50 protein-coding genes (2 of these 50 cut by a window edge) are annotated in these 57,671 nt (G+C 59.5%); 30 read left to right on the forward strand and 20 right to left on the reverse strand.

All coding sequences use genetic code 11. The annotated features are described in order from the left end of the window. The 3 genes from ACO06L_RS15390 to ACO06L_RS15400 form a co-directional block, all read right to left on the reverse strand. Positions 1-586 carry the 5' portion of a glycosyltransferase family 2 protein gene (locus ACO06L_RS15390; RefSeq protein ID WP_202346419.1) on the reverse strand. It extends 182 nt beyond the left edge of the window, so 586 of the gene's 768 nt are visible here — the first part of the coding sequence; the start codon lies at positions 584-586; the stop codon falls past the left edge of the window. Positions 587-678: 92 nt separating this feature from the next. After that, entirely contained in the window at positions 679-2,100 is a 1,422-nt protein-coding gene (locus tag ACO06L_RS15395) for an ATP-binding protein (RefSeq protein ID WP_202346420.1), read from the reverse strand. Then, on the reverse strand, positions 2,091-2,777 hold the full coding sequence (locus ACO06L_RS15400; protein ID WP_202346421.1) for a response regulator: 687 nt from the start codon (positions 2,775-2,777) through the stop codon (positions 2,091-2,093). The genes ACO06L_RS15395 and ACO06L_RS15400 overlap by 10 nt, the downstream gene beginning before the upstream one ends. 138 nt (positions 2,778-2,915) lie before the next feature. Between ACO06L_RS15400 and ACO06L_RS15405 the strand changes: the two genes are divergently transcribed. The 8 genes from ACO06L_RS15405 to ACO06L_RS15440 all read left to right on the forward strand — a co-directional run bounded on the left by ACO06L_RS15405 (position 2,916) and on the right by ACO06L_RS15440 (position 12,237). Continuing rightward, complete coding sequence (locus ACO06L_RS15405) at positions 2,916-3,626, forward strand: thermostable hemolysin (protein ID WP_202346422.1); 711 nt, start codon at positions 2,916-2,918, stop codon at positions 3,624-3,626. Continuing rightward, the gene (locus ACO06L_RS15410; protein ID WP_202346423.1) at positions 3,610-5,811 is read left to right on the forward strand and encodes an AMP-binding protein; all 2,202 of its coding nucleotides are present in this window, start codon (positions 3,610-3,612) and stop codon (positions 5,809-5,811) included. The genes ACO06L_RS15405 and ACO06L_RS15410 overlap by 17 nt, the downstream gene beginning before the upstream one ends. Further along, positions 5,798-6,580, forward strand: coding sequence for an SDR family oxidoreductase (locus ACO06L_RS15415; protein WP_202346424.1), 783 nt, complete (start codon positions 5,798-5,800; stop codon positions 6,578-6,580). Before ACO06L_RS15410 ends, ACO06L_RS15415 begins: the two co-directional genes overlap by 14 nt. Continuing rightward, complete coding sequence (locus ACO06L_RS15420) at positions 6,577-7,197, forward strand: tetratricopeptide repeat protein (protein ID WP_202346425.1); 621 nt, start codon at positions 6,577-6,579, stop codon at positions 7,195-7,197. The genes ACO06L_RS15415 and ACO06L_RS15420 overlap by 4 nt, the downstream gene beginning before the upstream one ends. Before the next feature lie 88 nt (positions 7,198-7,285). Beyond that, the gene (locus ACO06L_RS15425; RefSeq protein ID WP_202346426.1) at positions 7,286-8,806 is read left to right on the forward strand and encodes a sensor domain-containing diguanylate cyclase; all 1,521 of its coding nucleotides are present in this window, start codon (positions 7,286-7,288) and stop codon (positions 8,804-8,806) included. 81 nt (positions 8,807-8,887) lie between these two features. Next, on the forward strand, positions 8,888-9,754 hold the full coding sequence (locus ACO06L_RS15430; RefSeq protein ID WP_064229222.1) for an MBL fold metallo-hydrolase: 867 nt from the start codon (positions 8,888-8,890) through the stop codon (positions 9,752-9,754). A gap of 8 nt (positions 9,755-9,762) precedes the next feature. Continuing rightward, positions 9,763-11,496, forward strand: coding sequence for a SulP family inorganic anion transporter (locus ACO06L_RS15435; protein ID WP_202346427.1), 1,734 nt, complete (start codon positions 9,763-9,765; stop codon positions 11,494-11,496). Between the two features lie 81 nt (positions 11,497-11,577). Continuing rightward, a complete protein-coding gene (locus tag ACO06L_RS15440; RefSeq protein WP_064229220.1) occupies positions 11,578-12,237 on the forward strand; it encodes an energy-coupling factor ABC transporter permease in 660 nt (219 codons plus the stop codon). A 12-nt stretch (positions 12,238-12,249) separates the two neighbouring features. Here ACO06L_RS15440 and ACO06L_RS15445 read toward each other — a convergent pair whose 3' ends face one another. The 3 genes from ACO06L_RS15445 to ACO06L_RS15455 form a co-directional block, all read right to left on the reverse strand. Next, entirely contained in the window at positions 12,250-14,382 is a 2,133-nt protein-coding gene (locus ACO06L_RS15445) for a GGDEF and EAL domain-containing protein (protein ID WP_064229219.1), read from the reverse strand. A 169-nt stretch (positions 14,383-14,551) separates the two neighbouring features. After that, positions 14,552-15,082 (reverse strand): response regulator transcription factor, encoded by a 531-nt coding sequence (locus ACO06L_RS15450; protein WP_064229218.1) that lies wholly within the window; start codon positions 15,080-15,082, stop codon positions 14,552-14,554. Next, positions 15,079-16,350 carry a sensor histidine kinase gene (locus ACO06L_RS15455; protein WP_202346571.1) on the reverse strand — a complete coding sequence of 424 codons (1,272 nt, stop codon included), beginning with the start codon at positions 16,348-16,350 and terminating at the stop codon, positions 15,079-15,081. The genes ACO06L_RS15450 and ACO06L_RS15455 overlap by 4 nt, the downstream gene beginning before the upstream one ends. A 234-nt stretch (positions 16,351-16,584) precedes the next feature. Between ACO06L_RS15455 and ACO06L_RS15460 the strand changes: the two genes are divergently transcribed. The 16 genes from ACO06L_RS15460 (at position 16,585) to ACO06L_RS15535 (ending at position 34,317) form a co-directional block, all read left to right on the forward strand. Beyond that, positions 16,585-18,498, forward strand: a complete 1,914-nt coding sequence (locus ACO06L_RS15460; RefSeq protein WP_227715696.1) for a TonB-dependent receptor domain-containing protein — start codon at positions 16,585-16,587, stop codon at positions 18,496-18,498. Positions 18,499-18,756: 258 nt separating this feature from the next. Beyond that, on the forward strand, positions 18,757-20,205 hold the full coding sequence (locus ACO06L_RS15465) for a YfcC family protein (protein WP_202346428.1): 1,449 nt from the start codon (positions 18,757-18,759) through the stop codon (positions 20,203-20,205). Positions 20,206-20,229: 24 nt separating this feature from the next. Further along, complete coding sequence (locus ACO06L_RS15470) at positions 20,230-21,459, forward strand: arginine deiminase (protein WP_202346429.1); 1,230 nt, start codon at positions 20,230-20,232, stop codon at positions 21,457-21,459. A gap of 18 nt (positions 21,460-21,477) precedes the next feature. Beyond that, positions 21,478-22,479 carry an ornithine carbamoyltransferase gene (locus ACO06L_RS15475; RefSeq protein ID WP_202346430.1) on the forward strand — a complete coding sequence of 334 codons (1,002 nt, stop codon included), beginning with the start codon at positions 21,478-21,480 and terminating at the stop codon, positions 22,477-22,479. Between the two features lies 1 nt (position 22,480). After that, entirely contained in the window at positions 22,481-23,389 is a 909-nt protein-coding gene (arcC, locus tag ACO06L_RS15480) for a carbamate kinase (protein WP_202346431.1), read from the forward strand. A 12-nt stretch (positions 23,390-23,401) separates the two neighbouring features. Next, positions 23,402-24,793, forward strand: a complete 1,392-nt coding sequence (atpD, locus tag ACO06L_RS15485) for a F0F1 ATP synthase subunit beta (RefSeq protein WP_202346432.1) — start codon at positions 23,402-23,404, stop codon at positions 24,791-24,793. Beyond that, complete coding sequence (locus ACO06L_RS15490; protein ID WP_202346433.1) at positions 24,790-25,200, forward strand: ATPase; 411 nt, start codon at positions 24,790-24,792, stop codon at positions 25,198-25,200. The genes atpD and ACO06L_RS15490 overlap by 4 nt, the downstream gene beginning before the upstream one ends. After that, on the forward strand, positions 25,197-25,508 hold the full coding sequence (locus ACO06L_RS15495; RefSeq protein ID WP_064229210.1) for an AtpZ/AtpI family protein: 312 nt from the start codon (positions 25,197-25,199) through the stop codon (positions 25,506-25,508). The genes ACO06L_RS15490 and ACO06L_RS15495 overlap by 4 nt, the downstream gene beginning before the upstream one ends. Then, positions 25,495-25,791, forward strand: coding sequence for an ATP synthase subunit I (locus ACO06L_RS15500; protein ID WP_227512791.1), 297 nt, complete (start codon positions 25,495-25,497; stop codon positions 25,789-25,791). The genes ACO06L_RS15495 and ACO06L_RS15500 overlap by 14 nt, the downstream gene beginning before the upstream one ends. Continuing rightward, positions 25,791-26,486 carry a F0F1 ATP synthase subunit A gene (locus ACO06L_RS15505; RefSeq protein WP_064229209.1) on the forward strand — a complete coding sequence of 232 codons (696 nt, stop codon included), beginning with the start codon at positions 25,791-25,793 and terminating at the stop codon, positions 26,484-26,486. Before ACO06L_RS15500 ends, ACO06L_RS15505 begins: the two co-directional genes overlap by 1 nt. Further along, entirely contained in the window at positions 26,483-26,770 is a 288-nt protein-coding gene (locus tag ACO06L_RS15510; protein WP_202346434.1) for a F0F1 ATP synthase subunit C, read from the forward strand. Before ACO06L_RS15505 ends, ACO06L_RS15510 begins: the two co-directional genes overlap by 4 nt. A 3-nt stretch (positions 26,771-26,773) precedes the next feature. After that, a complete protein-coding gene (locus ACO06L_RS15515; RefSeq protein ID WP_064229207.1) occupies positions 26,774-27,541 on the forward strand; it encodes a F0F1 ATP synthase subunit B in 768 nt (255 codons plus the stop codon). Beyond that, the gene (locus ACO06L_RS15520) at positions 27,534-29,069 is read left to right on the forward strand and encodes a F0F1 ATP synthase subunit alpha (protein WP_064229206.1); all 1,536 of its coding nucleotides are present in this window, start codon (positions 27,534-27,536) and stop codon (positions 29,067-29,069) included. The genes ACO06L_RS15515 and ACO06L_RS15520 overlap by 8 nt, the downstream gene beginning before the upstream one ends. Next, entirely contained in the window at positions 29,053-29,955 is a 903-nt protein-coding gene (locus ACO06L_RS15525; RefSeq protein ID WP_202346435.1) for a F0F1 ATP synthase subunit gamma, read from the forward strand. Before ACO06L_RS15520 ends, ACO06L_RS15525 begins: the two co-directional genes overlap by 17 nt. 67 nt (positions 29,956-30,022) lie before the next feature. Continuing rightward, complete coding sequence (locus ACO06L_RS15530; protein WP_064229204.1) at positions 30,023-31,090, forward strand: efflux RND transporter periplasmic adaptor subunit; 1,068 nt, start codon at positions 30,023-30,025, stop codon at positions 31,088-31,090. Beyond that, on the forward strand, positions 31,087-34,317 hold the full coding sequence (locus ACO06L_RS15535; RefSeq protein ID WP_064229203.1) for an efflux RND transporter permease subunit: 3,231 nt from the start codon (positions 31,087-31,089) through the stop codon (positions 34,315-34,317). The genes ACO06L_RS15530 and ACO06L_RS15535 overlap by 4 nt, the downstream gene beginning before the upstream one ends. Positions 34,318-34,327: 10 nt before the next feature. Here ACO06L_RS15535 and ACO06L_RS15540 read toward each other — a convergent pair whose 3' ends face one another. After that, positions 34,328-35,383 (reverse strand): GGDEF domain-containing protein, encoded by a 1,056-nt coding sequence (locus ACO06L_RS15540; protein ID WP_064229202.1) that lies wholly within the window; start codon positions 35,381-35,383, stop codon positions 34,328-34,330. Between the two features lie 119 nt (positions 35,384-35,502). Next, positions 35,503-35,952: a potassium channel family protein gene (locus tag ACO06L_RS15545; RefSeq protein WP_014579117.1), complete on the reverse strand. Its 450-nt coding sequence runs from the start codon at positions 35,950-35,952 to the stop codon at positions 35,503-35,505. Positions 35,953-36,105: 153 nt separating this feature from the next. On the opposite strand from ACO06L_RS15545, the gene ACO06L_RS15550 reads away from it, so the two are divergent. From ACO06L_RS15550 to ACO06L_RS15570, 5 genes are read left to right on the forward strand one after another with little or no spacing between them, the layout of a single operon-like run. Continuing rightward, on the forward strand, positions 36,106-37,344 hold the full coding sequence (locus ACO06L_RS15550) for an efflux RND transporter periplasmic adaptor subunit (protein ID WP_064229200.1): 1,239 nt from the start codon (positions 36,106-36,108) through the stop codon (positions 37,342-37,344). Further along, complete coding sequence (locus ACO06L_RS15555) at positions 37,341-40,508, forward strand: efflux RND transporter permease subunit (protein WP_064229199.1); 3,168 nt, start codon at positions 37,341-37,343, stop codon at positions 40,506-40,508. The genes ACO06L_RS15550 and ACO06L_RS15555 overlap by 4 nt, the downstream gene beginning before the upstream one ends. Before the next feature lie 59 nt (positions 40,509-40,567). Further along, the gene (locus ACO06L_RS15560; RefSeq protein ID WP_202346436.1) at positions 40,568-41,251 is read left to right on the forward strand and encodes an ABC transporter ATP-binding protein; all 684 of its coding nucleotides are present in this window, start codon (positions 40,568-40,570) and stop codon (positions 41,249-41,251) included. 7 nt (positions 41,252-41,258) lie between these two features. Beyond that, positions 41,259-43,529 carry an FtsX-like permease family protein gene (locus tag ACO06L_RS15565; protein ID WP_202346437.1) on the forward strand — a complete coding sequence of 757 codons (2,271 nt, stop codon included), beginning with the start codon at positions 41,259-41,261 and terminating at the stop codon, positions 43,527-43,529. Continuing rightward, complete coding sequence (locus ACO06L_RS15570; RefSeq protein ID WP_202346438.1) at positions 43,526-44,608, forward strand: lipocalin-like domain-containing protein; 1,083 nt, start codon at positions 43,526-43,528, stop codon at positions 44,606-44,608. Before ACO06L_RS15565 ends, ACO06L_RS15570 begins: the two co-directional genes overlap by 4 nt. 17 nt (positions 44,609-44,625) lie before the next feature. Here the strand turns inward: ACO06L_RS15570 and ACO06L_RS15575 are convergent, their stop codons facing one another. From ACO06L_RS15575 to ACO06L_RS15615, 9 genes are all read right to left on the reverse strand, one after another. Then, a complete protein-coding gene (locus tag ACO06L_RS15575) occupies positions 44,626-45,834 on the reverse strand; it encodes an ammonium transporter (protein WP_202346439.1) in 1,209 nt (402 codons plus the stop codon). A gap of 222 nt (positions 45,835-46,056) precedes the next feature. Beyond that, entirely contained in the window at positions 46,057-46,974 is a 918-nt protein-coding gene (locus ACO06L_RS15580; RefSeq protein ID WP_202346440.1) for a flagellar motor protein MotB, read from the reverse strand. A gap of 2 nt (positions 46,975-46,976) precedes the next feature. Then, the gene (gene pomA / locus ACO06L_RS15585; protein WP_064229193.1) at positions 46,977-47,747 is read right to left on the reverse strand and encodes a flagellar motor protein PomA; all 771 of its coding nucleotides are present in this window, start codon (positions 47,745-47,747) and stop codon (positions 46,977-46,979) included. Positions 47,748-47,815: 68 nt separating this feature from the next. After that, complete coding sequence (locus ACO06L_RS15590; RefSeq protein WP_202346441.1) at positions 47,816-48,235, reverse strand: YkvA family protein; 420 nt, start codon at positions 48,233-48,235, stop codon at positions 47,816-47,818. A 78-nt stretch (positions 48,236-48,313) separates the two neighbouring features. Continuing rightward, the gene (locus ACO06L_RS15595; protein ID WP_202346442.1) at positions 48,314-48,571 is read right to left on the reverse strand and encodes a TIGR03643 family protein; all 258 of its coding nucleotides are present in this window, start codon (positions 48,569-48,571) and stop codon (positions 48,314-48,316) included. Between the two features lie 72 nt (positions 48,572-48,643). Beyond that, positions 48,644-49,237 (reverse strand): tRNA-uridine aminocarboxypropyltransferase, encoded by a 594-nt coding sequence (locus ACO06L_RS15600; RefSeq protein ID WP_227715697.1) that lies wholly within the window; start codon positions 49,235-49,237, stop codon positions 48,644-48,646. 6 nt (positions 49,238-49,243) lie between these two features. After that, positions 49,244-50,905, reverse strand: a complete 1,662-nt coding sequence (locus ACO06L_RS15605) for a phytoene desaturase family protein (RefSeq protein WP_202346443.1) — start codon at positions 50,903-50,905, stop codon at positions 49,244-49,246. Next, the gene (locus tag ACO06L_RS15610) at positions 50,896-51,402 is read right to left on the reverse strand and encodes a DUF6231 family protein (RefSeq protein ID WP_202346444.1); all 507 of its coding nucleotides are present in this window, start codon (positions 51,400-51,402) and stop codon (positions 50,896-50,898) included. The genes ACO06L_RS15605 and ACO06L_RS15610 overlap by 10 nt, the downstream gene beginning before the upstream one ends. A 16-nt stretch (positions 51,403-51,418) precedes the next feature. Further along, the gene (locus ACO06L_RS15615) at positions 51,419-52,741 is read right to left on the reverse strand and encodes a DASH family cryptochrome (protein WP_202346445.1); all 1,323 of its coding nucleotides are present in this window, start codon (positions 52,739-52,741) and stop codon (positions 51,419-51,421) included. 176 nt (positions 52,742-52,917) lie between these two features. Here ACO06L_RS15615 and ACO06L_RS15620 point away from each other — a divergent pair, with 176 nt between their 5' ends. Then, positions 52,918-54,030, forward strand: a complete 1,113-nt coding sequence (locus ACO06L_RS15620; protein ID WP_202346446.1) for an S-(hydroxymethyl)glutathione dehydrogenase/class III alcohol dehydrogenase — start codon at positions 52,918-52,920, stop codon at positions 54,028-54,030. A gap of 83 nt (positions 54,031-54,113) precedes the next feature. On the opposite strand, the gene ACO06L_RS15625 is transcribed toward ACO06L_RS15620, so the two are convergent. The 3 genes from ACO06L_RS15625 to ACO06L_RS15635 form a co-directional block, all read right to left on the reverse strand. Next, a complete protein-coding gene (locus tag ACO06L_RS15625) occupies positions 54,114-54,722 on the reverse strand; it encodes an antibiotic biosynthesis monooxygenase (protein ID WP_421845935.1) in 609 nt (202 codons plus the stop codon). 63 nt (positions 54,723-54,785) lie between these two features. Continuing rightward, the gene (locus tag ACO06L_RS15630) at positions 54,786-56,114 is read right to left on the reverse strand and encodes a DUF1329 domain-containing protein (RefSeq protein WP_336143915.1); all 1,329 of its coding nucleotides are present in this window, start codon (positions 56,112-56,114) and stop codon (positions 54,786-54,788) included. A gap of 15 nt (positions 56,115-56,129) precedes the next feature. Beyond that, positions 56,130-57,671: the 3' portion of a DUF1302 family protein gene (locus ACO06L_RS15635; protein WP_062783150.1), read on the reverse strand. 372 nt of this gene lie beyond the right edge of the window; 1,542 of the gene's 1,914 nt are visible here — the last part of the coding sequence; the start codon falls outside the window, past its right edge; its stop codon occupies positions 56,130-56,132.

The following is a 57,671-nucleotide window of genomic DNA, read 5'->3' on the forward strand; positions in this document are numbered from 1 at the left end:
TGGCGATATCGCCACCGACACCCCGAACCAGTGCTGGAATGAACCGGTGCCCGTGGTCGAACCAGGGCAGTTTCAGAAAGGTTTCCCGGGGAAACAGCTTCAGGCCGCAGCCGGTATCGGGCACGCCATCATGAAGCAGCGCATCCCGCACGCGATTGGCCAGACGTGACTGGAAGCGTTTCCAGGCGGTGTCCTTGCGATTCTTGCGATAGCCGGCAATGCAGAAATCCGGGTTCCGCATGGTGTTGGCTTTCTGGAGCATGGCGGGAATGTCGGCCGGGTCGTTCTGGCCGTCGCCATCCATGGTAACGATCAGCCTGCTCCTGGCCTGGCGGATACCCGATGCCAGGGCACCGCTCTGGCCGATGCTGCGCTCGTGGCGAATGGTCAATAACCGGCCCCCGAGGGCCCGGGCTGTCCTCACCGCGGTATCCAGCGTGCTGTCGGTGCTGCCATCATCCACCAGCACCACCTCAAAACCGTGGTAGTCCCGCATTACCCCGTAAGCCTCGGTCAGCAGGGTGGCAATGTTGGCTTCTTCATCCTTGGCCGGGATAACCAGCGATAGCGTTCTTTCCTGACCCATGTAGCGACATCCTCGAAAACGGAATATCAATCGGGCCGTTTGTGGCCCTGTTCAACTGGGCCGAAGTATCCTCCTCAAACCTTAAAGCAACCTTAAGCCTGCTTGCGACGAGAAGTCGCACGGGCCGGCAGCCAGATGCTGACGCACAGGCCGGCGTTGCCATCCGGCCGGTCGCTGAGGGTCAGCTGGCCACCATGAAGTTCCGCGATGCGCCGGGCGATGGCAAGTCCGAGACCGGCGCCGCCGCCAAGGCGCTGGTCCAGGCGGACAAAGCGGCTCAGCGCCCGTTCGCGCTCCTCCGCGGGTATGCCAGGGCCCTGGTCGCATACGGTGATGTGGTATCCCTCGCCGGAAGGCTTCAGGTGTGTCTCGATAATTGTGTGTTCAGGGCTGTACTGGATGGCGTTCGCCAGCAGGGAACGCATGAGGGTGTTGATCAGCGCGCTGTGACAGCACACCAGAGCCTGACCGGCATCGTCCTGGAGCACAGGGTCGATGTCCTTTTTCAGGGCCAGCGGTGCCACATCGGCGATGCTCTGCTCCACAATCGCGGACAGGTTGTGGTATTCCGGGGTGAAATCAGCACCAGAGTCGACCCGGTTGAGCAGCAGCATCTGCTCCACCAGGTGCACCATGCGGTCGACGGACTGGATCAGATCGCCGTATTGCTCCGGATCCTTCTCGTAGACTTTTTCCAGGTTCAGTCGCAGGGCCGTCAGCGGCGTCCGCAACTCATGGGCGGCGTCGGCAGAGAACCGTCTTTCCCGCTCCAGGGCCTGGTTGAGGCGTCTGAGCAGGCCGTTTACCGCCTGCACTAACCCCGCAACCTCCTTGGGTGCCTGGCGGTCGTCCAGGGGGTGGATATTTTCCGGGGCCATGTTGCGGATTGGGCGCTCAAGCTTTAGAAGCGGCCTGAAGCCGAGTTGGATGGCGGCACTGGCGGCAAGTAGCAGCAGGGGCAGGGCAATTAACAGGGGGAGGATGTTCCCCAGAGCCAGCTCCTCGCTGAGCTCTTCACGAATATCCTCTCGTTGTGCCGTCCGTATCCAGAAACCCGTAGTCGGGTCCTGAAGCGTGAATACGCGCCAGCGAAAGCCGCTGGACTCTGCCCAGGAGTAACCGGGTGTCAGGCCCTCGGTGTCGTCGGCTTTGAGCGTATCCAGCAGCGGTTCGCGCTCCGGGGTCCAGACCTCGAACGCCAGTTTCTTTTCATATTTATGCCCGGTGCCGCCCGGCAGGATTTCGTTATTGTCGGCTTCGAAATCCACCCCTGGCGTGTCGGGACGGGGCAGTTCCAGGGTTTCGCTCAGGGTCTTTGGCAGTTGCTCCACAGACTGGGTGTCTGCAAGGTGCTGTACCAGTCCCTGGACGATTCGCGTGCTCTGTGCCAGCTCGGCGTCAAACAGCTCCTCAAGCTCGTGGTTGCTTTCAATGTAGCTCCAGGCCGCGGCAACAAGGGCAATCAGCAGAACGGTGGAGGTAACCAGCAGGGTCAGTGTGCGGGTCAGGGACATTCGGTCACCCTGGCGGCAGCCTGGCTGTCGAGCAGATAACCGACACCACGGATGGTCCGGATGGTTTCCTTGCCAACCCTGCGACGCAGGTGGTGGATATGTACCTCCAGGGCGTTGCTTTCCGCGCCGTGGTCCCAGCCGTAAAGCTGCTCTTCCAGCCGACGTCGTGTGGCTACCTGGTCAGGGTGCCGCATCAGGTAGTGAAGAATCTGGAATTCACTGCGGGGCAATGTGGTGGTCTCGTCGCCGGTGGTCAGTTGTCCGGAGTCCGGGTTGAGCACCAGCTGGCCCACCGTCAGGCCGTTCTGCGGCACCGAGGAACCCCGACGTGTGACTGCCCGTATTCTGGCCTTGAGCTCCGCCATGGCGAAGGGTTTGGTGAGGTAGTCATCGGCGCCGGCATCCAGGCCGGTCAGTTTCTCATCTAGACCGGAACGGGCTGTCAGGATGATCACCGGCGTTTGCACGCCCTGTTTCCTGGCTGCCTTCAGAATGTCCAGGCCATCAACGCGGGGCAGAGTCAGGTCCAGTATCGCCAGATCAAAGTGCTCGCTGGTGAGTGCACCCAGGGCCTGCTGGCCGTCGTCGAGCCAGTCCACTGTGTTCTGTCCGTCACGCAACATTCCCAGCATGGTGTTGGCCAGGTGATGGTCGTCTTCTACAAGCAATATCCGCATGGCAGGTCCTGTTACCGGTCTGGTGATCATTCTGGCACAGAATTCTTAAGGCCAGCTTAAGAAAACTTCCTGCTGTTCTTAAGCCTTGGTTAAGGCTGGCGCTCTAGTCTGGGAGGCGTACCTTAAGGGAGGCCTTTTATGACAGACCCGCTGATGATGTCCACATGTTGTCCCCCGGATTCCGGGGAGGTGGTTCCGGTCATCCGTTGTGCCGGTCGCTGGTTTAATGAGATCCGTCCTGACACGGCAATGGCCGAGACGGTTGCGGGTTTTATTCGCCGCCGCTTCCTGCATGCCTATGGCGCCGAGCCTTCTCTGCGCATACCGGCGCTCCTGGCCCTGACCACGGCTCAAGGCAGCCTTCTGGCGGCGGTCGGTGTTCGTAACGCCGCGCTGGAAAGACTGTTTCTGGAGGACTACCTGTCGGTGCCGGTGGAATCGGTGATGCCGGTTGCGGGTGTCGAACGTCACCGGATTGCGGAGATTGCTCATCTGGCCGGCGTCGAGGCCGGCGTCAGCCGCTTTCTGTTTGCCTCCCTGTCGGTGTGGCTGGATGGGGCCGGCTACGACTGGGTTGTCTGCACCGGCACGGATCAGCTGCGCAACAGTTTTCACCGCCTTGGTATTGCCACCGAGGTTCTGGCGACGGCTGACCCTTCCCGGTTGCCCGATGGCGGCGCCGGCTGGGGGCGCTACTACGATCATCATCCGGTAGTGATGGCCATTCGTGTCGCCGACGGCATGTCCGCGCTCCGAAGCGCGGGTTTGCTAAGGCTGGTTCAGTCTGTTGAGACCGAAGCCCCTGAGGGAGAAACGATGGCAGGAGGGTCCTATGGCCACATTGCCTGAACTCCTGGCGCGCCGGGCGAGCAGCCATCCTTCCCGTACGGCTCTCCAGGGGCCGGAGTCGGCCTTTACTTATGCCCAGATGATGCAGGCGGCGGAGGCTCTGGCCGATCAGCTGAGCCGCCTTGGTGTGCGCCGGGCCGGCTTGTGTGGCGACAACTCCGTGGCCTGGATTCTTGCGGATCTGGCCTGTTTGCTGGCCGGTGTGGTGTGTGTGCCTGTGCCGGTGTTTTTCTCGCGGTCCCAGACGGAACACCTGACTGAGCGGGCAGGCCTGGATTGTCTGCTCTCTGCCGCTTCAACTGACGGCGGTGAACACATTGGCCATGGGGTCTGGTTAAAGCATTTGCCGGTGTCTGGTGCCGGAGCCTGGATGCCGGAGCAGACCGCGAAAATCACCTTCACCTCTGGCAGTACCGGCACCCCCAAAGGCGTTTGCCTGTCGGTGGCTCAGATGACAGCCACCACGCTCGCATTGAAGGAGCGGCTGGCAGATGTCGAGCTTGATCGGCACCTTTGCATCCTGCCGCTGGCCACACTGCTGGAAAATATCGCCGGGGTTTATTTGCCACTGCTTATGGGCAGCACGGTGGTAGTCGCGCCCCAGCATGATCTTGGGATGACCGGCAGCAGTGGCCTGGATATCGGGCAGCTGGTGCAGGGCATCAACGAGCATCGGCCCCAATCCCTGATTCTGGTGCCGGAACTGGCCATGACTCTGGTAGCTGCGGCTGAACAACAACACTTGAACAGCGATTCCTTTCGGTTCCTGGCGGTTGGAGGCGGACGGGTTTCGTCCGACCTGCTTGCCCGGGGCCGCGCCGCCGGTCTGCCCCTTTACGAGGGTTATGGCCTTTCGGAGTGCAGTTCGGTGGTGGCACTGAACGTACCCGGAACCGAACGCGAAGGGTCGGTGGGCAAACCACTTTCCCATGTCCGGGTCCGGGTGGACCAACGGGGCCACATTCTGGTGGGTGGCAACACCCACCTTGGCTATCTGGGCGACGAACCTGCCGGGGATGAGTGGCTGGATACCGGTGATCTGGGTGCCCGGGATACAGAGGGTTTCCTGTCGGTGAGCGGTCGTGCCAAGAACCTTCTTATTACCAGCTTTGGTCGCAACATCAGCCCGGAGTGGCTGGAGAGTGAGCTGATTCAGGCGCTCGGTGCGCGTCAGGCGGTGGTGTTTGGCGATGGCGATCCTCTCCCCTCGGCCCTGCTGGTTGTTCAGGACGGCCGCTCGCCTGAAGCGCTGCGCGCACAACTGGACTCGCTGAATGACACCTTGCCGGACTATGCCCGGCTGTCCGGGATATATATCCGCCGGCAGCCTCTGAGCCAGGCTGAAGGCTACGTAACTGCAAACGGACGACCTGTACGCCAGCAGATTCAGGCCGACCTGCCGACGCTGCTTGCAGGCGCGTTTCCGGTTTTCACTAACTCCCTCTTTTCCGATGAAGCCGTTTCCACATCCGATGTTTCAAACCCGCCAGGAGGATCTTTCATGGCATTTTTCGATCGACTGCAGTCCGAAACTGCACAAGCTCGCGCCCACGTAACCGGTGCGCCCGTTATTGAGGCTATCCGCGAGGGGCGTTTCGACCTGACTGGTTATACCTGGTTTCTTACTCAGGCTTACCACCATGTAAAACACACCGTGCCGTTGATGATGGCCTGCGGTGGCCGCCTGCCTGAGCGTCTGGAATTCGTGCGCAAGGCGCTGGTGGAATACATTGAGGAGGAGTACGGCCACCATGAATGGATCCTCAACGACCTTGCGGCCTGCGGGGAAGATAAGGAGGCCATCCGTCATGGCACCCCCGATACATCCATCGAACTGATGGTCGCTTACCTTTATGACCGCATTAACCGCGGTAACCCGGCGGCGTTCTTCGGTATGGTTCAGGTGCTGGAAGGCACGTCGATTGAGCTGGCGACGCCGCTCGGTGAGGCCATCCAGAAACAGCTCGGGCTGCCGGATGAGGCCTTCAGCTATCTATACTCCCACGGTGCTCTGGATCAGGAGCATTTCGAATTTTTCCGTAACCTGATGAACGAAATCACCGACCCCGATGACCAGCAGGCGATCATCGAAGCCGCGCGCATGGTCTATCGGCTCTATGGCGATATGCTGCACAGCATTCCCCTAACGTCGAACCGCAAGGAGCAGCGTCATGAGGCTGCATGATCGGGCGTTTCTTCTGCTGGGTGGCACCGGCGGTATCGGCAAGGCGCTGGTTGAACCCCTGGTGAGAGCTGGCGCCCGGGTGATTGTGGCCTCCAGGCATCCGGAAAAGCTTGAGCACCGTGAAGGTGTCTCGCTCGTTCACCTGGACCTGGCGGCGCCCGATCTCGACCAACAGCTGGTTCGTCTCGGTGACGCCTATCCAGGTATCGATGGTGTGATCCACTGTGCCGGTCAGAATCGCTTTGCAAGCCTGGAGAATATGGCAGTCAGCGAACTGGACGCCCAGATCGCCGTCAATCTCCGGTCAGCGATGATTGTGGCCAGGCACTTTACACCCAGGTTTGAAAAAGCCGGCCAAGGTGCCCTGGTGTTCGTGGGGTCCACCTTTGGCAGCATCGGCTTCCCTGGTTACACAGCCTATTGCGCCAGCAAGTTCGGGCTGCGTGGCTTTACTGAAGCGCTTCGACGGGAACTGGCCGATACCCCGGTCCAGGTGATCTATGTAGCGCCCCGGGCTACCGCCACGGACATGAATCCAGAGGCCGTAAACGAGCTTAACCGGGCCCTCGGCAATGCCATGGACGCGCCGGAAGCCGTGGCTTCGCAGATTCTTGCCGCCATGGAAAATGACGTTCGCCGGCGCTTCCTGGGCTGGCCGGAAAAGCTGTTTGTGGTGATCAACGGCATCCTGCCCAGAATTGTCGATAAGGCGATGCTGAAGCAATTGCCGGTCATCCGGCGCTTTCTGAATTCGGGAGTGTTGTCATGAAACGAGTGCTATTGGTGATCCTGTGTCTGGCGGCCCAGCCACTCTGGGCCGCGGCTCTGGAGGCCGAACTGGCCGATATCCAGCATCGCTGGGCGGAGATTCAGTATCAGGTGCCAGAGGACCAGAAAGAGAAAGCCTTTGAAGGTCTGGCCAGCGAGGCAGAACAGTTTGTCGCCCATTATCCGGACCGGGCAGAGCCACTGATCTGGCAGGGTATTGTGCTCAGCACCTACGCCGGTGCCAAGGGCGGTCTCGGGGCATTGGGGTTGGTCAAGGATGCCCGTAAATCACTGGAGGCGGCCCTGGCGATTGACCCCGAAGCGCTGGATGGCTCGGCCTACACATCGCTGGGTAGCCTCTATTATCAGGTGCCCGGCTGGCCTTTGGGTTTCGGTGATGACGACAAGGCCCGTCAGTATCTGCAGAAAGCATTGGCGATCAATCCTGATGGCATGGATGCCAATTTCTTCTTTGGCGATTTTCTGCTGGACCAGGGCGAGCCGGAACGGGCCCGGAGCTATCTGCAGAAAGCCCTCGAAGCACCCGGCAGGGCCGGACGGGACGTCGCCGATGCCGGTCGGCGGGAAGAAGCCAGGAGTCGCCTGGACTCGCTCTGATTCGTCGTCTCCGGAACCGGTTTTCTTCCTGTCAGCGTAGGCTACACTCTGTTATGAGCAGGGGTGATTCGTCTGTTGGGAGGACGTGGTGTCCAAGGCGTCAAGGTCCGGTAACGGGCAGCAAACCGGTTTGTCTGCCCGTTTTTTCCAGAAACTGGCCTCAGGGGTTCCTGGAGTCCTCTTCGTTTATTGGCTGAGCTCGGAAGGCGATTCCCACCGCTGTCCCTTCATTAGCGAACATGTGCAGTCGCTCTTTGGCATTGAACCCTCGGATCTGAGCGATAACGCGGATCCGATTTTCGCAATGATTCATCCTGAGGACGTTGATGCCGTTATGGGGAGCATCCGTGCCTCGGCAGATACGTTGAGTACCTGGAGCTATCGGGCCCGGCTCAGGCTGGAGAATGGCGGTTACGAGTGGTTTGAGGTTAACGCAGAGCCCGAGCGCCAGCCCGATGGTGGCACTCTCTGGTACGGCCAGTTCCATAACATTCAGCACTACAAGGACCTGGAGCAGAGCCTGCGGGAGAGTGAGGCGGAGTTTTCCTTCCAGGCCGGTTTCCAGCGGCTGATTGCACGCCTATCCACCGAATTCATCAACCTTGGTTTTGGCACCATTGATCAGTGCATTGATGAACTTCTGAGATCCATCGGAATGTTTTTCAAGGTAGACCGGGCCTATCTCTATTGCTTCTCTGACGACTACGCGGTGATGACCAACACCCATGAGTGGTGCAGGGATGGTGTGCCCGCCCTGATCGACACCCAGCAGCAGGTGTCGATCGAGAATTTTCACTGGTGGCAGGAACAGATCGAGGGGATGGTCAGTGGCAGCCGGGTGGTGTTTATTGAAGATGTCGACCGGCTGCCCCGGGAAGCTGCACCCGAGCGGGCGCTGCTTCAGGAACAGGGAGTGTCCTCCATGTTTTGCGTGCCTATCCGGGTACGCGGACGGGTGACGGGTTTTTTTGGCGTTGACTCCCTTCGCCGAAGAACCTGGCGTCTGGACCAGGCCGATCTGTTGATTATCGTCTCCGGCCTGTTGTCGGGTGCCCTGGAGCGCAACCGGCTGGAAGAAGAATTGCTGAACCAGTCAATTCGGGACCCGCTGACCGGCCTGCACAATCGCCGTTACCTGATGCCAAGGCTGGATGAAATGCTGGCCCGCAGCAACCGTCGGGGAGAGCGTTTCGCCCTGGCGATCTTCGACATTGATCACTTCAAAAAAATCAACGACTCCATCGGACACCTCGGGGGAGATTATATCCTGCAGCGGTTTGCCGATATTCTGGTGAGCCAGACCCGCTCCATGGATGTGGTTGCCCGTTTCGGAGGGGAAGAATTCATTGTTGTCTTCAGTGCCGTGGAGCACGGCGATGTGCGACAGCTTGTTCAGCGAATTCTCGAAGCCGTGCACGAGGAGAGTTTTGTCTTTGATGAGGATGAGATACTGGTGACCGTCAGCGCAGGCGTTGCCGGGATAGAGGAGTTCGTTGACCGTCCTGCAACGCCGGATGCCCTCATCGCCGGGGCGGACTACCGACTTTATCTGGCCAAGCAGGCGGGGCGGGACTGTCTTGTTGATGTATCAGGAACATTGCGCATATAAAAAAAGATCATTTCACCTCATATTACCAAATAGTATATCCTTAGATTAAAATTGATATTTGGATCATCCAGAGGTGACGTCATGAGCAACCCGATCGTTCAGCATTTTTTTGATGAACCCACCAATACATTCAGTTATGTGGTGCGTGACCCGGACAGCCAGGCCTGCGCCATTCTCGATTCGGTCCTGGATTTTGACTACGCCGCAGGACGCACCGATGTGCGCTCGGCTGATGAGATTATTGAGTACATCCGCAGCAACGACCTGAAGGTCGAGTGGATCCTGGAAACCCACGTACACGCGGATCACCTGTCTGCGGCGCCTTACCTGCATGACAAACTGGGCGGCAAAACCGGAATTGGTGCCCACATTCGCGATGTTCAGGAGATATTTGGCAAGGCGTTTAATGCCGGCACAGAATTCCAGCGCGATGGCAGCCAGTTCGACAAGCTGTTCAAGGAAGGCGACACCTTTGCCATTGGTGGTCTCGAGGGGCGTGTTCTGCACACCCCGGGCCATACTCCTGCGTGCCTGACCTATGTGGTTGGCGACGCCGCCTTCGTGGGTGACACGCTGTTTATGCCCGACTTTGGCACCGCCCGCTGTGATTTTCCGGGTGGCGATGCCCGCACCCTGTACCAGTCCATCCAGAAGGTACTGTCGCTGCCAGCAGAAACCCGCATTTTCCTGTGCCATGATTATAAGGCGCCTGGCCGTGATGAGTACCAGCATATGACCACGGTGGCGGAGCAGCGGGAAGCAAACATTCATGTCCACGAAGGCGTTTCCGAGGAAGAGTTCGTGAAAATGCGGACCGAGCGGGATGCAACCCTGGACATGCCCCGTCTGATTCTGCCGTCGGTTCAGGTCAATATGCGTGCAGGGCACATGCCGCCGGCCGAAGACAATGGTCAGGTGTACCTGAAAGTGCCGGTTAACCTGTTCTGAGATTCCTGATGAATCTTAAACGCTACCTGCCGATCCTGGATTGGGCACCGAAATATGGTCGGGATCAGGCCACCAGCGATCTGGTGGCCGCAATCATTGTCACCGTCATGCTCATCCCCCAGTCGCTGGCCTATGCCCTGCTGGCCGGGTTGCCTGCCCAGGTGGGTTTGTACGCCAGTATCCTGCCGCTGGTGATCTACGCCGTCTTCGGCACCAGCCGGACCTTGTCCGTTGGGCCTGTGGCCGTGGCCTCGCTGATGACCGCGGCGGCCCTGGCACCGCTAGCGGAGGCCGGTACCCCCGAATACGTGGCCGGTGCCGTTCTGCTGGCGGTTATGTCCGGGTTGATGCTGACCCTGATGGGGGTGCTTCGACTCGGGTTCCTGGCCAATTTTCTCAGCCATCCGGTGATTTCCGGCTTTATCACGGCCTCTGGCATTGTGATCGCCGCCAGTCAGCTAAAGCATATTTTCGGGATCCAGGCCTCTGGTCATAACCTGCTGGAAATTGGCCGGTCCCTGTTGACGTCGATTGGCGATACCAACCTGGTGACACTGGCTGTCGGTACCGGGGCGCTGGTGTTCCTGATCCTTGCGCGCAAGCGCTTGAAGCCGCTTCTGATGGGAGTGGGGCTGGCTCCGAGAATGGCGGATATCCTGACCAAAACCGCGCCGATTCTGGCGGTTCTGGTGACCACACTGGTGGCCTGGCAGTTCCAGCTTGATGGCCAGGGTGTCCGTCTGGTGGGGGATGTACCCCGGGGGCTGCCTGATTTCACCATGCCCAGCCTGGACATGGGCCTGTGGCAGCAACTTGCGGTCAGCGCTTTGCTGATCAGTGTTGTCGGTTTTGTGGAATCGGTTTCGGTGGGCCAGACCCTGGCCGCAAAACGGCGCCAGCGTATTGATCCGGACCAGGAACTGATTGGGCTGGGTACCGCCAACCTGGGCGCCGGTTTTTCCGGCGGTATGCCGGTCACCGGTGGTTTCTCCCGTTCCGTAGTCAACTTTGACGCCGGTGCCGAGACCCCCGCGGCAGGTGCCTATGCCGCGGTCGGTATTGCCATGGCAACGCTGTTCCTGACACCGGCCATCGCCTATCTGCCCCAGGCGACTCTCGCGGCGACCATTATTGTGGCTGTGGCCACCCTGATCGACCTTCCGGCCCTCGGGCGCACCTGGCGCTATTCCCGCACGGACTTTGGCGCCATGCTCGCCACCATCGTGCTGACCCTGGTACACAGTGTCGAGGCCGGCATTATCGCCGGAGTGGCACTGTCCATCGGGCTGTTCCTGTATCGAACCAGTCGCCCCCACAGTGCGGTGGTTGGCCGTGTGCCCGGTACCGAACATTTCCGCAATGTGCTTCGCCACGATGTGGAACTGTGCCCGAAGGTGACCTTCCTGCGTGTGGACGAAAGCCTCTACTTCGCCAATGCCCGGTTCCTTGAGGAAACAGTGATGGACCTGATGATCCGGGAGCCGGAGCTGAAAGACCTGGTGCTGGTGTGCCCAGCAGTGAATCTGGTGGACGCCTCTGCCCTGGAGAGTCTGGAGGCGATCAACGAGCGTATGAAAGACGCAGGGGTCCGGTTGCATCTGGCGGAAGTGAAAGGTCCGGTAATGGACAAGCTGAAAGGGACAGAACTGCTTTCCCACCTGGGTGGCGAGGTTTTCCTGAGTACTTATGAGGCCTGGCAGCGCCTGACCGACCTTGGCAAACTCGAAAAACAGGTCGCCTGATCTATCTGGGCTCGCTTGCACCGGGGGTGGGGCGAGCCGCTAAGATGTCATTCCCGACCCCGTTGCTGCGGTACGTTCACTATGGGCATGACTGAAAACCTGCTATCCACCAGTCAGTGGATCATCACTCTTCTGCTCTTTCTGGTGATTCTTTTCCGGGCGCTGCGCTCGATTGACTGGCAGGCGTTTCGCAAGGACAACGCACTCCAGCACTCGTTCTTCGGCGCTGCCGTGGTACTTGGTTTTGTCTGGCAACTGCGGGCCGGCATTTCTCCCGGCCTGGCCATCCACGTTTTTGGTATCACGGTGATAACGCTGATGCTGGGGTGGGCGCTGGCAGTGCTGGCGGGCCTGATGGCACTGGTGATCACGGTCATCACCGGCCGCGAGCCTCTGATCATGTTTGCCGCCAACGGGCTGATCACGGTGATGGTGCCTGCCATTGTCAGCCACGGCATCATGCTCTGGGAGCGTCGACGGGATTTCCGGAACTTCTTCGCCTATATCTTCTTCTGCGGGTTTTTCGGTGCGGGCATTTCCGTGGCGGCGGCCGGTACGGTCATGTGCATGATGCTATGGACCAGCGGCGTCTATACGTTTGATGAACTGGTGCATGAGTACATCCGTTACCTGCCCCTGTTCATGATTCCGGAAGGGTTTGTGAACGGCACCTTCGTAACCGGACTTATGGTATTTCATCCAGACCGGCTGACAACACTGGATCAGAGGCGGTATCGGTAGAGCCGATCCGGCTCAGATGCCCTCGCCACTGGCTACGGCGGAACTGAGCAAGTCACCGGCCTTTCCGTGCTGTGCTTTTGCCCGCCAGTTCCGAGCCCAATCCAGTACTTCATCCGCGGGCATCGGGCGGGCAATTCCGTAGCCCTGCACGAAGTTGCAGCCCATCTGCCGTAGTGCCCGTGCATGCTCCATGGTTTCCACGCCTTCGGCCAGAACCGGGTGGGCAAACCGCTGTGCCAGGAAGATAACGCTCTCCACGATGGCGTGGTCGCTGGCATCCTCAAGCATGTTGCGAACAAAACTCTGATCGATCTTTATGATGTCTACCGGCAGAGTGCGCAGATAGGTGAGCGATGAAAAACCGGTGCCAAAATCGTCCAGCGCCACCTGCAGGCCAAGGCCCTGACAACGCGCCAGAACATTGCTCGCCCGCTGGGTATCCTCCAGGGCCGTTGATTCCAGAACCTCCAGGGTAATTTGCCCTGGTGTAACTTCCGGATGGCTGTGCAGGTAGCTTTCCAGGTAATCGGCAAAGCTGCGGTCCATCAGGTGCGGCGCGCTGATGTTGATGCTGACCGGCAGATCCTCTCCCGCTTCCTTCCAGGCGTTCATCTGGTGAATCGCTTCTTTCAGTACCCACTGGCCCAGTGGTACCTCCAGGTGACTGTTCTCGACGATGGGAAGGAACTCGGCGGGTGACACCAGGCCTTTCTCCGGGTGATCCCAGCGGATCAGAGCCTCAAAGCCAAGGAGTGCGCAATCGTTCGTTCGGATCTGGGGCTGGAAAAACAGTTCGAACTCTTCGTTTTCCAGAGCCCGGGTAATTTCCATCAACTGGTTGCGCCGGTTCCGTCGATGCTCATCCAGGCCGGGATCAAAGAAGTGGTACTGGTTGCGGCCTTTTTCCTTGGCGGAATACATGGCCTGGTCGGCATGGCGAATCAGCCCTTCAGCGTCTGATCCGTCTTCCGGGTAACGGGTAATGCCAAGACTTGCGGTGAGGGCGACGCTTTGGTCACCCACGACAACCGGATCCCCAACGGTGGCCAGAATCCGCCGATAAACCGCATCGTGGTTGTCGTCGCCCTGCAGCAGGAGGACGAATTCGTCGCCACCGATCCGCGCCACCGTGTCGCCGCTGCGCAGTGCCCGGGTGAGCCGTTCAGCCAGGGTTTTCAGGGTCTGGTCACCGGCCGAATGGCCCCATTTGTCATTGATGGCCTTGAAGCCATCCAGGTCCAGATAGCACACGGAAACGCTTCGGTGTTGCCGGTCGGCGTGATCTCGGGCGGTGCGCAGTCGCTCTTCCAGCAACTGGCGGTTGGGCAGACCGGTCAGGTCGTCGTAGTTGGCGGCCCGGTCCAGTTCTCTGGCGTGGTTCTTGAGCGCGGTAATGTCAGAGAACGCCGCCACATGGTAATACTGCCCGGGTTCCTCGAGGTGCACGCGGCTGATGGAAAGCAGTTCCACGTACTCTTCACCGTTTTTCCGGCGGTTCCAGATTTCGCCCCGCCAGTGGTCGGTTTTCTCGATGGTTTGCCACATGGAGCGGTAGTATTCCCCGGAGTGACGGCCAGAGCTGAGGATGGCCGGGTTCAGGCCCAGCACTTCCTGGCGGCTGTAGCCGGTAATTCGTGAAAACGCGGGATTCACATCCAGGATCCGGTTGGACCGGTCGGTAATCAGAATGGCCTCGTGGCTGCGATCGAACACGCTGGCTGCGATGCGCAGGCCCCGCTCGCTGTTCTTCCGGTCCGAGATGTTGTTCTGAATGGCGATAAAACCTGGGGCAACACCCTGTTCGGTGCCGATTGGCACGCAATAGGTATGCACCCAGTAAGGCTCACTGGCTTTGGTGTAATGAAGGATGTCTTCTTCGATGACCTCGGCCTTGTGCAGCTTCTGATGAATGCGTTTGATGGTTTCGGGGTCCGTGTCCGGCCCGTAAAGTACTTCCTTCGGCAGGCGCCCGCGCACTTCCTCAAGCCGGTAACCGGTATGCTCTTCGAAGCTGGGATTCACCCATTCAATGCGACCGGCATCGTCCAGCATTACCAGAAAATTGGGCGTAACCGCCGCAATCATGGCGAGGCGATTGGGATCAATGCCTGAGGGTGGTGTAATCGTTGCGGGGGATCTGGGCATGGGAGTCGGTAATTTGAGTTCCGGCGTGTAAATGTACGAACTCTCCTCCCTGTGAGACCTGAAGTAATTGGCAGGGCATGCTACCGGAATGGCCGGAGAAAACCATCGGTAAATGGTCGAACGGAATTGATGGATGTCATTTTTCTTGTCATATACCCCCGGGCGCAGATTAGCGCCAGCGGGAGTGTTTCTGGAGTTTCCGTTGAAGAGTGCGGCGGTGCATGTTCAGGGCCCGGGCGGTGGCTGAGACGTTGCCCTCGTTTTCGTTAAGAACCCGCTGGATGTGTTCCCACTCCATCTCCTCTACCGACGGTGGTTCCGCCCGGAGGTCCGGCGGGGCGTCAATGGGTTCGAACCCGGCCAGCAGCTGGTTGACTGTTACCGGCTTGCACAGGTAGTTCACCGCACCCCGGCGCATGGCCTCGACCGCCGTGGCGATACTGCCGTAACCGGTGAGCACCAGGATCTCAAGGTCCGGATGCATGTCCAGCAACTCCGGTAGCAATTGCAGGCCACTCTCACCGGCCAGGTTCAGATCCAGCACGCACCGGTGAAATGTTCCGTTCAGCAGGGCGTTTTTTGCCTCCTGATGTCCGTGGGCAAGCTGGGCTTCAATACCCTGGCGGCCAAGTGAACGCTGAAGTACTTGCAGAAAGGCGTCATCGTCATCAATCAGTAGCCACGCCTGTTGTTTACTCACGCCTGGTCTCCCAATGGGCTGTTGGTCGCTGCCGCTATCGGCAATTCAATGATGATGGTGGTGCCTTCTGCGCTGCCCCGGGCTTTCAGGGTGCCTCCAAGACGCTGAATGGTGGCATTGGAGAGGAAAAGGCCAACTCCAAGCCCGTTCTCCGAACTGACCACCTTGTCCCCGAGGGTACCTTCGGGGGTAGATTCCAGACCATCGCCATGGTCCTCGACAACCAATTCCATCCGGCCGTCGACACTCTCCCTTGCGGCAACGGCGACCCAGGAAGGGCTGGCTGTCACCGCGTTTGCCAACACATTGAGGACGGCCTGATCGAGGGTGGCGTCCACGGCAACGGGGCAGTCCGGTAAAGGCTGTCGCCATTGAATGGCGGCACCCGGCCATAGCAGGGTGGCTGATTCCCGGAGGCGAGCGACCCAGTCCGGGGCGGGCAGGGTTTCCAGTTGCGCGGTCTTGGCCTGTACGGCCGCAGAAGACAGCTGTTGCAGATGGGCACTGCAAAGACCCAGTTGACTCTCCATCAGGGCAAGATCGTCTGCCATGGGCTCACCCTCCGGTACTGCGGATTTCATTTCCTCCACCAGCAGCGTCATAGTGTTCAGCGGTGTGCCCAGGCGATGGGCGACGGCAGCGGCGGAAAGCCCCAGGGCGATGATCTGCTCATCCCGAAGCCGTGTCTCCCGTATCTGCGCAAGCTGGGCCTGTTGTTGGCGCAGACGTCGGGCCAGCGCTCCGACAACCAGTAGCAGGATCGCGGCGGTGGTGGCGAAGGTGACCCACATGCCGACAAGGTGCAGCTGGGCGAGGTTGGCGCTGTGATGTTCATGGGTAACCGGGGTATGCCAGATCACCAGTGAGGTATAGACCGCCACCCCGGCAACGGTGACGGCAATACTCTGGCCCAGTGGCACCAGCACAATGGCAACGGCGATGGGCAGCAGCAACAGGGAAACCAAAGGATTGGTATAGCCGCCCGTCAGGTAAAGCCAGGTTCCGATCAGCAGTAGATCGACGATCAGAACCAGGCTGACGGCCTGTGTCGAGCGAGGCGGGCGTCGGGTAAACCAGAGCCAGGCCAGGGTTGCCAGAACGCCATAGGCGAGGGGCAGGATAACCGCTTCGGCGCGATGGGCCAGAGTCACCATGGTTTCCGCTACGGCGATCGAAATCAGCTGCAGCGCAACAATAGTCAAACGCATGCCCAGCAGATAGCGGGCAGCCTGTTGAAATCCGGTCTGTGAGTGGGTCAGCCATTCCATACCGGGCATTCTAGCGGTTTTTTCCGTCCGGATACCCAGTAATACCTCCGAGGGGATGCGGCATTTGGTCTCAGGCGTAAGGGCCGGCTGATCTTTATGATTGGCACCAACTATCAGAGCTGGTCAGGATAAGGTTGTATGGCGACGGTAATGGGAACGCGTTTCATCGGATTGTGTGCCGCGGGATTGGTTTTACTGCCCGCCGGGGGCTTGGCACAGGAGAGTTCTCCCGATTTGCCTGTAATTCGGGTTACCGAAGGGCAAAGCATTGAAGAGGCGTCGAGCAAGTTGGCTTCAGAGCCGGTTGAACGTTTGTCTGCTAATCCTTCAGTTTCGCTTTCCCGAATGGGTGGGCGCGGGCTGGAACCGGTCATTCGGGGCCAGAGCCAGGAGCGGGTGGATGTGCTTCTGGACGGCATTCGCGTTGAAGGGGCCTGCCCGAATCGCATGGACCCGCCGACCAGTCGTCTGAGTTCGGCACTGGCGCCCTTGCTGGAAGTGCGTACCAGCAACCAGACCCTGCGCTGGGGCCCTATTACCGGTGGCCAAGTGGTTGCCACCACTGCGGCGCCGGTGTTTGACGGTTCAGGCACCACGGGTCACCTGACCGTTGGCGGCGCTGACAACGGCAATGGCAAGCTGGTCAATGGCAGTGCTGCAGTGGGTAGCGACAGTGCCTGGCTTCGGCTCGCCGGTGGTTATGACGAGGCGGATGATTACGAGGACGGCGACGGCAATGAGGTCCGCAGCGCCTACAAGAACTCCGAGGCTCGCCTGGATGCGGCCTGGAAGGCGGAGAACGGTTTCTATATCAAAGGGCTGGTGAGCCGGCAGGAAGAGCGGGATGTGAAATACGCCGGCTCCGGTATGGATGCACCGAAAACCGATACCGACATCATGCGCCTGGAGCTGGGCTCGCCGGTGGCCAATGGCAACTGGAACCTTCTGGCCTGGCAGGCCGATGTTGATCACATCATGGATAACTTCAGTCTCCGTGAGTCCATGATGAAAATGCTGACCGATTCCGAGACCGAAACCCGGGGTCTGCGCCTGACCCTGGATCAGAGTCCGGATGCCCGAACAGACTGGGCCATTGGTGCGGATATCGAGACCAATAACTGGCACGCCGAACGCTTCGGGGGAGCCAATCTCGATATGCTTACCTCAGTACTCTGGCCTGACGTGGATCGCGACCGTTTCGGCCTTTTCGCCGAGCGCTTCTACAGGGTAACCCCGGAGTTAAAGCTCGGCGGTGGGGTGCGCTACGACCGCGTGGAAATGTCCGCTGCGGCAGCCGACAAGGTGTTCGGCAGTGGCATGATGGCCATGTCGGCTGCAGATGCCTACCAGACGATCTATGGCACCACCAATACCGACGTTACCGACGACAACTTCAGTGGCTTTGTCAGCAGCGACTGGCGGTTCTCCCCGATCCAGTCACTGCTGGTTACCGCCAGCCACAGCGTCCGCAGCCCGGGCGTGACTGAGCGCTACATTGCCAGCTGGAACAACATGGACCCGGCACGGCGCTGGGTGGGTAACCCTGCCCTGGACCCTGAGACGCACCGCAAGCTGGAATTGGCGATGCCCGGCCAGAGCAACGGCTGGCACTGGCGGCCAGCCGTGTGGGTGGATCAGGTGGATGACTTTGTCCTGCGTACCCGGAATGCCGATCAGGTCAGTGTCTACCGCAATATCGATGCGCGGCTGATGGGTGTTGAAGCCCAGCTTGGATGGAGCAACGGCACCTGGAGTACCAATAGCAGTCTGGCATCTGTAAGGGGCGAGAACCGCGACGAAAACAAGCCACTGCCGCAGATTCCACCGGTGCAGTTTGTTCAGACCCTTGGCTGGCAGCATAGGGGGCATGCCGTTGAACTGGAGTGGGTACTGGCCCGTCGCCAGGACCGCGTGGATCTGGAATCCGGGCAGGATCCCGGCACTTCACCAGGCTACGGCGTACTGAACCTGTCCGGGAGCCACCCGCTCGCAGAGTATCTGAGTGTCAGCTGGGCAGTGGACAACCTGTTCGACAATACCTGGGCGCCCCACGTTAGCCGGGCCAACACTGATCCGTTTAATCCCGAAGCCGTAAGAGTTAATGAGCCTGGCCGGACCCTGCGTGCCGCACTGACAGCCAGGTGGTAAGACCTTGCATGGCGGTTACCCGCTTCTCATAGCCGGCGGGTGCCATTCTCGCCCCGGGTGGAACCAACTCCTCCATCCGGGGTTTTTTATGGCTGATCAAAAATTGCGCTATCTCAACTTCTGATCCCACTTCATGAACTATGCTGTAGCCATGCAGATCTGAGCCAGTGGTGCGCAACCACTGAGGAGGTGCTCAGCCCCCTGAGGTTCCCGGAAAGAACCTGTCTGCACAATGCGATTCAGGAAAGGAGACGCATCGTGACTGAAGACGAAAAATTGCCAGAAAATCCCGAAACCGACCTCGCTTCTCGATTCCCCACTGCGTACACCATTCTTTTTGGCCTGATTATTCTGGTAGCCGCGCTGACCTGGATTATTCCTGCCGGGCAGTACGAGCGTTCGATGAATGAGGAGGTCGGACGAGAAGTGGCGGTTCCGGGCACATACCAGACCGTCGATCCGAATCCGCAGGGGTTCGTTGATGTCCTGCTGGCACCGACTGCCGGGTTCTACGATCCCGACAGTTACGTTGCCAATGCCATCGATGTCGCCATGTTCATATTGTTTCTGGGCGGTTTTCTCGGTGTCATGAACGCCACTGGCGCTATAGATACCGGCATCCGAAGCGCGATGCGGCATCTGAAAGGCCATGAAATCTGGATGATTCCCATCTTGATGACGTTGTTTGCCCTGGGCGGCACGACCTATGGGATGGCAGAGGAAACCCTGGCGTTTTACGCCATTCTGATCCCGGTAATACTCGCCGCCGGATACGATGCGGTGACGGGGGTCGCCATTATCCTGGTCGGGGCCGGGATTGGTGTGCTGGGCTCCACCATCAACCCGTTCGCCACTGTGATTGCGGCGAATGCGGCTGGTATCCCGTTTACCGACGGTATCGTGCTGCGTTTTATTCTGCTGATCGGTGGTCTGTTGATCTGTATAGGCTACGTGATGCGATATGCCCATCGGGTCAAAGCGGAGCCCTCCCGCTCGGTGGTCGCAAAACAATGGCCCGCGCACAAAAAGCTGTTTCTGCAGGACGATGACGGCGAGATCCACAGCGCCAGTCTGACAACCACCCAGATGATTGCCCTGGTCATCTTCGCCTTGACGTTTGTCGTGATGATCTGGGGCGTGTCATCCCAGGGCTGGTGGATGGCACAGATGGGCTCCCTGTTCTTTGGTGCGGCCATTGTGATCGGCATCATTGCCCGCCTTGGTGAAAAGAAGCTTACCGGCAGTTTTGTCGATGGCGCCCGGGATCTTCTCGGGGTTGCCCTGGTGGTCGGGCTTGCCCGCGGCATCGTGGTGATCATGGAGCAGGGCATGATTGCCGATACAATACTCCACAGCGCCGAAACCTCCCTGGGTGGCCTGCCGGAGCTGGCCTTCATCAACTTGATGTTCTGGATTGAGGTGGGCATGAGCTTCTTCGTGCCCTCGTCCTCCGGGCTGGCCGTGTTGTCCATGCCGATCCTTGCGCCGCTGGCGGATTTTGCCAACGTCGGGCGGGATCTGGTGGTTACCGCCTACCAGTCTGCCAATGGCCTGGTGAACCTGATCAACCCCACCTTCGCAGTTGTGGTTGGAGGGCTTGCCATCGGGCGGGTGTCCTACGATCGCTGGCTCGCGTTTATCTGGCCTTTGCTGCTTATTCTGACCGTGTTTATCACCGTAATCATAAGCCTGGGCACCATGCTGTGAGCATTCGACAAAAGGAGCTTTGTCATGTCTGAACAAACACTTGGAGTGCACTCTGAGACCGGAACCCTGCGCCAGGTCATCATCTGCCGGCCGGGGCTGGCTCACCGGCGGTTGACGCCGTCCAACTGCGATGCCCTGTTGTTCGATGATGTGTTCTGGGTCAAGCAGGCCCAGAAAGATCACGACGTGTTTGCCAGCGTGATGCGTGGTCGGGGCGTGGACGTGCTGGATGTCAACGAGTTGCTGGCGGAAACGCTGGCGATTCCCGAGGGCCGGGCCTGGATTCTGGACCACCGGATCAACTGGAACCACATTGGCGTCGGCATGGTATCGGATCTGCGAGCCTGGATGGATGAGCTGCCCGACAAGGCCCTCGCCGAGTTTCTGATCGGTGGTCTGGAGGTGGGGGATCTGCCCTTCGATCCGGTCGGTCTGTTCGGTAACCATCTCGGACGTTTCGGGTTCGTATTGCCACCGCTGCCCAACTTCCTGTTTACCCGGGACAACAGCGCCTGGGTCTATGGTGGGGTCACCCTGAACCCCATGTACTGGGCTGCCCGCAAGCCGGAAACCCTGCTGATGGCCGCTATCTACCAGTTCCATCCGAAATTTGCCGGCAAGGTGAACGTGCACTGGGGCGACCCTCTGAAAGATCATGGCCTGGCTACCCTGGAGGGCGGGGATGTCATGCCGCTGGGGAACAGAACGGTGCTGGTGGGCATGGGCGAACGATCCTCACCCCAGGCCATCGGCCAGCTGTCAAAAGCCTTGTTTGATGGCGGCACGGTGGATCGGGTGATTGCCTGCCAGTTACCGAAAACCCGTTCCGCCATGCATCTGGATACCGTGTTTACCTTCTGCGGCGGCAATGTGGTTACTGCCTTCAAGGAGGTGGCCGATGCCGTGGTCTGCTACGACCTGCGCCCCGGCGAGGGTGGCAAAACGCTGTCCTTCAATCAGGACTCCCGGCATCTGTTCGAGGTGGTTGCAGAAATTCTCGGCTACCCGGCCCTGGAAGTCGTGGCAACGGGTGGTGACACGCCGGAAGAGCGTGAGCGGGAACAATGGAACGACGGCAACAATGTGCTGGCCCTGAGCCCTGGCGTGGTTGTCGGCTACGACCGCAACGACGATACCAACGCGGCGCTTTCGGCCGCGGGTATCGAGGTTCTGGCAATACCCGGTGCCGAGCTGGGCCGGGGTCGGGGCGGCGGTCGGTGCATGAGTTGCCCGACCATCCGGGATGCTGTCTGACAGCCAAGGGGAAACGTTATGGCATTCAATCTCAAGAACCGGCACTTCCTAACGCTTCGGGATTTCACGCCGAGGGAAATCGGTTTTCTGCTGAAGCTGTCTGCGGATCTGAAAACCGCCAAGTACGCAGGCACGGAAGTGCCGAAACTCGAGGGCAAGGACATTGCCCTGATCTTCGAGAAAAACTCCACGCGTACCCGGGTCGGGTTCGAAGTTGCCGCCTTCGACCAGGGGGCGCGGGTCACCTACCTGGGGCCGACCGGAACCCATATCGGCCACAAGGAATCGGTGAAGGATACGGCGCGGGTCCTTGGCCGGGTCTACGATGCCATCGAGTACCGGGGGTTCGGACAATCCGTTGTTGAGGAGCTGGCGCAGTATGCAGGCGTGCCGGTCTACAACGGGCTCACCAACGAATTCCATCCCACCCAGATACTGGCGGACTTCCTGACCATGCAGGAGCATGTGGAAAAGCCGCTGCGGGAGGTGGCCTATGTCTTTATTGGCGATGCCGCCAACAACATGGGCGATAGCCTGCTGATCGGCGGTGCCAAGATGGGTATGGACGTGCGCTTGTGCGCGCCGAAAGCCTGCTGGCCGATTCAGGCGGTTCAGGACGAGGCAAGAGCGCTGGCTGCAGAAACTGGTGCCCGCATCACCATTACCGATGATGTTGACAGTGCCGTTGCCGGTGTCGATTTCGTCTATACCGATGTCTGGGTGTCGATGGGTGAGCCAAAGGAGAAATGGGCCGAACGCATCAAACTGCTGATGCCTTACCAGGTCAACGCCGCCCTGATGGCAAAAACCGGCAATCCCCGTGCGCGGTTCATGCACTGTCTGCCAGCCTTTCACAACACCGAGACCGTGGTGGGGAAGGAGATTCAGGAGACCTATGGCATTGACGCCATGGAGGTGACGGAAGAAGTCTTCGAAAGCCCCGCTTCGATTGTTTTCGATCAGGCCGAGAACCGCATGCACACCATCAAGGCCGTCCTCGTGGCGACCCTGGGAGGCTGACATGCTGGTTGTGGCGGCATTGGGCGGTAACGCCCTTCTGAAACGGGGAGAACCGCTGACGGCCGAGATTCAGCGCAAAAACGTGACAACCGCGGCGCTCTCGCTGGCAGGCATTGTCCGTGCAGGCCACGATCTGGTTGTTACCCATGGCAACGGTCCGCAGGTGGGGTTGCTGGCCTTGCAGGGCGCCTCCTACAAGCCGGATGAGGCCTACCCGCTGGATGTCCTGGGCGCAGAAACTGAGGGCATGATCGGGTATATGATCGAGCAGGAACTGGAAAATGCCCTCGGCCATGACCGGCCGGTCGCAACCCTTCTGACCCAGGTGGTGGTGGATCCCAAAGACCCTGCTTTCGAAAAACCGACCAAGTTTGTGGGCCCTGTCTATGACCGCGAAGAGGCAGAGCGCCGCGCAGCCGGCGCAGGCTGGAGTATTGCGCCGGACGGTGGCAAATGGCGCCGGGTGGTGCCCTCGCCGAAACCGCTGGAAATACCGGACATGCGGGTACTGAAATTGTTGCTCGACCAGGGCGTGGTTGTGGTGTGTGCCGGCGGAGGTGGAATACCGGTGTTGCGTCGTGAAGACGGCAGCATGGTCGGCATTGAGGCGGTTATCGACAAGGACGCCGCCAGTGCATTGCTGGCGAGGCAACTGGGGGCGGACGCGTTGCTCCTGTTAACGGACGTTGAGGCTGTCTACCGTGATTTCGGTACCGATCAGTCGACGCCGCTTTCCGAACTGACCGTGGCCGAGGCGCGGGCCCTGGAGATGCCGGCCGGCTCCATGGGCCCGAAACTGCAGGCTGCCTGCGATTTTGCCCAGGCCGGTGGGATCAGTGGCATTGGCCGGCTGCAGGATGCGGTGGCCATCCTTGACGGCTCGGCTGGTACTCGTGTGTCGGCCGGGTGACAGGCCTCCGTCATGAGCCAGAATGAGACTCTGGACGCCTCACAAGATGCCGGTACAGGTACCGTTGTAGCCATCCGTGGTGGCGTGGTGAGCGTGCGGTTTCCGGAACCGGTGCCGCGCATTCGCGAGCTCCTGTATGCCGGCAAGATTGCGCTTGAGGTGGCCGCCCTGGAGGACAGAGGCGTGGTCCGCTGTATGGCACTGGCTCCGGTGAAAGGGCTGGGGTTGGGCACGCTGGTACGGGCAACCGGATCATCAATTACTGTACCGGTGGGTGATACCACTCTGGGCCGAATGCTGAATGTGTTTGGGGCGCCCGTGGATAACCAGCCTGTGCCAGCTACCAGTGAACGCCGCGCTATTCATCAGCTTCCGCCCCTGCTGGAGGATCGGGTAGTCCGAAGCCAGATTCTGGAAACCGGCATCAAGGCCATTGATCTGCTGTCCCCGATCGAGCGGGGTGGAAAAACCGGTCTGTTCGGTGGCGCCGGTGTCGGCAAGACGGTGCTGATTACTGAACTGATCAACAACACCGTGCAACAGCACAAGGGCGTCAGCCTGTTTTGCGGCATTGGGGAGCGGTCCCGGGAAGCGGAAGAGCTCTATCGCGAGATGGGTGAGGCCGGTGTGCTGGAAAACACCGTCATGCTGTTCGGACAGATGAACGAGGTCCCGGGGGTCCGGTTCCTGATCGGCAAGACCGCGCTGACCATGGCGGAATACTTTCGCGACGAACAGCATCGGGACGTGCTGTTATTGATCGACAACATTTTCCGCTTTGTCCAGGCCGGCTCGGAAGTCTCCGGACTGCTCGGGCGTATGCCTTCCCGGGTGGGCTACCAGCCGACACTGGCCACTGAGCTGGCCGAGCTGGAGGAACGAATCACTTCAACCCGCAGTGCCGCCATTACCTCGGTTCAGGCAGTTTATGTGCCTGCGGATGACTTCACCGATCCCGCCGCCGCCCATATTTTTTCCCACCTGTCGGGTTCGGTGGTGCTGTCACGGAAGCGCGCGAGCGAGGGTCTTTACCCGGCCATCGATCCCCTGGCGTCCTCATCGGTCATGCTCACGCCATCGGTGGTTGGGCAGAGGCATTACGATATCGCCCGGGCGGTTCGCAGAACCCTGGCCGAATACGAGGAGCTGCGGGATATCATCGCGATGCTGGGCATTGAGGAACTCTCGGCGGCCGACCGACTCACCGTTGCCCGTGCGCGCCGGCTCGAGCGATTCCTGACCCAGCCGTTTTTCACCACGGCCGCTTTTACCGGTGCCGAAGGCAAGCGCGTGACCATTGAGGAGACACTCAACGGTTGCGAAACCATTCTGGAACAGACTGAATTCGAACAGAACGAGAGTGAGTACTACATGATTGGCGCACTGCCTGAGGTGGTGGTATGAGCCTGGCTGAAGCAATGGAGGTCTGTCTCAGGCTGCCGACCCGGATGCTCTATGAGGGCAAGGCCCACAAGCTGTTTGCCGTTGCCGAAAACGGCGCCTTTGGGATGCTGCTCAACCACATTGATTTTGTCACCTCGCTGGTGCCGTCGGTCCTGATTCTGACTCTGGAGGATGGCCGTGAGCAGATCTTCGGCATTGATGAGGGCATTCTCGTGAAGCAGGGCCACAAAGTCGACATTGCGATCCGGCGAGGTGCCAAGGGTGAGGATCTGGACACCCTTCAGGAGAGTGTCAGAAAGAACTTTATTGAGGTGGATGAAGACGAACGCGTGGCCCGGTCCGCCCTGTCCAGGCTGGAGGCTGGCATGGTGCGCCGGTTCGCCGACCTGCAACGGCCCAAGCCATGAATCCGCAGCGTGGTGCACCGGAGGACGACATAGGGCGTCGGGCCCGACGCCTGAAGAAAGCCAGGGAAAATCCGGGTGTCAGCCCGCTGCGTGGTCTGGGCGCCTTCGGGATGATCGGCTGGTCCATTGCGGTGCCGACCGTCGGTGGTGCCTTTCTGGGGCTTTGGCTGGATCGCACCCTGCCGCAGGATTTCCCCTGGGTGCTTGCCCTGATTCTGGGTGGGGTGACTGTGGGTGGCTTCATTGCCTGGGCGTGGATCGGCAGGGAAGGCAAGGAAGAGGAGGAGCAGGACCATGATAATCATTGACTGGCCGGATGTGCTTTGGGGATTTGGTGCCGGCGTGGCTGTTAGCATTCTTTATTTCGCCGGCCTGGCAGCGAGTGTGCGCTTTGCTCTGGGCTCTTCCAGACCATCAGCGGTTCTTTTGCCCAGTGCCGTGGTGCGCATCGGACTGCTCCTGGCGGCGGGTTGGTTGGTAACAGGGGGCGGAACCCTGCCCTGGGCTTTCGCAGGCTACGGGACGGCGTTTTTTCTGGTGCGCTACCTGGCGACTTTACTGGCGCGAATACCGCACCCGGAGGAAGTCTGATGGAGCTGACGCCCGATGAAACAACGCTTTTCACGGTCTGGGGCCTGGATATCAATGAGACAGTGGGCTTTACCTGGATCGTCATGTTCCTGCTGACTCTCACTTCCATCATTATTACCCGGAATTTGCGTCCGGATGTGCCACCGAACCGTTGGCGCACCACCCTGGAAGTGATTGTGACGGCGATCCAGAGCCAGATCGAGGAAATCTCGCCGCGGGCCTCGCGCCATGTGCTCTATTTTTCCGGAACGCTGTTCCTGTTTATTGCGTTTTCGAACCTCCTGCTCGTTGTGCCGGGGTTCGCGCCCCCAACGGCCTCGCTTTCCACCACGGCGGCTCTGGCTCTATCAGTCCTGATCGCCGTGCCCCTGTTCGGTATTACCCGGCAGGGCATCGGCGGTTATCTAAAAACCTACGTGCAGCCTTCTGTGGTGATGCTGCCGTTCAATATCATCAGCGAGTTCTCGCGTGGCATATCCCTGGCCATACGCCTGTATGGCAACGTGATGAGTGGTGCCGTGATCGCCGGCATCCTGCTGAGTGTTGCGCCATTCTTTTTTCCTGTGGTCATGGACGTGCTCGGACTGCTGACGGGTCTGATCCAGGCCTACATTTTCGCCATCCTGGCGACGGTTTATATCTCATCGGCGACAGCCACCGCTGGAAAGCCTCCAAGCAAGGAGAAAGACAAATGAGTGACTTTGCCCTGATTGCCGCGGTTTCCATTCTGACCGCAGGCCTGTCCGTGGCTTTTGGTGCAATCGGTCCGGCTATTGGTGAGGGCCGGGCTGCAGCGGCTGCCCTTGCCGCCATTGCCCAGCAGCCGGATTCTGCCTCCACCCTGTCGCGAACCCTGTTCGTCAGCCTGGCCATGATCGAGTCTACGGCCATCTACTGTTTTGTAGTGGCGATGATTGTCCTGTTTGCCAATCCGTTCTGGGATCAGGCAATGCAGGCGGCCCAGTCGGCGGCAGGTTGAATCATGTCTGTTGACTGGGTCACGGTGCTTGCCCAGATCGGCAATTTCCTGGTGCTGGTCTGGCTTCTGAAACGTTTTCTGTACAAGCCCATCCTGAATGGAATCGATGCCCGTGAGTCCGAGATCGCCGCACGGATGGGGGAAGCGGAGATAGCGCAGAAGAAGGCCTCAGCCGCCGAAGCTGCGTTTCTGGAGCAGAAGCAGGCATTGCTGGTCGACAACTCCGAACAGGTGGAGCGTATTCGTCAGCAGGCGGAAAAAGAGAAAGACACTCTGCTCGCCGCCACGCGTGAGAGCCTGGAACGGGAAAAACAGGAATGGCAGGCACATTTGACTTCAGAGCGGGACCGATTTATCAGTGAGTTGCACCTGGCCAGCGCCGAAACACTTTACCAACTGGTGCGACGGGCCCTGCGCGATCTGGCGGATGAGGATCTCGAGGAGCGTATCGGGCTGCATGTGATCGGAAAGCTGAAATCCATGAAGTCGGAGCTGGTCTCCGCCGCTGGCATCGCGGAACAGGCTGTTGCGACTACTCATAAGCCGCTCCCGGAAAGCACACAGGAAAAGATTCGAACGGCGTTGGCAGGCCTGGCTCCGGACCTTGAATTGGGTTTCACGACGGATCCCGGTCAGGCTCCGGGGCTGATCCTGCGTATTGGCAGCGTTCAGGTGGCCTGGACGGTCGACAGTTATACCGATGAGCTGACCGGAATGTTATCCGAGCGGTTGGCGTCGGGTGGGACCGGATGGATGCAAAATCATGGCTGAGAAACCGTCCTTTACTCCGGCCAGGAACTTTTTGGGTGCCTTACTGGACGGCCCGACGCCTGCCCCTGCGCTGACCGAAGTGGGCACGGTTGCCGAGGTTGGTGACGGTATTGCTGTTGTCTCAGGCCTTGCGCGGGCACTTGCTGACGAGTTGCTGGTGTTCGCTTCGGGTGTCCGGGGTGTGGTGCTGGATCTGGAGCCGGATCGACTGGGCGTGATTTTGCTCGGGCCTTCTGATCGGGTCACCTCGGGAGAGGATGTCTGGCGAACCCATAAAGTATTCAGCGTACCGGTGGGCACGAGCCTTATCGGCCGCATTCTCGATGCCACCGGAAGCCCGCGTGACGGCAAGGGAACTGTAGTGTCGACAGCTGAACGACCGGTGGAGGCCAGCGCGCCCGGCATACTGAGCCGGGCTCCGGTGAACCGACCGCTGGCCACCGGTATCAAGGTCATTGATGGTGCGGTCCCGATCGGTCTGGGCCAAAGGGAGCTCATCATTGGGGACCGACAGACCGGGAAAACGTCCATTGCTATCGATACGATTCTGAACCAGGCCCGCTCAGACGTACTGAGCATATACTGCGCAATCGGCCAGCGCGGAGATGCGGTGGCCCGAGTCATTGAAACACTGCGGAAAGCCGGCCAGCTCGCGAGCACCATAGTTGTTGCGGCCGGGGATGAGGACGCGCCCGGGCTGGCCTATGTCGCACCCTATGCAGCGATGACGATGGCGGAGTACTTTGCCGACCAGGGGCGGGACGTATTGGTGATTTTCGACGATCTTACCCACCATGCCCGCTCCTATCGGGAACTCTCTCTGCTACTGCGTCGCCCGCCGGGGCGGGAAGCTTTCCCCGGGGATATCTTCTATGTGCATGCCAGATTGCTGGAGCGAGCCGGTCAATTCACCGCAGACGCCGGGGGTGGTTCCATTACCGCACTGCCCATTGTCGAAACGCAGGCGGAGAATCTGTCCGCCTACATTCCGACAAATCTCATCTCCATTACCGATGGACAGATCTACCTGTCGCCCAGGCTGGTGAGGAAAAACCAGTTTCCTGCGGTGGATATCGGGCTATCGGTATCGCGGGTCGGGGGGAAGGCTCAGCACCGGGCTTTTCGGGACGTGGCTGGCAATCTGCGTGTCACCCTGTCCCAGTTCGAGGAGCTGGAGGATTTTGCCCGGTTCGGAACTCGCCTGGACGATAACACCAAGGCCCGCTTGAGCCGCGGGGCTGCAGTGCGCACTGCGTTGCGACAGCCCGAGCGGGACCCCATGCCAGCCGTCGAGCAGCTTCTGGTATTGATGGCGGCCCTGGAAGGGCTGCTTGATGGCCTGCCGGAGAAAGACCTTGCCGAGGTCATGGTCAGGATGCGGAACAGTATTGGCGACTCTCTGAAAGATGTCGCCGAGAGCATCCGGGAGAATCGTTCGCTGGAGGAAGAGGAAAAGAGAAGCCTTTTGAAGGTGGCCCAGGTTGCACTGGGAATGCCGGGAGACGATCGTCATGGCCCAGACGCTTGAAACCCTGTCCAGACGGACCGAAACCCTTAGCAGTATTCGCAGCATTGTTCACACCATGAAAACCATGTCTGCGATTAACGCCGTGCCCTACGAGCACGCTGCCCGATCCATTGAGTCCTATCATCAGACAGTGCTGAGCGGTATTCGGGCGTTCGTTGCCAAAACCGGGCCTGTTTCGGTACCCGCAGTGGCGCAGGCAGAGCGGCTGTTAGTGGTGTTCGGTTCTGATCATGGTCTGTGTGGAAACTACAACGAGGCGCTTGCTGAAAGCGCATTGTCAGAAGCATTGAAGATGGGCGGTCATGCCCGGGTACTGTGTGTGGGTGCCCGCATGAGTGATGCCCTGGCCGATCAGGGTATCAGGCCCGAGTCTACCTTTCTTCCGCCGGCATCGGCCGATGGTATCGGGCGTCTGGCGAGCGATATCGTGACCCGACTGGACGAAATCGGAGGCGGCGATGTGCATAACAGGATTGCCGTTACCCTTGTGTTCACCCGACGGGCCGAAAAGGGCCAGCGTGAATCGGAAGTGAGCCAGTTGTTGCCGCTGGCCTCCACGTTGCTTTCTGAACCCGCGAAGTCTGGATGGCAATCCCGCTCCCTGCCTGACTATACGATGCAGCCAACACCCCTGCTCGCAGCGCTGCTGCGCAACCATATTTTTGCCAGTGTTTTTCGCGCATCGGCGGAAGCGATGGTGACTGAGAACGCGGCAAGGCTGGCATTGATGCAGCAGGCAGAGCAGGCGGTTGATGATCGGCTGGAGGAGGTTGGCGGCCAGTTCCGTCTGGTGCGTCAGGATGAAATAACCAACGAGCTTATGGACATTATTATCGGATTTGAGGCTCTGAAAAAGAAACCTTCTTGCCATTCGAACAGCACCTGAACTGTTCCTGGCGCTTATTTTTGATAACCTTGGGTTCTTACCTCATAACTATAAACGGAGATGCCCGATGGAACGGATAGCCGCTGCGTGTATTGTTGTGGCCTTGATGCTGCAGTCCTCCATTGCGCTGGGCCAAGGCAGTGGCCCGGAGTTGATGGCAGCCACTGCCGAGCGCAGCGAGTTGCAAGAGACCGTGCACCTCGATGGCGTCATTGAAGCCGTGCAGCAGAGTACCGTCTCTGCCCAGACCAGTGGCACCGTCCAGAGCCTGCCCTACGATGTGGACGATTCCGTTGCCGCTGGTGACCTGATTGTTCAGCTGGAGGACAGTGAGCAGCGGTCCCGTTTGCGTCAGGCCCAGGCCGGGTTGGAAGAGGCTGAAGCAGCGTTGGCGGACGCAAGCCAGCGCTTTGAACGTATTGAAGCAGTGCACGAACGGGGTCTGGTGTCCCGGCAGGAGTTCGACCAGGCCCGCAACAACCTGGCCGCCGCCCGGGCAAGGGTGGAACGAGCCAAAGGTGCGGTTTCCGAGGCGCAGGAGCAGCTCTCCTATACCCGCGTGCTGGCTCCCTATGGTGGCATCCTTACTGAGCGCCATGTCGAGGTTGGCGAATCGGTCAATCCCGGTCAGCCGTTGCTCAGTGGATTATCTCTGGAACAGCTTCGTGTTGTGGTGGACCTTCCCCAGAAATACGCCGAACTGGCCCGCACGGAGCGTCAGGCCCAGGTTACCCTGGCCGATGGCCGGGTGCTGGAAACCGGTGAGATGACCTTCTACCCCTATGCCAATCCGCAAACCCACACGTTTCGTCTGCGTATGCGCCTGAGTGAACCCAACGGCTCCCTGTTTCCCGGCATGCTGGTGAAAGTCAGCGTGCCGGTTACCAGCCGGGAGGCTCTGTGGGTGCCGGCCAGCAGCCTGATTCAGCGCAGCGAGCTCAGGGCCGTGTTCGTGCTGGACCAGCAGGATCAGCCCCGGCTGCGGCAGGTACGCACGGGGGTGCGGCAAAACGGCAGGCTGGAGATCCTGGCCGGCCTCAGCGAAGGCGAGCGTGTGGTCACGAACCCCTCCGAGCTGGTGGGCAGCGATCGTTTGAATCCGGCTGAAGGCGCGGTCGAGGAGTCGAATCCGTGAGCCGTGATTTGCCGCCCGTTGGCCCATCCGGGGCCATTGCCCGGGTTTTTCAGAACAACCACCTCACCCCGTTGCTGGCCATTCTGGCGATCATTCTTGGCGTGCTGGCCGTGGTGGTCACGCCCAAAGAGGAAGAGCCCCAGATTGATGTCACCATGGCCGATATCATGGTGGCGTTTCCCGGCGCCAGTACCCGTGAGGTGGAAAGCGCAATAGCAACGCCAGCCGAACAGGTGATGAGCGAGATTCAGGGTGTGGAACACGTCTACTCGGTGTCTCGCCAGGGCCAGGCGGTGATCACAGTTCAGTTTGAGGTGGGCATTCCACGTCAGGAAGCCCTGGTGCGGCTCTACAACCAGGTGTATTCCAACCAGGACTGGCTGCCGGCCAATCTGGGTGCGACCCAGCCGGTGATCAAACCCAGGGGCATCGATGATGTTCCGGTGATGACCCTGACCCTCTACGATCCGGTCAACGGCCACACGGGTGAGGAACTGACCCGCCTGGCGCACATGCTGGAAGTTGCCCTGAAGCGGGTTCCGGGCACCCGGGATGTCTATACCACCGGCGGCATTCCGGATCGCGTGGATATCCGTTTCGATCCGGCGTTGCTGGCTGGCTTCAACCTGACCATCGAGGATATTCGTAACGCCCTGGCTGCGGCCAACACCAGCAGCCAGGAGGCCCGGATTACCCGGGACAACCTGTCGATACCGGTCCAGGCCGGAACGCTTCTGGAAACGGTGGAGGATGTCCGGCGTCTGGTGGTGGGTATGCACAACGGCGCGGCCGTGTACCTGGAAGACGTCGCAGACATTAGCCGGGGTGGCACTGTGGCGGATCAGAGTGTGATGACCGGATTCGGACCGGCCCATGGGGACGGCAAGGCTGGCCAGCCCGGTCAGGTTTACCCGGCGGTTACCCTGGCCATCGCCAAGAAGCCGGGCGAGAACGCCATCAATATCACCACGGCTATTGAAGAGCGTCTGGACCAGTTGCGCAACCGGGCCTTACCGGAATCCGTGGAAGTGCTGGTTACCCGGGACTATGGCGTAACCGCCTCCCAGAAAGCCCGCAAATTGATCACTGATCTGATCTCCGCCACCCTGTGCGTCGTGCTGCTGGTTCTGGCGGCCATGGGCTGGCGCCAGGCGCTGATTGTGGGTATTGCCGTTCTGATTACTCTGCTGCTGACCCTGGTGTTTTCCTGGGCCTGGGGTTTCACCCTGAACCGTGTCTCCCTGTTCGCGCTGATCTTCTCCATCGGCATTCTGGTGGACGATGGCATCGTGATCACCGAGAACATCAACCGGCGGATCCAGAACTCCCGGCGGGCGGTGAAGGACATTATTCCCGTTGCCGTGGACGAGGTGGGCACGCCCACCATCATGGCCAGTCTCACCATCATGGCGGCGCTGATTCCGATGGCGTTTGTCAGTGGCCTGATGGGCCCCTACATGAGCCCGATTCCGATCAACGCCTCGGCCGGTATGGTGCTGTCACAGATTGTCGCCTTTGTGGTGGCGCCCTGGCTGGCCTTCAGGCTTCTAAAGCACAAGAAGGGGGAGCAGGCCGCCGAAGCCGAGGAGGCTTGCAGCTCCGCCGACGGCGTCAGCCCATTGTCCCTGCGAATTTTCCGGACGGTGCTTGGTCCGTTTCTGGGTGATCATCCGTGGCGGCGGCGTCTGCTGGCGCTGGCCGTGGTGTGCCTGACCCTGGCGGCCACCTCGTTGCCGGTATTCCAGGCGGTGATCCTGAAGATGCTGCCCTTCGACAACAAGTCCGAACTGCAGGTGGTGGTGGATATGCCCGAGCGCACGCCCATGGAGCAGACCCAGCGGGTGTTGATGGAAATGGGCAGCCACCTGGAAACGGTGGAGGAAGTGGCCAACTGGCAGACATACGCCGGTACCGCCTCGCCGATCAATTTCAACGGTCTGGTACGGCAGTATTACCTGCGTGGCGACCCCTATCACGGCGATATCCAGATCAATCTTATGGATGAGGAGAGTCGGGACCGGCCGTCCCATGTGATTGCCCAATCTCTCCGGGATCCGCTGACCGAGATCGGTGACCGGTACGGAGCCAGCGTGAAGATTGTCGAGGTGCCACCAGGGCCGCCGGTGCTTTCACCCGTTGTCGCGGAGATCTATGCGGTGGATGAAGACCGACGGGCGGAACTGGCCCGGCAGGTGGCACAAGGCATGACCCGGGTGGATGGCCTGGTGGATATCGATACCACGCTGGAGTCGCCCACACGGCAATGGGAAGTGGTAGTGGACAGGGATCGGGCGGCACGGCTGGGGGTGTCCCAGGCCCAGGTGGTTGCTGCCCTTCAGACGGCCCTGGGCGGAACCAATGTCAGCTTCCTGCATGACGATCATGCCAAGTACCCGGTTCCGATCCGGGTAATTCTGAGCGAAGGCGACAAGGCCCAGCCCTCGGTTTTGTTGTCACTGAACGTGCGCAGTCGCGATGGTGCGCTGGTTCCATTGGCCAGTATTGCCGAGGTTCGTGACGCCGACTGGATGGGCGCGATCTACCACAAGGATCTTTTGCCGGTGACTTACGTTACCGCAGACATGGCGGGCGAGATTGATTCACCGCTGTACGGCATGTTTGCCATGGTTGAGCGTCTGAACCAACAGGAGGGGGCACCGGAACAGTATTTCATTGATCAGCCCCCGTTGCCGGAAAAAGGCACCCTGAAATGGGACGGTGAATGGCAGATCACCTACGAAACGTTCCGGGATATGGGGGCCGCCTACAGCGTCGGCATATTCATGATCTTTGTGTTGCTGGTGGCACAGTTCCGGTCCTATATTCTGCCGCTGGTGATCATGGCGCCCATCCCGCTGACACTGATCGGTATCATGCCCGGTCATGCCCTGTTGGGGCGGGAATTCACCGCCACCAGCATGATCGGCATGATTGCCCTGGCCGGCATCATCGTGCGCAATTCCATCCTGCTGGTGGTGTTCATCCGGCAGTTGATCGAGGAGGGTGTGGAACTGGACGAGGCGGTGGTTCTGGCGGGCGCGGTGCGCATCAAACCCATTGCCCTGACGGCGATTTCGGCGATGGTGGGTGCTTACTTCATTCTGAACGATCCGATCTTTAACGGCCTGGCGATATCACTGGTATTTGGCCTGGCCATGTCCACCTTGCTGACCGTAGTGGTCGTGCCTCTGCTTTACTACACGCTGGCGCGTTGCAAGTGGGTTTGAACCAGGGTTGCTACGCCTGGCAGGGGATAAGAGCGCTGTCAGAACTGATGATCCGGTTACGGCCCGAGTCCTTGGCATGATAGAGATACTGGTCCGCCCGGCCGATCAGGCTGCGCAGATCTGCCCCGTCCGGACCAAACTGGGCAATGCCGCCGCTGATGGTGAGACCGATGGATTGCTCCTGATAAGGAACGGGGTTTGATTCAATCGCATTCCGGATCTTGTCCGCCACCTGATGGGCCTGGTCTGCCGTGGTGTTGGTGAGCAGAATGGCGAACTCCTCGCCTCCCAGCCGGGTGGCAAGATCGGTCGCTCTGAGCGAAGCGCGCAGGGTACTGGCCACATGCCTGAGCGCCAGGTCGCCGGCTTCGTGACCATGCTGATCATTGACCTGTTTGAAGTGATCGAGATCCAGTACCAGCATGGAAAGCGGAGTCCCGTTGCGGAGGCTGCGTTTGCGCTCCTGTTCGAATACATCGCTGAGGCGTGCCCGGTTGGCGAGGCCGGTCAGGGCATCGGTTTGGGCCATTTTCAGCAGGCGGGATTCGGATTGCTCCCGGGTGATCTCGTAAATATGGGAGAACGCGAGGATGGTCAGTGACATCAGCCCCATATTGGCAATTGGCAGGGGCTGCATCATCTCCGGCGCATCGTGATATTTGAAAAAGAAGATCACGGCTGCCGTGCCCATGAACACGGCAGATACCAGCAGGCCCAGGCGCCGACCCATCAGGAGGTGGGAAAGGATGGGAATCAACAGGACCCAGGCGAAGACCGTGGTGGTTGCTCGCGGTGATGTGAATGCGAACATCATGGTGATGCAGAACGGCAGGATAAAGGCGAGAATCCAGCGTTCCAGGTGTCTCGTGTTGCCAATGGCCCAGAAGATGAAAACCGAGTAGCAGGCCATGCCAAGCTCGGCAAAGGCCAGGGGGTAATTCTCTCTCTGGACGTTGAGGGTAAAAAACAGCAGGCCGCTGATGGCGGTAAAGATCAGCAGCGTCTTCAGTACCGCTTTGCGGTAAGGGCGGGCAAGGTGCTTCTGTGATTCCCTGTAGCTTTCCATGAGTCTGGTCTGGATGTCCGGCGCTCTGGGGCGATATGTACAAAGACAGTGCACATGCCGCAAGAAACGGGTATTAGATCAGAATTCGTGCAAAGTAACCGTCAATCTTCGACTAAAGTCTAGCGGGTGGGCCAGTAGCGCTGCATTTCCACGAACAGGAAGGAGGCACTCCAGGTGATCAGAACCAGCCCGGAAAGCGCTTCTATGCCGGTGAGGAAACGCAGTATGCCGAAGGGTTCGACATCCCCGTAGCCGACGGTGGTAAATGTGGTGAAGGAGAAGTAGACGCAGTCCAGGATGCTGCCGCTGAAATTGCCGCCAAGTTCGCCCCAGCCCTCGGCATGGTGCATGAGGTAAAAAGCACCGGCAAAGATCCAGACTTGCAGGGTATGTGCAGCGAGAACGCCGAACACGGCGGCAATCAGCCGGAACCTATGGCTCTGCCGCATTTTCGACAGGAGTCCGCTCAAATTAATCAGTACTTCGTGGTGGATCAGAACCACGACGGCAACGATCAGCCCGTTAATCAGCGTTGCGTTAAGGAGATTGACATGATGTTCTACTGCCAAGATAGATACTCTCCGTTGCCATGAATGAAGGATGCACCGCGTAAAATTGACGCAGGACCCAGGCTTGTCCGATCCGAAAACGAGCCTTGATTGTATAGTAGTCTGAACCTAACAGCCCGACGGGCTTTTTTTACCTTAGCTGGCCAGCAAGTAATGTCCAAACGACTCATTCCCGTATTGATTCTCGCCGTCGGTATCGCCGGTTTTATGATTCTCAAGATGACACGCCCGGAGCCTGCAGAGGTCAGTGCCACCGAGCGGAGTTGGCGTGTTCAGGTTCAGGAGATTGAGCCGGGCACTCACACGCCGGTGTTGCCCCTGTATGGCGAAGTTCTGGCCCCGGAGCAACTGACAGTGACTGCAACCCTGGCAGGCCGTATCGGTGCCCGGCCGGTGACGGAAGGGCAGCGGGTCAATGAGGGCGAGCTTCTGGTGGCATTGGACGAGGCCGATATCCAGCCCGCGTTGGCCCAGGCCGAGGCCCAGGTAAAAGATCTGGAAGCCCAGATCCGATCGGAACAGGTCCGTTACCGGAATGATCAGGCCGCCCTGGCCAGCGAACAGGCCATTCTGGAAAACGCCCGGCGGCAGCTTGAGCGCACCCGGTCGTTGGTGAATCGCAATCTGGCTTCCCGCGAGGCCCTGGAAGCGGCCACAGACGCTGCAGCCAGGGCAGAGCTGACGGTAAATACCCGGCAGCGGGCAATCGAAGAGCATCCGGCGCGGCTTCAGAGCCTTGAGGCGAAGCTGGCGCAGGCGGAGGCGAATCTGGTCAGCACCCGGCGTGATGCCGAACGGGCCCGCATGGCCGCGCCCTTCGATGGCATCGTTACCGATATCCAGGTTGCTGCAGGTGACCAGGTCAGCCGCAATGAACCCCTGCTGTCGCTCTATCCCGTGGATGGCCTGGAACTCAGGGCCAGGGTGCCGGAAATGTTCCGGGCCGAGCTTCTGGATGCCCTGGCGCGCGGGGAAACACTGACCGCGACCAGTGCTGGAGATCAGCACCGGTTCCGGCTGGCGCGCTTTGCCGGAACCAGTGACCCGTCCGGAACCGAAGCCATTCTCGAATTGCAGGGAGACCCCAAGGGCATTCGCCCGGGTGGTTTGATGCCGGTAACGCTTGAGCGGGCGGCGCGGAGTAATACCGTGTCGATTCCGTTCAGCGCCCTCTACGGTGCCGATAGCGTTTACCTGTTGTCATCCGATGGCCGGATGGAGCGAGCCCGGATCGAACGCATTGGCGAAGCGCGGGGCAGGAACGGCGAGCGACGCCTGCTGGTATCCGGTGAAGCCCTGGTGTCTGGCGCGCAACTGATCACCACGCACCTGCCCAATGCAGTCACCGGCCTCAAGGTGGATGTGGCGGATTCCGGAGCGGCGGCGCAATGAGGCGAAGAAAGGGCGTTATCGGTTTTTTCGTTCATCACCGGGTCGCTGCCAATCTGGTGATGCTGGTCATGCTGCTCGGTGGCGTGCTGGCCCTGACCCGCATGAACATCCAGTTCTTCCCCACCTTCGCCCTGGATGTCGTCAGTGTTCGGGTGGTCTGGAGTGGCGCCTCCGCGGAAGACGTGGAACAGGGAATCACGAATCCGCTTGAACAACGCCTGCGCAGTGTGGATGGTCTGAAAAAAATGACCTCCACCTCGGCCCAGGGTGTTTCCTCGATAACGCTCGAATTCGAAGAGGGCACCAACCCGATTCAGGCCCTGGATGATGTTCGCCAGCAGGTGGACGAATTCACCAACTTTCCCGCCGAGGCCGAAGAGCCCCAGGTAACCCGGATAGAACGTTACGAGCCGGTAGCCCGGTTGCTGGTGTTTGGTGATGTTGATCGAAGCGAGCTGCGGCAACTGGCCTACCGGTTTGAGGATGAACTGCTCCAGCGCGGTATCGACCGGGTGTCGATTCGCGGCCTGCCTGAGCAGCAGATCAGTATTGATGTGCCGGTTGAACGGCTGGAGACCCTGGGCCTGTCGCTGGACCAGATTGCCGAACGAGTGGCAGCGATCTCCCGGGATCTGCCTGCAGGCATGATGGCGCAGCAGGATGCCACCCGGGAGCTCCGCGCCGTGGAACAGCGGCGCAGCCCTCAGGAGTTCGAGAACATTCCGGTGCTCAGTGGTGAGAGGATCCAACTGAACCTGGGCGATGTAGCGATCATCCGTCAGGAGGCCCGCGAGAGCCAGGTGACCCTCGAAAAGGACGGCAAGCCTGCGGTTGAGCTGCAACTGCAGCGATCGGAAAATGGCAACTCGCTGGCGGCGGCGAAAGTACTGGAGACCTGGCTGGCAGATACCCGGCCGGTACTGCCGCCGACGGTAAAGCTGGAGGTTTATGATGAGACTTGGCAGCTTCTGGATGACCGTATCTCGCTGCTGGTGAACAATGGCCTGGGTGGCCTGGTACTTGTGGTTTGCCTGCTTTATCTGTTTCTCCCGGGCAGGGTAGCCCTGTGGGTGGCTGTGGGTATTCCGACGGCGTTTTTGGCGGCTATGGCGGTGCTCTGGCTGATTGGGGGCTCGATCAACATGATCTCGCTGTTCGCCCTGATCATGGCTCTGGGGGTGATCGTCGACGATGCCATTGTGGTGGGCGAGGACGCTGACGCCCACGCGCGAATGGGCGAGGAATCGATTTACGCCTCGGAGGGGGCGGCCAAACGCATGGTCTGGCCCGTGCTGGCCTCTTCATTGACCACCGTTGCCGCCTTTATGCCCCTTCTGGTGGTGGGCGGTGTCATCGGCAATATTCTGGGCGATATTCCGCTGGTAATGATCTGCGTTCTGGTCGCTTCCCTTCTTGAGTGTTTCATCGTGCTTCCGGCGCACCTTCGGCATGCCTTTGTGCTCCGGCGCAAGAAAAAAGCGGGGGAGGCAGAACCTGAGCCGAAAAAGCCTGGCCCCGTGGAGCGCTTCCGGCGAGGTTTCGAACAGCGTTTCGACCGTTTCCGGGAAGGCCGGTTTCGGCGGTTTTCCCGTTACAGCCTGCAACACCGGGGCGCCACGGTGGCGAGTGCGGTGGCTCTGGCTATCGTAACGATTGGTCTGCTGGCCGGTGGCCGCCTTGGGTTCAACTTTTTCCCGACACCGGAGCCTTCGGTGTTCTACGCCAATGCCAGCTTCGTGGCCGGCACCGATCGCGGCACGGTGGATGATTTCCTGACTCAGATGCAGCAAACGCTCAATGAAACCGAAGAGGCCTTGGGTGGTAATTTCATTCTGCACGCAGTCACCACCAGGGGCGCAACCCAGGGTGCCGAGGGCAGTTCCCGTAGCGGCGACGAACTCGGTTCGATGATGATCGAACTGGTGCCCTCCGATCGTCGCTCGGTCCGCAACCCGGAATTCATCACCGAGTGGCGCAGCCGGCTGGAGACGCCGGCCGGGCTGGACAACCTGGCCATTTCCGAACGCCAGGCCGGACCGCCGGGCCGGGATGTGAATGTGCGGCTGACGGGCGAGAACGCCGAAGATCTGAAGCGTGCGGCGGATGAACTGGGCCAGGCGCTTTCGACGCTTCCGGGCGTGCTTGATGTTGAAGACGATATGCCGTGGGGCAGGGAACAGCTGATTTATCAGGTCAGCGCCTACGGTGAGGCTCTGGGGCTGACCACCTCTGATCTGGGGCGTCAGCTCAGGGCGGCTTTTGATGGCCGCATTGCCCAGATCTATCAGGATGGCCGTGATGAAGTTGAGGTTCGCGTGCAGCTGCCCCAGGATCAGCGGGAGCAGCTGTCGACCCTGTCGCGCATCACAATCCGGATTCCGGACGGTCGCTTTGTACCCCTGACCCAGGTCATGAATCTGGATCACCGTCAGGGCTTCCAGGCGCTGCGCCATGCCGAGGGTCGGCTGGCGGTGGAGGTTACCTCCGGACTGAACACCCGGGTCAGCACTACGGACCAGATTCTGACCAGCCTTGAGGCAGAGGCGCTGCCGGACATTGCCAGTCGCTACAATGTGCGTTACAGCTTTGAGGGCCGTGCCGCCGACCAGCGGGAGACACTTGGAGACATGCAAACCGGCCTGGTTATCGGTCTGGCGCTCATGTACGTGGTGCTGGCCTGGGTCTTTGCCTCCTGGAGCCTGCCGCTGATCGTCATGGCCATCATTCCATTTGCCCTGGTGGGCGCGTTGCTGGGGCACTGGTTGATGGGTTTGCAGCTGACCATTCTGTCTCTTTTTGGTCTGTTCGGTCTGTCGGGGATTGTGGTCAATAACGCCATTATTCTCGTAGCCTTCTATAACCAGCAGCGAAAAAAGGGCCTGGGTATTACCGATGCGCTCAACGAGGCCGCGGTACAGCGCGTTCGGGCGGTGATGCTGACCTCCCTGACAACCATTGGCGGTCTGTTGCCACTTATGTTCGAGACGTCCCTGCAGGCCCAGTTCCTGATCCCCATGGCCACCTCTATTGCCTTTGGCCTTGGGCTATCGACGTTGCTGGTTTTGTTGGTAATACCCGCGTTGTTGTCCTGGCTGGAGCAGTTCCGCGAGTGGCGTGCGCGCCGGCACGGAACCTATGCTGAGCCTATCGGCGCAGCTGACTGACAAGCAGGCTCCGATTGGCCGGTCAGAGGGGTTGCCTCAAATAGTCAGACAGGAAAACCATGGTGGATACTTTGCTTTCGGTGCGAGGCCTGAACAAGCAGTTTCAAAGTGGCGATGAGCCGGTGCCGGTGCTTGTGGATCTGTCGCTGCATCTTGAGGCCGGTGAGTCACTGGCGCTGACAGGTCGCTCGGGTTCCGGTAAAAGCACCCTGCTGAACATCCTGTGTGGCCTGGAAAAACCAGATGCAGGGGTAGTTTATGTGCTCGGCGAGACGTTCGATAACCGGTCAATGCAGGCCGGCAGAAAGGCTGACGCGCGCTGGGGCGATCTACGCCGGCAGCAGATCGGTGTGGTTTTCCAGGAAGCGAACCTGATGCCCGCCCTGTCATTGCTGGACAATGTCCGTTTTCGGGCCCGGCTTGCCGGCCAATCCGAGGATGAGTGTCAGGACTGGCTCGAGCGACTGGGCATCGGCGAGCTTGCCGGCCGTTTCCCGGATCAGGTGTCCGGGGGACAGCGCCAGCGCGCGGCACTGGCCATGGTGTTTGCCATGAAGCCGGCCCTGATCCTTGCCGATGAACCCACAGGCAGCCTCGACCGGCATACCGCCGAGGCGGTGATCGGGCAGCTCTTCGAGTTGCAGACCCGACACGGTTGCGGTCTGATTCTCGCCACCCACGATCCGGAACTGGCCACCCGCTGCAGCAAGCACCTGGATCTTGCCCATCTGCCGGAAACCTGAGCCCACCATGACCCTGTTGGCCGCTCTGTTCAGCCACTACCGTCGTCACCCTCTCCAGCTGCTGGCATTGGCCGTCATGATCGTGCTGGCCACCATGCTCTGGACAGGTGTTCATCACCTCACCAGCCAGGCCCGGGCCAGTCTCGATCAGAGCAAATCGGCGGTAGCCGAGCGCCAGCAGGTAGTCCGCAGAGATGGTAACCCCGTGACTGTGGACGACTTCGTCGAGCTGCGACGAGCGGGGCTGTGTGTCATGCCCTGGCTGGAGGTTTCCTCGCCGGAGGGCGGGCGCGTGGTGGGCGTCGACCCTCTGGCAGTGGTCTGCTTCCAGGTTCCGGGTCGGCAAGAGGCCCCCTGGGGCGGAGAGCTGGATGGCCGGCCCTTTGTGGATATCAGTGAAGCGGCTGAACTCGACCGCGATCAGGGCAGCGAACTGTCGTTGCTGATTTCCGAAGATCACAGCAGCGGCGATCTGCCATCCGGCTATCAGATGGTGCCTTTTAGCGTTGGCCCGGACACCGGCGAGCTGAGTGACAGCTTCCTGCTGAATCTGGATGCCCTGGGGGTTTTGGTTCTCCTGATTACCGCCTTGCTCGTGCGCAGTGTTTATCTGCTCGGGTTGGCCCAGCGCCGGGACAGCCTTGCCCTGTTGCATCGGTTTGGCGTTCCTCAAGGCCGTGTGAATCGCCTGCTCGTTGTCGAGATCCTGATGCTGGCCCTGGTTTGTGTTGTGCCCGGAATCTGGCTTGGCCGCTGGCTGGCCACTGGCCTGGGCAGTGGCTTCGGACAGGCGCTCGAAGGGCTGTTCGATCAGCCGTTGTACGCAGGCCAGGGCGGGAGCTGGCTGGTGCCGCTAGTCATCATGATGGCCGTAGTCCTGGTGGCTTGCCTGGCGGATTTCCTCCGTCCACTGGCCCGGGGGCTTGCGGGAGGCAACCGACGTTCCGGCGGCTTGGTGTTGTTGGTGCTTCTGGCCGGCCTTGCCTTGTCAGTTTGGGTTACGGATCTGCTCTGGCTTTTCATTGCTGTGGCCATGGTATTCGTGGCTGCCGGCATTCTCGCGCCGAGGTTGATTGCCTGGCTTGCAGACTGGCGGTCCGGCCACGACAGGGATCCACAGGCACGATGGCGCCACCGGGAGCTTTCAGTGCTGGCTCGTCGCCTGGCACTGCCATTGGTAGCGCTGCAGTTCGCCATGGCGATGGTTCTGGCGGTGCAGGCACTGGTGACCACTTTTGAAAGCACCTTTGACCGATGGCTTTCTCAGAGACTGGAAGCGGATTATTACATCGAAGTCCCTGAATCAGCGGATCCAACCCTGGCGGTCGACTGGCTCGCTGACCAGCCGGTGCTCGCAGCGTCCGGGCTGTGGCACCGGGTCATTCGGGGCCGGGCAACTCTGCTGGGCGGCAAGGATGAGGGGGATGCCAGAGTTGACGTCTTTGCTATCGGCCCGGTTGGCTCGCTGGTGACCGGTTGGCAGTTGTTTGAATCAGCGCCGCGGCCCTGGCAAAGCCTGCAGCAGGGCCAGGGCGTGATGGTGAATGAACAGCTGGCGCGGCGGCAGGATGTAAAGGTCGGCCAGACCCTGCAGGTAACCCTCGCAAGCCAGTCGTTCGAGTTTCCTGTGCTGGCCATCTACCCGGATTATGGGCGTCCCGCCGGCGAGATCCTGATTCATCCTTCGGTTCTTCCTGCAGACTTTGCCGCCGGCTTTCAGAGCCTGTCGATATCGCCGGGCAATCTCTCCATCGAGGACGTGATCGATGGATTGCAGCGGGTATGGCAGGTCGAAGCGTTGACGATCCGGGACAATCGGGCGATTGAGGAACTCGCCTCCGCCATTTTCGATCAGACATTTCTGCTGACCCGGGCCATGACCACCCTGACCCTGGTACTGGCGGCCATCGCGCTGCTGATGATGGGCTGGGTGTTTTTCTCAACCAGGGCCTGGTATTTCCGGCTGCTTGTGGTGTGGGGGCTGTCACGAAGGCAGGCTTCTGCCCAGCTGATCCGGTTGTCGGTGTCGCTGACCGGAGCCGTTACCCTGTTGGCCCTGCCGCTTGGCGTCTGGCTGACCTGGGTTCTGGTGCATCGGATCAATCCCATCGCGTTTGGCTGGTCCCTGCCGATGGCCGTCTACCCGCGATTCTGGCTGGAGCTCGGTGTGCTCAGCCTGCTGATCGGCCTCAGCATTGCCCTGCTGATGAGCCGCCAGCTGAAATCACCGACGGTCGCACCAGTGAATGCCAATGCGATGGCGGGAGGTGAGCGATGAGGCGCTGGATCTTCATCTGGTTCGCCGTGGTTCTGGCCGGGTGTTCGGAACCACAGCAGGAGGCAGGGTTTGCCGGACTGGCCGGTGTCGCAGAAAACGAATCCGGCGTGCCTTTTTTGCAGCCCGGCCCGGGAGACCGGCTGACATTTCCTGGTGATTTCGGCCCCCACCCGCAGCATCGGATTGAGTGGTGGTACCTCACTGCCAATCTGAAGACCGCGGATGAAGAGCCATTGGGCCTGCAATGGACACAGTTCCGCCAGGCAATCAAGCCGAGGCCGGCAGGCGCTGAGCTCCCGGACGCAATTAACTGGCCCCTGGAAGCGGCCTGGATGGCCCATGCTGCGGTGAGCTTTGATGCCCAACATTACTTCGCGGAGAAATTGGCCCGGGGCGATGTCGGCCATGCCGGCGCGCGGGCAGCGCCTTTGGCTGTCTGGCTGGACGACTGGCAGCTTGAGGCTGGCTCCGGCAATGAAGTCTGGCGGTTGAAGGTGGCGGCGGACGGTTGGTCCTACGACTTATCCCTCTCGGTCAATGGCGAGCCTGTTGCCCACGGCGATAACGGCTTTAGCGCCAAGTCTGCGGATGGTGAGGGTTCCATGTATTTCAGCCTGGTGGACCTGCAGATAGAGGGCACCGTCACCCTTGGCGACCAGACGTTGGAGGTCACAGGAAAGGGCTGGTTTGATCGGGAGTGGAGCAGCCAGTTTCTCAAATCCGGCCAGCAGGGCTGGGACTGGTTCGCCTTGCATCTGGACTCGGGTGACAAGCTGATGGCTTTCCGGCTCAGAGAGGACGATGGTGCCTTTCGGGCAGGTACCTGGATTCCAGACAAGGGTGAGCCGGTTGCGCTTCAGCCCGACCAGCTCCGCCTTCACCCAACCAATCCAGAGGCTGAGGGTTTTCCCCGCCAGTGGCGTCTGGAAGTGCCGGATTACGGAGTGAGTCTGGAGGTGTCGGCACCTCCTGGAGACTATCTGAATAGTGGGCTCTACCCGTACTGGGAGAGCCCGGTTTCCGTATCCGGCAGCCATGGGGGCGTTGGCTACATGGAACTGACCGGATACGGCGAGTGAGCCGGAGCTGAACCGGGTTATTCGACCGCGTTTGCACCAATCCGGTGAATGCTCAGATCCGCCCCGTTGAACTCTTCCTCCTCGGTGAGGCGCAAGCCGGAGATGGCGTTGATTGCTCCATAAACTATCAGGCCGCCAACAAAGGCCACCACAACGCCGGCCACTGAGCCAATGATCTGTGACATCAGGCTGACACCGCCCAGGCCACCGAGCGCTTCCTGACCAAAAATGCCGCAGGCAATCGCGCCCCAGACACCACAAACACCGTGCAGGGGCCAGACACCCAGAACATCGTCCAGCCGTTCGATCTTGGCCTGCGCCCATTCAAACAGGTAAACGAAGATGGCGCCTGCTACGCCACCAGTCACCAGTGCTCCCACCGGATGCATCAGGTCAGAGCCGGCACAAACCGCTACCAGTCCAGCCAGCGGACCGTTATGGATAAAGCCCGGGTCTTTTCGGCCCAGCAGCATGGAGACCAGGATACCCCCGACCATGGCCATCAGGCTGTTGACGGCAACCAGGCCGCTGATGCCGTCCAGGGTCTGCGCCGACATCACGTTGAAGCCAAACCAGCCAACGGTCAGGATCCAGGCGCCCAAAGCCAGGAAGGGGATGTTGGAGGGGGCAAAGGCCACCACCTTGCCGTTGCGGTAGCGCCCATTTCGTGCGCCCAGAACCAGCACGGCCGCCAGGGCGATCCAGCCGCCCACCGCGTGCACTACAACGGAGCCGGCAAAATCGTGGAAGGATGCACCAAACTGGTTCTCCAGCCAGCCCTGGAAACCATAGTTGCCGTTCCAGATCAGCCCCTCAAAGAAGGGATAGATAAAGGCGACAATCAGGCCTGAGGCAATCAGCATCGGGTAGAACTTGGCGCGTTCGGCAATACCGCCGGACACGATGGCTGGAATGGCCGCGGCGAACGTCATCAGGAAGAAAAACTTCACCAGATCATAGCCGTTGGCAGCGGTGAGTTCGGCGGCGCCGTTCATGAAATGACTGCCGTAGGCAATGTAATAGCCGATAAAGAAGTAGGCCACGGCGGAGATGCCGAAGTCGGTCATGATCTTGACCAGGGCATTGACCTGGTTCTTGTGGCGAACGGTGCCCACTTCCAGGAAGGCAAAGCCGGCATGCATGGCCAGCACCATAATGGCGCCGATAAGGATGAACAGCGTGTTGGCGCTTTCGGTCAGGGTATGTACTGCACTCGTGATGTCCACGGGTTTTCGCTCCTGATGTTGTGTGTCCGGCCTCTATCGGGCCGTTTACGTTGGCTTGTGCATTGTTGAGGTGCAGCTGAAGCAAGAGCTGTTCCAAAACAAGGCATATCAAGAGCTGAAGGGCAGTTGAGGGGGCTTTCAGAAATGTGAGGTACTATTTTTAGTCTAATAATGCACTAATGCTGTGCGTTTTGGCCTGTAGCGCACCAAAATAGAGTGCGCTTACCAGCTGATTTCGTTTGGTGTCGAGCTGTCGGATTCGATCCCTAGGCTGGATTCGGCATCATCCGATTCGGACTGGATCAGTTCCCGGAGGCGCACTTCCTGTTCCTGCATCGGGCCGGAGAGATCAATGATGATTTCCACGCGCCGGTTCTTGGCGCGGTTCTCCGCAGAGGTGTTGGGTACCCGCGGCTCGGTATCCGCCAGACCGGTGACGGACAGACGGGTGGGTTCCACCTGGTCCCGGGCGACCAGAACGTTGGCAACGGCGGCTGAACGGGCGGCGGAGAGGTCCCAGTTACTGTAAAAACGGTCGGTCCGGATAGGCACGTTGTCGGTGTGTCCCTCGATCGTCAGGTCACCGGGAATGCCTTCGATTACCTCCGCCATATCCAGCAGCAGGCCCTCGAATTCCCAGGTCAGCTGAGCCGAGCCCGAAGGGAAAGAACCTTTTTCCTCAACCCGAATCACGATTCGCCGCTGATCCTCGCTCACATTGATGCGCCCATCGGCGATTGCCGGCTCCAGGACTTTCAGGATCTCGTCCATGGTTTCCTGCAGCTGTTCCTCCATGGCGGCTTCAACGGCCATGTCGGTGGGGCTTTTCAGGGTCTGAAGTTCCGGGTCGTCCTCGGTGGTGGTCTGTTTGACCTCGTTGACCACGGTAGGCTCTGGCGGTGCGGGCGAAAACTTGTCGAAGATGGGGCTGGTGCCCTTGGGGATTTCCAGGGCGGGCACGTCCCGCTGAACGCCGAAGGCCTTGGAGAGTTCACCGGCGATCTGCTTGAACTTCTGGGCGTCGATCTCCGAAAAGGACAGCAACAGAACGAAGAAGCACATCAGCAGGGACATAAGATCAGCGAAGGTAACAACCCACGCCGGAATCCCCGGTTTTTCCTCTTCTGGCAACTCGTCCATGGTTACGCGCCTTCTGCTTCGGCCACTTTTTCACGTTCCTTGGGCGGCAGGTAGCTTGAAAGCATCTGCTCGATGATGCGTGGGTTGGTGCCCTCCTGGATGGCCACCAAGGCATCAATGTACAGCGACTGCATGCGCGCTTCCTCGGTCATTCGCAGAGAAAGCTTGTCGGCAATCGGGGTGGCAATCATGGTGGCGATCATGGCGCCATAGAGGGTGGTCAGCAGGGCGACAGCCATGGCCGGGCCGATAGACTTGGGGTCTTCCATGTTCGAAAGCATCTGCACCAGGCCAATCAGGGTGCCGATCATGCCCATGGCCGGAGCCACATCGGCCATGGCCGTGAACACCTTGGCGCCGGAACGGTTGTGGTCGAGGGTCATCAGCCGCTCTTTGTTCAGGAGTTCCTTGATGGTTTTGCTGTCCTGCCCGTCCACCAGCATCTGGATACCCTGGGCCAGGAAGGGGCTGCTGATCTCTCGGTCTTCCAAGCCAAGAACCCCTTCTTTACGAGCCACGTTGGCGATGTCCACCAGCTCTTCAATGCTTGCCTGGGTTTCCGGTAGCTTGAACTTGAAGGCGCGGGCAGCGGCTTTAAAAGCGCCCAGGAACTGAGCAAAGCTGAACTTGGCCAGAACAACCAGCATAGTGCCGCCGATAACGATCAGCAGGGATGGTGGGTTGATGAAAACGGACGGAGAGACGCCAAGAATAACAGCCGAAGCAATGAGCAAAATTGCGCCAACAAGACCGATAAGAGTGGCGAAATCCACGGTATCTCCAGATTTGGTTTGAGCGAGGCTGAGAAGGGGTGTGAGATTACCTTCAGATCAGAATTTAATCAATTCGTCTGACGGGTTCTTTCCAGTTCTTCCTGCTGTTCTTTCCAGGCAGCATAGCGGTGAATATCGGACTCCACCAGTTTCAGGCACAGCGCGACAACGCCGGCGTCGTCCACCAGTCCGAATCCGAAAATCAGGTCGGGAATTACATCGAGGGGGTTCATCACATAGATCAGCGCGCCCGCCACCGCTGCGATCGTTTTCCACGGAACGCTCCGGTAATTGCCGTACCAGTAATCGCGGATCATCGAAAACATCAGCTTGATGTCGGCGCTGAAACGAGACAGTTTGCCGCTGCCTTTCACTTTCTCTTCAATACTGCGCTGGCGGTCCAGCAGCGTTTCCAGATCCGCCCGATGCACCTTGCCCGCCTCGGCGTCCAACTGTTTGCGGGCGTTTTTCTGGTTGAACAATGCCATCGAGAGGGTTCCTCACTTGCTTGATGCCTGAATGCTCATGATCGCGCAGCTTCGTCGTCAATGCCAATGGCAAGGCGTTTATCGGTGCTTGTACTGGGTCGGGCAATAGCCACGGTTTACACCCTCAGGCCGTAGCTGGCGATGTTTGGTGTTGCGCCCGGTTACCCGCTTGCGCCAGAGCCGGAAGCTGGCAGGCTTGAGCTCGCGACGCATCAGGCGGATGACATCCTTTTCGCGAAGGCCATAGAGGGCTTCGATGGCCTCGAAGGGTGTGCGGTCCTCCCACGCCATTTCGATGATGCGGGAGAGGTCTGCCGGGTCAAATTGCTCGGACATGGGCTGCTCTCGGTTTTGATCAGGTTTCCGGAGATTACGTGCGGACCGGGCGCTCGTCTCACCCGGCCGGGTTTATTGATAGTGCTTGTGCAGCCGGGCCGGGATCTGGGCGAACTGTTTGTCCACCAGTGTGCGCATTGCCCGGGAAATTGGCCGGGTATCCAGGCCCGGCTCCACCACGTTGAGCAGATAGGCCACCGCCTCTGCTGTGGCCAGATGATTCTCACCCGGGGCCTTACGGATGGCGTAGGCAGACGCCGGAGGGCTGGCGAAATGGAAGCGGGGCAGCGCCGCCAGTGCCGGGTTCTGGTGAAGAATTCTGGCGGCTTTGCGCCAGGTGCCGTCGAGAATAATCCAGTGGTTGATGTCGCTCAGATCTGAGGATTCGAGGCTGTCGCTGCCGGGCCCCGGAAACAGCAGGGCTGAATTCCCGGTTACAGTGTCGGTTTCGAAACCGGCCTCACGGAAATCCTCCGGCGTCTCGCCGCAGAAAACTTCCAGGTTTTTAAGGCACTGGCCTAGTATGCGGACCGTACCTTTGGGGTGGCCAGCTTCCGTTGGATGCTGGAGCACCGACACCCTGGTGCGGTTGGGCACCGGGGCGCAGGCCTCGCAGACACAGATATTGCGGTGCATGCCGCAATCGGCACAGATCGGTCTGGGCAACCCCTGTCACCCCACGAAAATACGCTTAGCCAACCCGGCTCCGCGCCAGCCCTGAATGGCGAGGGTGCTGACCAGACCACCAATCATCGCACCCACTACGCCACAGGTGAGGATGTCCTGGCCCGTGAGATAAAGCCCGGGAATGTCGGTTTTCGGTTTCAGCCAGTCCTGTTCGAAGCGCTCCGGGTTGTGGTCCAGACCGTACAGCTCGCCCCGGCCATAGCGGCAGAACCAGGCGGTGGAAAGTGGCGTGGAGGTTTCCACGTAATCCACTTTGCCCCGTAGCTGCGGCAGTTTCTCGTACATCACTTCCAGCAACTGGTCGGTGATTTCCTGCTTCAGGGCCTCGTAGTCTTCGCCACGCTTGCCCCAGATGGTGTCCTGCCAGGGTTCGAACATCTCCCAGGTGGTCGGTGCCACAATCTCGATGGTGGAGGTGCCCGGCCAACGGTTCTGGTAATCCGGATCCTTGGCAGCCGGGAAGGAGATATACACCACCGGAAACTCGGTGTTTTCCGGGTCATCCAGGAACTGTTGCACGTTGTCGTCGTGATCGGCGCTGGGATAGATCCAGAAATTGGTGCGGGGCAGGCCGAGTGCTTCCGGCGTGCCTTTCAGGCCGATATAAAGCCCGATGTGGGGCATGGAGGGAATAATGTGCCGGCGTTTGCTCTTGTAGCCAACCTTTTCCGCCGCATCGGCTGGCAGCAGTTTTTCGAAGGTGTTGATTACACCGGCGTTGCTGATCACCAGCGGTGCCCGGATTTGCTCGCCATCGGCCATGCGCACGCCGGTTGCCTTGCCTTTCTCCACCAGGATGTCGGTGACGTCGGCGTAGGTGAATACCTCGCCGCCGGGCTGCTGAATGACAGGAATAATGGTTTTCGCGATCTCCGAGGCACCGCCGACGGGATAGAAACCGCCGTAGAGGTAGTGCTTGGCGATCAAGGCATGAACCATGAAACTCGATTGCCTGGGCGTGACGCCGCAATCGCCCCACTGGCCGGTTATGGCACCGATCAGTTCCTGGTTGTCGGTCAATTCGCTCAGAACTTCCCAGGTTGTTTTGTTAAAACAGTCCGGCAGGGCCACATCCAGACCTTTGTGTACTATCGGACTCAGAACCCCGGGTGTCAGCTTGGAGAGTGTATACCACTGCATGCCATCCGCCACCTTGCCCAGCAGTTTCACATACTTGTTGATGGCCTCCTGCTCATCCGGGAAGGCATCCAGCAATGAGAGCCGCAGCCCTTCCTTGCCGGCCCGCAAATTCACGACCTTGTCACCCAGAAAGAACCGGTCGTAGTTCTCGTCCATGGGTGCCCATTCCAGCTTGCCGTCGGTGATGTAATCGAACAGCCTGCGCCCCAGGGTGTGGGGAGAGCCCATGTCGCCGATGTAATGGACGCCCACGTCCCACTCGTAGCCGTTTCGGGCATAGCTGTGGGTATAGCCGCCGGCGGTGTAATGCTGTTCAAGCACCAGGACTTTCTTGCCGGCTTTCGCCAGGCACGCGGCTGTTGTCAGCCCGCCGATGCCGGAGCCGATCACAATGGCGTCGTAGGGGCCTTTCAGCCGATTGGCCCGGTACCGGGTGCCGATCCGGATCGTGCTCGGTTTGAGTTTCTGGGAGGACGGACTGTTCACTACCGCGCTTTCTACCACCATGCTTTGCCCCACATTTCCGGATTGGCCCAGTTCTCTGGATTGTTCCAGGCCCGTTTGTGGTTGTAAGTATCCAGATTGTAGGTATACAGCGTGAGTGCGCCGTTATCATTTTCCAGTTCGGCATGGCGACGAAAGCCGAGGCCGATGAAATCGGTAAAGGCCCAGTCAGGAGTCTCTCCCACCAGAACGGCAATCTGATGGGTGCCGTAATTCCTGAGCTGCCCCAAAAGTAGGGCGCCCTCATCGTGGGGCAGATGCTCCAGAGTTTCGGTGACCAGAGCCAAGTCTACGACCCTTTCGAGCACCAGGCTGGCGTTCGGATCGGATGTGTCCAGGGTGTGCACGTCCACACCTTTCTGGTGTTTCTGCCAGATTCGCGACATTTCGGTTGCCAGGCTGCCGCAGCTCAGCAAGGTTGCCGGTGAGCTGGTGTCGATGATGCGGGCCAGGGTTTCCCGTGCTGTGCTGGTGCTTTCGTTGTCGGTCCGATTCGTCATGGCTATTTGCCTTTTACTACAGGGGCCAGTCTGCCGCATCCACTGTGTGTAAACCTACGGGCTGTTCCGCGTGTCCGCCCCAGCGGTCAATGAAGGTGCCGGTGGGATCGTACTGTTGCGTCTGTTTTTCCAGATTGAACTGCCGCAGGCCTCTCGGGTCCGCCCCTACGCCAGCCAGGTACTGCCAGTTGCCGTAGTTGCTCCCCACATCATAGTCGATCAACTGCTCCTCGAACCATGCCGCCCCGTAACGCCAGTCCAGGCCCAGTTCATTAATGAAACAGCTTGCCACCAGTTGCCGGGCCCGATTGCTCATGTAACCGGTTTCCCGCAGCTGATTCATGGCCGCGTTTACGATCGGGTATTCTGTGTTGCCCTGGCACCAGGCCTTGAAACGGTGGCCGTAGAAGGTGCCATGCCGACGTTTGCGCTGGACGCCATCCCGGCGGAACAGGTTGGCGCCGTGTTTCAGGGCGTACCAGTAGAAGTATTCCCGCCACAGCAGTTCGAACCAGAGCCAGTAGGTGGACTCGTTTTTGGTCTCACTGGCTTCATATTCGGTGATGGTTTCTGCCACTTCCCGAACCGAGAGGCACCCGTTGGCCAGCCAGGGCGAGAATTTGGAGGAGGCATCCCAGCTATCCAGAGCGTTGCGGGTCTCTTTGTAGCGGTCGATGCTGTGATTGTCGTAGAGAAATTCCTTCAGCCGACCCAGGCCTGCCGCTTCACCGCCCATGAACTGCAACGGGTGCATCGGCTCTGGTATGGGCGGGCAGTCGCCCCGGTTGTCTTCCGGAAAGCCGGGCGGTGGGGGCAGGGCCGTCAGCGTGCGAATCCTCAACCGTTCTGAGCAGCGTTCACCGGTTTTCTCAACCTGCTTGCGGAACTGGGAAAAGGTATCCGGCAAATCCTCGAGAGCCATCGGCAGGGAGCCCTCGGTGAACAGGCTCAGTGTCTCGAATTGCTGGAACAGGGTCTTGGGCAGTTTGTCCTTGATGGCTCGCCACTGGCCGGCTTCCTGGGTGCCCGGCAGGCGGGAGCGAACGATGCGCTCAATGCTGTGAGCGTGGGTAAGTTCCGGGATGACCGTTTCCGGCTCGCCATAGGCAATATGGAGTCTCTGCCCCAACGGCCGAAGGCTTCGTTCAAGGGCCATCAGGCTTTGCCAGAGAAAACGCCAGCGGTGGTCGCCCATGGCTTTGCTTTGCAGGGGGCCGGGTGCGAACCAGCGCGGATCCACAACGTAGACGCAGAGCAGCATGTCGGATTTTGAAGCGGCCAGCAGAGCGGCGTTGTCGTGCAGGCGAAGGTCCCGTGTAAACCAGTAAAGCGTGTGCAACGTAAGAGCTCCTCAACCTTTTGATTCTGCCCTGTAGATACGCTCCAGATCCAGAAAAGATTTCGGAGCCTCTGAATCGCAACATGGCCACTGCCAAGTCGGCTAGAATGAGTCAAACAGTCACGGCTGAAAGGTCGTAACCAAATACCTGCGCCATAGCAATCAAGGAGCCGAAAGTGATCAAATCCCGTGCCGCGGTGGCCTTCGAAGCCAACAAACCGCTAGAAATCGTCGAAGTTGACGTTGCACCGCCCCAGGAGGGCGAGGTTCTGGTGCGCATCGTTGCCACTGGTGTTTGCCATACCGATGCCTACACGCTCTCCGGTGCCGATCCGGAAGGCCTGTTCCCCACCATTCTGGGTCACGAAGGAGGCGGCATTGTCGAAGCCGTTGGGCCGGGCGTAAAAAGCCTGGAAGTAGGGGATCATGTCATTCCCCTGTATACGGCTGAGTGCGGCGAGTGCAAATTCTGTACATCCGGTAAAACCAACCTTTGTGGCGCTGTTCGTGCAACCCAGGGTAAGGGCGTGATGCCGGACGGTACCTCCCGCTTCTCCTACAATGGCCAGCCGCTGTATCACTACATGGGATGTTCGACGTTCTCCGAGTACACCGTACTGCCGGAAATCTCCCTGGCCAAGATTCCCAAGGAAGCGCCCCTGGACAAGGTATGCCTGCTTGGCTGCGGCGTCACCACCGGCATCGGCGCGGTACTGAACACTGCCAAGGTTGAGGAGGGCGCCACTGTGGCCATCTTCGGTCTGGGTGGCATCGGCCTGGCGGCGATCATCGGAGCCAAGATGGCCAAGGCGGGTCGGATTATCGGCGTCGACATCAATCCGGGCAAATTCGACATCGCCAAACAGCTGGGTGCCACCGATGTGGTTAATCCCAACGACTACGACAAGCCGATTCAGGAAGTGATTGTCGACATGACCGACGGCGGCGCCGACTACACCTTCGAATGCGTAGGCAACGTGAAACTGATGCGTGCAGCGCTTGAGGCCTGCCACAAAGGCTGGGGTGAATCCACTATCATCGGTGTTGCCGGTGCCGGCGAGGAAATCAGCACCCGTCCGTTCCAGTTGGTTACGGGCCGGGTCTGGCGTGGTTCAGCCTTTGGCGGTGTGAAAGGTCGTACCGAGCTGCCGGGCTATGTGGAAAAAGCCGAAAAGGGTGAGATCCCGCTGGATGTGTTCATTACCCATGAAATGCCGTTGGAAGACATCAACAAGGCGTTTGACCTGATGCATGAGGGTAAGAGTATCCGGACGGTTATTCATTTCTAACCTGATGCAGTCGTGAGCAGGCCCGGCCGGTTTGGCCTGCTCCATGCCCATTGCTGGCCGATGTGGTTCAAGAGGTCGTTTGCTCATCGGGATGAGTCGCCTTTCTTGGGAAACAGCCAGAATGCGAACCAGCGAGTCATCCTCGGCATGAGCACATAACTCATCATCAGCATCACCACCGCGGTGACCAGCAGTGTTCGTACAAAAAGCGGTATCTGTGCCAACCAGTCTCCGAACATTACGAAGACGAGCGTGACAGCCGGATAGAGTGCCAGCCAACTGACAAGGGTCATCTTCCATTTGGGTGGTGGCGTCACCGGATTTTGACCCGGCAAAGTGAACCAGGTAACGATTCCCGAAGTCACTTCCCGTTCACTGGGTTGAACCAGCAAACTTTCTATCTGCTCCAGCAGCTCCGCTCTCTCATTGGAAGCTTCCCATGCAGCAAGGGATTCCCGGTCTCGGAACTTGAACACGATGCGGTATTCGGGATCGTCGGGTGACGCCGGCCGGAACATGGCAGTACCGAGATATCCCGGAAAACGGGATGCTCGTTCGGTCATTTTGCTGCTCAGAGCCTCGAACTCTTCCTGATTGCCTTTTTTGACCCGTCGAGAGACGACAACTGTCAGAGGATCTGTTGGACCTTGTTGGCTGGCAGTTGATTGGCTATCCATCATGTTCAATATCATCAATGATCCAAAAAAGGGGCCCGCAGAAGCGGGCCCAATGGAGAAGCAACAAAGATCCGTGGATCAGCTTCCGGTTGCCCGGAGGTGTTGAACGTTGAACATCTGGGGCGGCGACAGTTCCGGATCAACCTGTCCCTTGAACTGGCCGGTGGTGCAGTGGCTGGCCTGGACATCAATCATGCTGAAGCTGTCGTCAATGGACACACCGCTGCCCTTGTTTTTCGGCAGGTGGTGATCGGGGTGTGCCTGGCCAATGGTAAAGGTCTTCCAGAGGCTACCCTTGCGGTCGTAGGACACGGTTCGGGGAATGGTGAAGGTTTGTGCGTCCATGAAATGAACACGCTTTGAGAGCGGATGGCTCTCGTCCACAGGTACGGATTCAACTTCGTAGACTTTGCGCAGCTGCCAGGTGATATCCGGGAAACAGCCACCCTGGCCGCTGAAGGACACAACCTGATAACCATCACTGTCGCTGTGGGTTTCGGGATCCAGCGTCAGATCATTGTGGTTGTAGAAGGGCATCAGCATGTAGCGAGTGCCTTTGTAGGTCCAGTTCATGTCTGAAATCCGGCCGTTATAGCCCTCAAAGTCCTCGATCATCAGATCAGAGCCTAGGAACGCGTCGGTGACCTGGCCAGTTGCCAGACGACGGACCCGACGCTGGAAGCCCAGGTACAACCAGGAGTTGTCCCGCTTCAGATCGTCCGCTGCACGATGGATCAGGAGCTGGGTGTTGCGGACATCAGCCGGGTCCAGTACCTGCACATAAATCGCCCGGAACAGGTCAGACGGGTTCGGCGTGATTTCTGGCGTCGGTTCCTGGATGACCCGGCCTTTATAGTTCAGGAAGTGGAAGTTGAACTTGATAGTGCGTTCCACCTTGCCAGAGTCCATGTCCCGGTATTTCCAGTAGAACGGGTAGATAGCCGCGCTGTCGCCCCAGTTGTAGCCATACTTGTAGTTCCAGGCCAGCTTCTCGCCGGCTCGTGGATCGTTGACGTCAGGTTCTTCGGGGAAGGGGCGGCCCGCACTCCAGCCACTGATCTCGCCCACCTCGTTTCCAAGAGACACCTGTCCCAGCGAAACCCGTGTAGCTTCGACATAGTTCGGATGCAGATCAAAGGAGGTGGTCTCGCCTACGGTGATGGTGGTCATGCCCTGCTCGATAAAACCATAGAAGGCCGGATCAATGGCGTCCTTGAACTGGGCAACGTTGCTCTGGTCAATGACCATTCCGGCTTTCAGTCCATCAAAGCTCGGTGTCTCTGTGTTGTAGGGATAGAAGGAGTTGGTAATAACTGCTTCATCGGCCATTAGTGCTGTCGACATCAGGCCTGCCATGCAGCCAGCCATCAGCCATCTAAAAACGGATTTTTTCTTTGTCGTAGTCATTTTGGTTCCTCGTTATCAGAAGCTGTAACGTGCGGTCAGCTGGATTTCGTCTTCTTTCTGGGCCATGCCGATCGGACCCGACTGGAAGCGGCCAAGGGGTTCGTATCCGGAAAGACCGGCAGATTCACCCGCAGGCTGGCCAGGATAGGCGGCGGTGAACGGATCCCAGGGGTTACAGGTGCGGCAGTCATCGAACTTGCGGGCACCATCGCCGACCTTGAAGTTGGCGCCGGCTGTGAGCCTGAAGTTGTCGTTAACCAGCCACTCCACTGACGGTGCAACTGCAGTTGCCTGGGCGCGGACGTCGTGGGCGGTAATGATTTGTGGGCTAAGACGGCCATTCATGTAGAAACCCTTGATCAACAGGGTCGCAATCCAGTTCTGTTCCCAGTCCGGAATGCCGGCTTCGCCCAGCAGACGCTGCTCGCGCTCGTGGTCAAGAATGTGCTGGCCAAAGATCTGGCCGGAAAACAGGAATGCCTGGGACTCGTTCAGGGCAGGGATGAAGATGTTCTTGTCGGCACCTACGACGTAGCGAACGACATCAGACTCGGAATACAGCTTCTCGCGCAGGGTGTTGGCAAACTCTTCACCAGAGGTGTAGGCAGTCTCAACCCGGAACACGGTGTCGATGCCCTGGGAGTAGTAGTCCAGTGAGCCGCCGACCAGGTTTACTCTCGGGAAGTGGATATCGAACGCGATCAGGCTTGGCCAAACGGCGGTATCGCCGGTGAATGCGTTCTCAGCCGGAATGCCACCGCGGAGGGAAGGGAGCTGGGAACGGTAAGTCAGAGCGTTCAGAGAGAAGCCGAGATCGCCGTATACACCTTCCAGTTTCAAACCCAGCTGGGTGTTGGAAAGGCTCCAGCTCGGCAGATGCGCCTCACGGATACCGATCTGCCCGGGGCCAAAGTCTGTTGCGATGCTGCCGTTGGCAAAGTTGGCAACGGTGCCGCCGTTTTCCCATAGATTATTCATACCACGGAAGAAGCAGCCTGCATCCAGGATGACGTTCGGCTGCCCACACTGGCCGATATCATGGGGACGGAACTGATCGAAGTTCCAGACCACCTGGAAGTTCAGGTCGTCGAAGGCGAAGCCATCGAATACCTCGGTGGGGCCCATGCGATAGTCTGACTTCAGGATCCACATGGGGATTCGGATGTCTTCCAACTCGTCGTAGATGTTGTTGCGGGAGAAATCCACCGGGTTGATAACATCCAGTACCCGGAAAAGGTCCGTGCGGCCCCAGATGACCTGCTGTTTACCCAGGCGGGTGCTCAGCACGTTGCCGCTGTCGAAGTTCAGGTCAAAATCGACATAAAGTTCACGGATGAAATCCGCCCGGTCATTGAACTCCTGGAAACGAAGCTCGTTCAGATCCTTGTCCAGGTAGTCATCAATACAGCCCCGGCTGTCGACATCGCAGGGGCGCACCGGAACACCAAATCCGACACCACCATCCTGAGGGTGCAGGTTTTCACCCAGGACGATCATGCCGTCGTTGGGGTTCTGATTGATGTCGAAACCGAAGTTGGGTGTCGGAGCGATACCGCC

Origin of the sequence: Marinobacter sp. (genome assembly GCF_965229985.1) — a bacterium.
Taxonomy (GTDB): Bacteria; Pseudomonadota; Gammaproteobacteria; order Pseudomonadales; family Oleiphilaceae; genus Marinobacter.

Excerpts from the sequence above, each read along its gene's own strand:
- ACO06L_RS15580 (WP_202346440.1), bottom strand. The coding sequence starts at position 46,974 with ATGGACGAGTTGCCAGAAGAGGAAAAACCGGGGATTCCGGCGTGGGTT.
- ACO06L_RS15490 (WP_202346433.1), top strand. The coding sequence starts at position 24,790 with ATGAGCCTGGCTGAAGCAATGGAGGTCTGTCTCAGGCTGCCGACCCGG.
- ACO06L_RS15630 (WP_336143915.1), bottom strand. The coding sequence starts at position 56,114 with ATGACTACGACAAAGAAAAAATCCGTTTTTAGATGGCTGATGGCTGGC.
- ACO06L_RS15445 (WP_064229219.1), bottom strand. The coding sequence starts at position 14,382 with ATGCCCAGATCCCCCGCAACGATTACACCACCCTCAGGCATTGATCCC.
- ACO06L_RS15455 (WP_202346571.1), bottom strand. The coding sequence starts at position 16,350 with ATGGAATGGCTGACCCACTCACAGACCGGATTTCAACAGGCTGCCCGC.
- ACO06L_RS15555 (WP_064229199.1), top strand. The coding sequence starts at position 37,341 with ATGAGGCGAAGAAAGGGCGTTATCGGTTTTTTCGTTCATCACCGGGTC.
- ACO06L_RS15560 (WP_202346436.1), top strand. The coding sequence starts at position 40,568 with ATGGTGGATACTTTGCTTTCGGTGCGAGGCCTGAACAAGCAGTTTCAA.
- ACO06L_RS15540 (WP_064229202.1), bottom strand. The coding sequence starts at position 35,383 with ATGGAAAGCTACAGGGAATCACAGAAGCACCTTGCCCGCCCTTACCGC.
- ACO06L_RS15410 (WP_202346423.1), top strand. The coding sequence starts at position 3,610 with ATGGCCACATTGCCTGAACTCCTGGCGCGCCGGGCGAGCAGCCATCCT.
- ACO06L_RS15400 (WP_202346421.1), bottom strand. The coding sequence starts at position 2,777 with ATGCGGATATTGCTTGTAGAAGACGACCATCACCTGGCCAACACCATG.
- ACO06L_RS15500 (WP_227512791.1), top strand. The coding sequence starts at position 25,495 with ATGATAATCATTGACTGGCCGGATGTGCTTTGGGGATTTGGTGCCGGC.
- ACO06L_RS15625 (WP_421845935.1), bottom strand. The coding sequence starts at position 54,722 with ATGATATTGAACATGATGGATAGCCAATCAACTGCCAGCCAACAAGGT.
- ACO06L_RS15395 (WP_202346420.1), bottom strand. The coding sequence starts at position 2,100 with ATGTCCCTGACCCGCACACTGACCCTGCTGGTTACCTCCACCGTTCTG.
- ACO06L_RS15475 (WP_202346430.1), top strand. The coding sequence starts at position 21,478 with ATGGCATTCAATCTCAAGAACCGGCACTTCCTAACGCTTCGGGATTTC.
- ACO06L_RS15570 (WP_202346438.1), top strand. The coding sequence starts at position 43,526 with ATGAGGCGCTGGATCTTCATCTGGTTCGCCGTGGTTCTGGCCGGGTGT.
- ACO06L_RS15520 (WP_064229206.1), top strand. The coding sequence starts at position 27,534 with ATGGCTGAGAAACCGTCCTTTACTCCGGCCAGGAACTTTTTGGGTGCC.
- ACO06L_RS15605 (WP_202346443.1), bottom strand. The coding sequence starts at position 50,905 with ATGGTGGTAGAAAGCGCGGTAGTGAACAGTCCGTCCTCCCAGAAACTC.
- ACO06L_RS15510 (WP_202346434.1), top strand. The coding sequence starts at position 26,483 with ATGAGTGACTTTGCCCTGATTGCCGCGGTTTCCATTCTGACCGCAGGC.
- ACO06L_RS15415 (WP_202346424.1), top strand. The coding sequence starts at position 5,798 with ATGAGGCTGCATGATCGGGCGTTTCTTCTGCTGGGTGGCACCGGCGGT.
- ACO06L_RS15610 (WP_202346444.1), bottom strand. The coding sequence starts at position 51,402 with ATGACGAATCGGACCGACAACGAAAGCACCAGCACAGCACGGGAAACC.
- ACO06L_RS15595 (WP_202346442.1), bottom strand. The coding sequence starts at position 48,571 with ATGTCCGAGCAATTTGACCCGGCAGACCTCTCCCGCATCATCGAAATG.
- ACO06L_RS15590 (WP_202346441.1), bottom strand. The coding sequence starts at position 48,235 with ATGGCATTGTTCAACCAGAAAAACGCCCGCAAACAGTTGGACGCCGAG.
- ACO06L_RS15530 (WP_064229204.1), top strand. The coding sequence starts at position 30,023 with ATGGAACGGATAGCCGCTGCGTGTATTGTTGTGGCCTTGATGCTGCAG.
- ACO06L_RS15565 (WP_202346437.1), top strand. The coding sequence starts at position 41,259 with ATGACCCTGTTGGCCGCTCTGTTCAGCCACTACCGTCGTCACCCTCTC.
- ACO06L_RS15430 (WP_064229222.1), top strand. The coding sequence starts at position 8,888 with ATGAGCAACCCGATCGTTCAGCATTTTTTTGATGAACCCACCAATACA.
- ACO06L_RS15550 (WP_064229200.1), top strand. The coding sequence starts at position 36,106 with ATGTCCAAACGACTCATTCCCGTATTGATTCTCGCCGTCGGTATCGCC.
- ACO06L_RS15440 (WP_064229220.1), top strand. The coding sequence starts at position 11,578 with ATGGGCATGACTGAAAACCTGCTATCCACCAGTCAGTGGATCATCACT.
- ACO06L_RS15495 (WP_064229210.1), top strand. The coding sequence starts at position 25,197 with ATGAATCCGCAGCGTGGTGCACCGGAGGACGACATAGGGCGTCGGGCC.
- ACO06L_RS15405 (WP_202346422.1), top strand. The coding sequence starts at position 2,916 with ATGACAGACCCGCTGATGATGTCCACATGTTGTCCCCCGGATTCCGGG.
- ACO06L_RS15525 (WP_202346435.1), top strand. The coding sequence starts at position 29,053 with ATGGCCCAGACGCTTGAAACCCTGTCCAGACGGACCGAAACCCTTAGC.
- ACO06L_RS15420 (WP_202346425.1), top strand. The coding sequence starts at position 6,577 with ATGAAACGAGTGCTATTGGTGATCCTGTGTCTGGCGGCCCAGCCACTC.
- arcC (WP_202346431.1), top strand. The coding sequence starts at position 22,481 with ATGCTGGTTGTGGCGGCATTGGGCGGTAACGCCCTTCTGAAACGGGGA.
- ACO06L_RS15470 (WP_202346429.1), top strand. The coding sequence starts at position 20,230 with ATGTCTGAACAAACACTTGGAGTGCACTCTGAGACCGGAACCCTGCGC.
- ACO06L_RS15515 (WP_064229207.1), top strand. The coding sequence starts at position 26,774 with ATGTCTGTTGACTGGGTCACGGTGCTTGCCCAGATCGGCAATTTCCTG.
- ACO06L_RS15435 (WP_202346427.1), top strand. The coding sequence starts at position 9,763 with ATGAATCTTAAACGCTACCTGCCGATCCTGGATTGGGCACCGAAATAT.
- atpD (WP_202346432.1), top strand. The coding sequence starts at position 23,402 with ATGAGCCAGAATGAGACTCTGGACGCCTCACAAGATGCCGGTACAGGT.
- ACO06L_RS15505 (WP_064229209.1), top strand. The coding sequence starts at position 25,791 with ATGGAGCTGACGCCCGATGAAACAACGCTTTTCACGGTCTGGGGCCTG.